This window comes from Dyella agri (genome assembly GCF_044904705.1).
In the GTDB taxonomy this organism is placed as follows: Bacteria; Pseudomonadota; Gammaproteobacteria; order Xanthomonadales; family Rhodanobacteraceae; genus Rhodanobacter_A; species Rhodanobacter_A agri.
In genome coordinates, this window is sequence record NZ_JADIKL010000007.1 from 114,529 (window position 1) to 172,199 (window position 57,671).

The 57,671-nt window shown below is 63.9% G+C and carries 45 protein-coding genes and 1 pseudogene (2 of these 46 only partly in view); 24 read left to right on the forward strand and 22 right to left on the reverse strand.

Annotation, left to right across the window (positions count from 1 at the left end):
• The 7 genes from ISP14_RS13290 to ISP14_RS13320 all read right to left on the reverse strand — a co-directional run.
• On the reverse strand, positions 1–705 hold the 5' portion of the coding sequence (locus ISP14_RS13290; RefSeq protein ID WP_404540746.1) for a LacI family DNA-binding transcriptional regulator. Its footprint begins 303 nt before the window's first position; only the first 705 of its 1,008 coding nucleotides appear in the window; it begins with the start codon at positions 703–705; its stop codon lies beyond the left edge, outside the window.
• 16 nt (positions 706–721) lie between these two features.
• Positions 722–3,451 (reverse strand): glycoside hydrolase family 2 protein, encoded by a 2,730-nt coding sequence (locus ISP14_RS13295; protein WP_404540747.1) that lies wholly within the window; start codon positions 3,449–3,451, stop codon positions 722–724.
• Between the two features lie 4 nt (positions 3,452–3,455).
• The gene (locus tag ISP14_RS13300; protein ID WP_404540749.1) at positions 3,456–4,931 is read right to left on the reverse strand and encodes an APC family permease; all 1,476 of its coding nucleotides are present in this window, start codon (positions 4,929–4,931) and stop codon (positions 3,456–3,458) included.
• A 32-nt stretch (positions 4,932–4,963) separates the two neighbouring features.
• Positions 4,964–8,140 (reverse strand): TonB-dependent receptor, encoded by a 3,177-nt coding sequence (locus ISP14_RS13305; RefSeq protein ID WP_404540751.1) that lies wholly within the window; start codon positions 8,138–8,140, stop codon positions 4,964–4,966.
• 296 nt (positions 8,141–8,436) lie between these two features.
• Positions 8,437–9,492, reverse strand: a complete 1,056-nt coding sequence (locus tag ISP14_RS13310; RefSeq protein ID WP_404540753.1) for a glucokinase — start codon at positions 9,490–9,492, stop codon at positions 8,437–8,439.
• A 354-nt stretch (positions 9,493–9,846) separates the two neighbouring features.
• On the reverse strand, positions 9,847–11,295 hold the full coding sequence (locus ISP14_RS13315) for an FAD/NAD(P)-binding protein (protein WP_404540755.1): 1,449 nt from the start codon (positions 11,293–11,295) through the stop codon (positions 9,847–9,849).
• An 84-nt stretch (positions 11,296–11,379) separates the two neighbouring features.
• Positions 11,380–11,985 (reverse strand): cysteine dioxygenase, encoded by a 606-nt coding sequence (locus ISP14_RS13320; RefSeq protein ID WP_404540756.1) that lies wholly within the window; start codon positions 11,983–11,985, stop codon positions 11,380–11,382.
• 44 nt (positions 11,986–12,029) lie between these two features.
• Here ISP14_RS13320 and ISP14_RS13325 point away from each other — a divergent pair, with 44 nt between their 5' ends.
• From ISP14_RS13325 to ISP14_RS13345, 5 genes are all read left to right on the forward strand, one after another.
• Positions 12,030–12,179 carry a hypothetical protein gene (locus tag ISP14_RS13325; protein WP_404540758.1) on the forward strand — a complete coding sequence of 50 codons (150 nt, stop codon included), beginning with the start codon at positions 12,030–12,032 and terminating at the stop codon, positions 12,177–12,179.
• A 313-nt stretch (positions 12,180–12,492) separates the two neighbouring features.
• Positions 12,493–13,017 carry a Csu type fimbrial protein gene (locus tag ISP14_RS13330; RefSeq protein WP_404540760.1) on the forward strand — a complete coding sequence of 175 codons (525 nt, stop codon included), beginning with the start codon at positions 12,493–12,495 and terminating at the stop codon, positions 13,015–13,017.
• Between the two features lie 21 nt (positions 13,018–13,038).
• Entirely contained in the window at positions 13,039–13,752 is a 714-nt protein-coding gene (locus tag ISP14_RS13335; RefSeq protein ID WP_404540762.1) for a fimbrial biogenesis chaperone, read from the forward strand.
• Between the two features lie 116 nt (positions 13,753–13,868).
• Positions 13,869–16,169, forward strand: a complete 2,301-nt coding sequence (locus tag ISP14_RS13340; RefSeq protein WP_404540764.1) for a fimbria/pilus outer membrane usher protein — start codon at positions 13,869–13,871, stop codon at positions 16,167–16,169.
• Positions 16,166–17,125 (forward strand): Csu type fimbrial protein, encoded by a 960-nt coding sequence (locus ISP14_RS13345; protein ID WP_404540766.1) that lies wholly within the window; start codon positions 16,166–16,168, stop codon positions 17,123–17,125. Before ISP14_RS13340 ends, ISP14_RS13345 begins: the two co-directional genes overlap by 4 nt.
• 15 nt (positions 17,126–17,140) lie before the next feature.
• Here ISP14_RS13345 and ISP14_RS13350 read toward each other — a convergent pair whose 3' ends face one another.
• Positions 17,141–17,437 (reverse strand): hypothetical protein, encoded by a 297-nt coding sequence (locus ISP14_RS13350; protein WP_404540768.1) that lies wholly within the window; start codon positions 17,435–17,437, stop codon positions 17,141–17,143.
• Between the two features lie 247 nt (positions 17,438–17,684).
• On the opposite strand from ISP14_RS13350, the gene ISP14_RS13355 reads away from it, so the two are divergent.
• Together ISP14_RS13355 and ISP14_RS13360 are read left to right on the forward strand one after the other, a co-directional pair.
• Positions 17,685–18,041 carry a YciI family protein gene (locus ISP14_RS13355; protein ID WP_404540770.1) on the forward strand — a complete coding sequence of 119 codons (357 nt, stop codon included), beginning with the start codon at positions 17,685–17,687 and terminating at the stop codon, positions 18,039–18,041.
• Between the two features lie 197 nt (positions 18,042–18,238).
• The gene (locus ISP14_RS13360) at positions 18,239–18,667 is read left to right on the forward strand and encodes an OsmC family protein (RefSeq protein ID WP_404540772.1); all 429 of its coding nucleotides are present in this window, start codon (positions 18,239–18,241) and stop codon (positions 18,665–18,667) included.
• A 178-nt stretch (positions 18,668–18,845) separates the two neighbouring features.
• On the opposite strand, the gene ISP14_RS13365 is transcribed toward ISP14_RS13360, so the two are convergent.
• Positions 18,846–19,892: a hypothetical protein gene (locus tag ISP14_RS13365; RefSeq protein WP_404540774.1), complete on the reverse strand. Its 1,047-nt coding sequence runs from the start codon at positions 19,890–19,892 to the stop codon at positions 18,846–18,848.
• Positions 19,893–20,222: 330 nt separating this feature from the next.
• On the opposite strand from ISP14_RS13365, the gene ISP14_RS13370 reads away from it, so the two are divergent.
• On the forward strand, positions 20,223–20,654 hold the full coding sequence (locus tag ISP14_RS13370; protein ID WP_404540776.1) for an H-NS histone family protein: 432 nt from the start codon (positions 20,223–20,225) through the stop codon (positions 20,652–20,654).
• Between the two features lie 164 nt (positions 20,655–20,818).
• Here the strand turns inward: ISP14_RS13370 and ISP14_RS13375 are convergent, their stop codons facing one another.
• Positions 20,819–21,214 (reverse strand): STAS domain-containing protein, encoded by a 396-nt coding sequence (locus tag ISP14_RS13375; protein ID WP_404540779.1) that lies wholly within the window; start codon positions 21,212–21,214, stop codon positions 20,819–20,821.
• Positions 21,192–23,528, reverse strand: coding sequence for a SpoIIE family protein phosphatase (locus tag ISP14_RS13380; protein ID WP_404540782.1), 2,337 nt, complete (start codon positions 23,526–23,528; stop codon positions 21,192–21,194). Before ISP14_RS13380 ends, ISP14_RS13375 begins: the two co-directional genes overlap by 23 nt.
• Positions 23,529–23,855: 327 nt before the next feature.
• On the opposite strand from ISP14_RS13380, the gene ISP14_RS13385 reads away from it, so the two are divergent.
• The 4 genes from ISP14_RS13385 (at position 23,856) to ISP14_RS13400 (ending at position 28,351) form a co-directional block, all read left to right on the forward strand.
• The gene (locus ISP14_RS13385) at positions 23,856–24,974 is read left to right on the forward strand and encodes a sensor histidine kinase (protein WP_404540784.1); all 1,119 of its coding nucleotides are present in this window, start codon (positions 23,856–23,858) and stop codon (positions 24,972–24,974) included.
• Positions 24,971–25,711 carry a LytR/AlgR family response regulator transcription factor gene (locus ISP14_RS13390; protein ID WP_404540786.1) on the forward strand — a complete coding sequence of 247 codons (741 nt, stop codon included), beginning with the start codon at positions 24,971–24,973 and terminating at the stop codon, positions 25,709–25,711. The genes ISP14_RS13385 and ISP14_RS13390 overlap by 4 nt, the downstream gene beginning before the upstream one ends.
• A 107-nt stretch (positions 25,712–25,818) precedes the next feature.
• The gene (locus ISP14_RS13395) at positions 25,819–27,117 is read left to right on the forward strand and encodes an ABC transporter permease (RefSeq protein ID WP_404540787.1); all 1,299 of its coding nucleotides are present in this window, start codon (positions 25,819–25,821) and stop codon (positions 27,115–27,117) included.
• A gap of 1 nt (position 27,118) precedes the next feature.
• Positions 27,119–28,351, forward strand: coding sequence for an ABC transporter permease (locus ISP14_RS13400; protein ID WP_404540789.1), 1,233 nt, complete (start codon positions 27,119–27,121; stop codon positions 28,349–28,351).
• Positions 28,352–28,431: 80 nt separating this feature from the next.
• Here ISP14_RS13400 and ISP14_RS13405 read toward each other — a convergent pair whose 3' ends face one another.
• The 3 genes from ISP14_RS13405 to ISP14_RS13415 all read right to left on the reverse strand — a co-directional run bounded on the left by ISP14_RS13405 (position 28,432) and on the right by ISP14_RS13415 (position 31,346).
• Positions 28,432–29,508 carry an oxidoreductase gene (locus ISP14_RS13405; protein WP_404540791.1) on the reverse strand — a complete coding sequence of 359 codons (1,077 nt, stop codon included), beginning with the start codon at positions 29,506–29,508 and terminating at the stop codon, positions 28,432–28,434.
• Between the two features lie 284 nt (positions 29,509–29,792).
• Positions 29,793–30,134, reverse strand: coding sequence for a hypothetical protein (locus ISP14_RS13410; protein ID WP_404540792.1), 342 nt, complete (start codon positions 30,132–30,134; stop codon positions 29,793–29,795).
• A 228-nt stretch (positions 30,135–30,362) separates the two neighbouring features.
• Positions 30,363–31,346, reverse strand: coding sequence for a cytochrome-c peroxidase (locus ISP14_RS13415; RefSeq protein WP_404540794.1), 984 nt, complete (start codon positions 31,344–31,346; stop codon positions 30,363–30,365).
• Between the two features lie 261 nt (positions 31,347–31,607).
• Between ISP14_RS13415 and ISP14_RS13420 the strand changes: the two genes are divergently transcribed.
• The 5 genes and pseudogenes from ISP14_RS13420 to ISP14_RS13440 all read left to right on the forward strand — a co-directional run bounded on the left by ISP14_RS13420 (position 31,608) and on the right by ISP14_RS13440 (position 41,918).
• Entirely contained in the window at positions 31,608–34,622 is a 3,015-nt protein-coding gene (locus tag ISP14_RS13420; protein WP_404540796.1) for an IPT/TIG domain-containing protein, read from the forward strand.
• 388 nt (positions 34,623–35,010) lie between these two features.
• Positions 35,011–40,167 carry an RHS repeat-associated core domain-containing protein gene (locus tag ISP14_RS13425; protein WP_404540798.1) on the forward strand — a complete coding sequence of 1,719 codons (5,157 nt, stop codon included), beginning with the start codon at positions 35,011–35,013 and terminating at the stop codon, positions 40,165–40,167.
• Between the two features lie 94 nt (positions 40,168–40,261).
• Positions 40,262–40,528, forward strand: a complete 267-nt coding sequence (locus ISP14_RS13430; RefSeq protein ID WP_404540800.1) for a transposase — start codon at positions 40,262–40,264, stop codon at positions 40,526–40,528.
• A gap of 32 nt (positions 40,529–40,560) precedes the next feature.
• Entirely contained in the window at positions 40,561–40,776 is a 216-nt protein-coding gene (locus ISP14_RS13435; RefSeq protein ID WP_404540802.1) for a hypothetical protein, read from the forward strand.
• A 46-nt stretch (positions 40,777–40,822) separates the two neighbouring features.
• Positions 40,823–41,918: pseudogene (locus tag ISP14_RS13440) on the forward strand (IS3 family transposase).
• A gap of 209 nt (positions 41,919–42,127) precedes the next feature.
• Here ISP14_RS13440 and folE2 read toward each other — a convergent pair.
• The 8 genes from folE2 to ISP14_RS13480 all read right to left on the reverse strand — a co-directional run bounded on the left by folE2 (position 42,128) and on the right by ISP14_RS13480 (position 51,132).
• A complete protein-coding gene (gene folE2 / locus ISP14_RS13445; protein WP_404540907.1) occupies positions 42,128–43,075 on the reverse strand; it encodes a GTP cyclohydrolase FolE2 in 948 nt (315 codons plus the stop codon).
• Positions 43,076–43,124: 49 nt separating this feature from the next.
• Positions 43,125–44,423 (reverse strand): S8 family serine peptidase, encoded by a 1,299-nt coding sequence (locus ISP14_RS13450; protein ID WP_404540804.1) that lies wholly within the window; start codon positions 44,421–44,423, stop codon positions 43,125–43,127.
• Positions 44,420–45,052 (reverse strand): anti-sigma factor family protein, encoded by a 633-nt coding sequence (locus tag ISP14_RS13455; RefSeq protein WP_404540806.1) that lies wholly within the window; start codon positions 45,050–45,052, stop codon positions 44,420–44,422. Before ISP14_RS13455 ends, ISP14_RS13450 begins: the two co-directional genes overlap by 4 nt.
• Positions 45,049–45,633 (reverse strand): RNA polymerase sigma factor, encoded by a 585-nt coding sequence (locus tag ISP14_RS13460; protein ID WP_404540807.1) that lies wholly within the window; start codon positions 45,631–45,633, stop codon positions 45,049–45,051. The genes ISP14_RS13455 and ISP14_RS13460 overlap by 4 nt, the downstream gene beginning before the upstream one ends.
• 58 nt (positions 45,634–45,691) lie before the next feature.
• Entirely contained in the window at positions 45,692–46,474 is a 783-nt protein-coding gene (locus ISP14_RS13465) for a TorF family putative porin (RefSeq protein WP_404540808.1), read from the reverse strand.
• Positions 46,475–46,618: 144 nt separating this feature from the next.
• Entirely contained in the window at positions 46,619–47,299 is a 681-nt protein-coding gene (locus ISP14_RS13470; RefSeq protein ID WP_404540810.1) for a c-type cytochrome, read from the reverse strand.
• 40 nt (positions 47,300–47,339) lie between these two features.
• On the reverse strand, positions 47,340–49,970 hold the full coding sequence (locus ISP14_RS13475) for an MtrB/PioB family outer membrane beta-barrel protein (RefSeq protein WP_404540811.1): 2,631 nt from the start codon (positions 49,968–49,970) through the stop codon (positions 47,340–47,342).
• A 28-nt stretch (positions 49,971–49,998) separates the two neighbouring features.
• On the reverse strand, positions 49,999–51,132 hold the full coding sequence (locus tag ISP14_RS13480) for a DmsE family decaheme c-type cytochrome (RefSeq protein ID WP_404540812.1): 1,134 nt from the start codon (positions 51,130–51,132) through the stop codon (positions 49,999–50,001).
• A gap of 313 nt (positions 51,133–51,445) precedes the next feature.
• On the opposite strand from ISP14_RS13480, the gene ISP14_RS13485 reads away from it, so the two are divergent.
• The 7 genes in view from ISP14_RS13485 to ISP14_RS13515 are tightly spaced (at most 14 nt apart) and all read left to right on the forward strand, a layout consistent with a single transcriptional unit that may run on beyond the window.
• Complete coding sequence (locus tag ISP14_RS13485) at positions 51,446–51,883, forward strand: sugar 3,4-ketoisomerase (RefSeq protein ID WP_404540814.1); 438 nt, start codon at positions 51,446–51,448, stop codon at positions 51,881–51,883.
• The gene (locus ISP14_RS13490) at positions 51,868–52,533 is read left to right on the forward strand and encodes an acetyltransferase (RefSeq protein WP_404540816.1); all 666 of its coding nucleotides are present in this window, start codon (positions 51,868–51,870) and stop codon (positions 52,531–52,533) included. The genes ISP14_RS13485 and ISP14_RS13490 overlap by 16 nt, the downstream gene beginning before the upstream one ends.
• Before the next feature lie 7 nt (positions 52,534–52,540).
• Positions 52,541–53,494 carry a glycoside hydrolase family protein gene (locus ISP14_RS13495; protein WP_404540818.1) on the forward strand — a complete coding sequence of 318 codons (954 nt, stop codon included), beginning with the start codon at positions 52,541–52,543 and terminating at the stop codon, positions 53,492–53,494.
• Positions 53,481–54,413, forward strand: a complete 933-nt coding sequence (locus tag ISP14_RS13500) for a GNAT family N-acetyltransferase (RefSeq protein ID WP_404540820.1) — start codon at positions 53,481–53,483, stop codon at positions 54,411–54,413. The genes ISP14_RS13495 and ISP14_RS13500 overlap by 14 nt, the downstream gene beginning before the upstream one ends.
• Before the next feature lie 14 nt (positions 54,414–54,427).
• Positions 54,428–55,540, forward strand: a complete 1,113-nt coding sequence (locus tag ISP14_RS13505) for a DegT/DnrJ/EryC1/StrS family aminotransferase (RefSeq protein ID WP_404540909.1) — start codon at positions 54,428–54,430, stop codon at positions 55,538–55,540.
• On the forward strand, positions 55,537–56,787 hold the full coding sequence (locus ISP14_RS13510) for an O-antigen translocase (protein WP_404540822.1): 1,251 nt from the start codon (positions 55,537–55,539) through the stop codon (positions 56,785–56,787). The genes ISP14_RS13505 and ISP14_RS13510 overlap by 4 nt, the downstream gene beginning before the upstream one ends.
• Positions 56,787–57,671: the 5' portion of a glycosyltransferase family 2 protein gene (locus ISP14_RS13515; RefSeq protein ID WP_404540824.1), read on the forward strand. 57 nt of this gene lie beyond the right edge of the window; 885 of the gene's 942 nt are visible here — the first part of the coding sequence; it begins with the start codon at positions 56,787–56,789; the stop codon falls past the right edge of the window. Before ISP14_RS13510 ends, ISP14_RS13515 begins: the two co-directional genes overlap by 1 nt.

The following is a 57,671-nucleotide window of genomic DNA, read 5'->3' on the forward strand; positions in this document are numbered from 1 at the left end:
CAGCAACTGGCGCATGGCCGCCACACCCGACTCGAAGGAAAACCGGCCCGGGACCATGTACGTCGGTTCCTCGGTCAGTCCGGCGCGCTTGAGGCCATCGCGAAAACCCGCCAGGCGCCAGATGCCCGCGCCATGCTTAGGATCGCCGAGGATATGGGCGATGTGGCGGTGACCGAGCGATACCAGGTGTTCCACCATCGCCGCCGCGGCTTCGCGTTCGCGCAGCATCACGCCGATGCATTCTTCGGGATGGCGTGGCGCGATCGAGGCAAACGGCAGGCCACTCTGCTGCAGGTGTTCCAGCAGCTGCGGATGGTCGGTGATCGGCGGGGTGAGGATCAGGCCGTCGGGCCGGTGCCGCGACAAGATGTCGTCGACCCGCTCGACGAAGTCCGGCGCCGCCGAGACCAGCGGCTGCACCATCATGCTGTAGTGCTGCGCCTCGCATGCCTCGAGCACGCCGGCCTGCACTTCCATGATGTAGCTGGGCGAAAGGTTGTCGTACAGCAGGCCGATCATGAAGGAGCGGTTGGTCGCCAGGCTGCGCGCCGAGGTGAGCGGCCGGTAATTGAGCGCCGCGACGGCGGACAGCACGCGCTGGCGCATGGATTCGCGCACGTTCGGCTCGTTGTTGAGCACCCGCGAAACAGTCTTGGTCGAGGTGCCCGCGGTGCGGGCGACGTCGTCGATGGTCACGCGCGTCATGAAAGCCTGGCCAGATTCAATGATTCGTTCCTTGGGCAGCGCCTGCCGGAGGTTCGGCGGCGGCGGGAATGCTCCGGGCGGGAACGTTCCATCCGCGCACTTCGATGACCGGCGCCTCCGTCTCTTGTGCAGCGTAGCGCGCGGTCAAGGTGAGCGATTCGCCGGGCCACAGCGTGACGTCATTGTCGCTCCACAGGATGGGTAGTGCGAGCGGGCCATCGGCGGATCGCCGGATCGACACATGCTGGAACAGCGCGACGGCCTTGGCGGCGGCGGGCACGGACAAGGTGACGGTGGCGACATCCTCGGCGCCATCGTGCCGCACTGTCGCCTGCACTTCGCTCGTCGCAGCCGGCAGGGACTGCAGTGCAGTCAGGTCGGCGTATTGTGTCAGCGGAGTGAGGTACCAGTTCGAGTGTGGCCAGTCGAGCTGGTCGGGCAGGGTGGAAAGCCAATAGACGTTGCGGCTGACCGGTTTGCCGTCGGCGTCGGCGAGCGTGAGCTCGACGAAATACGTGCGCGACAGGCCGGCGATCGCCGGTAGCGTCAGCAGCGTTTTCGTATGGTTGCCGGCGAGGTCGATGCCTTGCTCGCGCCGCTCGTAACGCAGGCTGCCGTCCAGGTTGCGCACACGGATACCGGCCTGCAATCCGTGGCCGTCGGCCGAGCTGTGGTTGACCAGCACGATCGCACCGGTGTCATAGGCATATTGGATGTGCAGCGGCTCGTTGGCCTTCTTGGCGCCGAAGTACGCGCCGGCCGGGTTCATGTAGTAGTCGTACAGGTGCCAGTGCAGCGAAGGCCAGGCGTTGTTGAGCATCCAGTAGATCACGCCGGTGGACGGTTTGGCCGCGTCCATGTGCGCGTTGAATGCTTCGAACTGCGCACGCACGTTGTCGTAGTTGTCGAGCTGGGCCTTGGCGACATAGTCGGCAAGGCTGGTAGGTGCGCCGTAGCGACGGGCGAGCGCCTGGTCGAACGGTGTCAGTACCGCGAATGGCGACCACGCGGCGGAGGCGTGGTATTGGCGCAGTTCCGGGTATTTCCACAGCGCCTCCTGTTCCTGCGGCGACAGCATGCGCTGCAGATCCTCCAGCCGCGGAATGTCGGCGCCCGCGCTGACTTCGGAATCGAAGCCGAAGGCGCCGCCCAGCTTGTCGGCGTACCAGTACGCGGGCGGAATCCAGTCGTAGGGACCGGCCATCTTCATGCCGGAAGGGCCGGTTTCGGCGGTCGCCTGGTCCGAGGCTGCCGAGATGACCGGCAGCGGCCAGTCCGCCGCGCGCAAGGTATCGGTGTAGCTTTTCGCCAGGGCAGGCGGCGGCGCATTGTCGCTGCCGATCAGGAAGCCGATCACCGACGGATGGTTGCGCAGCAGCCTCGCTTCGCTGGCCATGGAGTCTTCGGCCACCTTTTCGTCCGCGGCATTCCACGGTTCGCCGCCGGTCTTGGCGGCCGACTCCCATTTGTCGCAGCACTCCCAGCCGGCCAGGATCATGATGCCGTCGCGGTCGGCGAGTTCGTAGAAGCGCGTGTCCTCCAGCTTGCCTTCGCTGCGGATGGTGTTGAGGCCGAGGTTGCGGATGTAGCTGAACTCGGCCTCCATGCGCGCCGGGTCGTCGCGCAGGAACATGTCTGGCGCCCAGCCCGCGCCTCGGATCAGGATCGGCTTGCCGTTGACGAGGAACTGGCGATAACCCTGCGCGGTGAGCCTGGAGTCGACGCTCCGCACGCCGAATGCTGCGGCGGTGCGGTCGGAGGTCTTGCCATCGACGGTGGCGGCCATTCGCAGGGCATACAGCGGATGCGCACCCATGCCGACCGGCCACCAGACCTTGGGATGATCGAGGTCGAGGCCGGGATCGGTTTTCGGCGAGAACGATACGTTCTGCGTTTGTCCCGGGGCGAGGCGAATCGTCTGCCGCAGCGGGACGCCGGCTACCTCGCCGGTGATCGTCGTTTCGTGCGCCACCGTGTCGAGGTTGCGTGCTTCGACATTCACGGTCAGCGCGGCGTGCGCGAGATCAGGCAGCGACAGCGCCGGCGTCACCTGCGGGAAGCGCAGCTCGACCGGCCCGGTCTGCACGATGTCCACGCCGCGCCACGGCCCCATGTTGTTGTCCGGCGGTGTGGGGTTCCAGTCGACCCAGCCCATCGAGAGGCTCTTTCGCGGGTCGCCCGGATGTACGCGCAGGGCGAGGATGTTGGTGCCTGCATGCACCCAGCGCGTCACGTCGAACTCATGCACGGGGTAAGCGCCGGCAACGGCGGCGTGGTCGGCGACCAGATGTCCGTTCACCCACACGTCGGCGCTGGCGATCATGCCGTTGGTACGCAGCAGCGTGCGCAGCCCCGGCGCGCCCTTGGCAAGGGTGAACTCGGTGCGATACCACCAGGGGATCACGAACAGGTTGCCGCTGGCGTCGGGCTCCTCCACCGCGCGCAGGTTGTCGCTGTGGAACACGTCCTTGTAGATGCCGTTTTCCAGCAATCCCGCCATCACCGTGGCGCGGCCGCTGACCGGATACCAGCCCTGGGTCGGGAAGCCGGGCGAGGAGATCTCGGCGCCGCCTTGCTGTGCCTTGGCGCTGGACTGGATCTGCCAATGGGCGATAGCGGTGGTGGCGCCGTTGCTGCCGTCCACCGGTGTAGGCGCGTAGGCGGATTCGGCGCGTGCTGGCGACGCGGCCATTGGCAGGGCCAGCGCCAGCAGCATCCGTAACAAAGGTCGGATCGTGATACGCATGGCGTCATTCGCTCCCCAGATAGGCTTCGCGGATTTCCACTGGCGCGAATGGCCAGGAGCGGTTGAGCCTGGCCCAGATCGCGAACACCACCAGGCCGGCGACGATCCATGCGCCCGACAGGATCAGCGACAAGGCGGACGCCGAAACGTAGACGTAGACCCAGCCCAGCAGCGCAATCACGCACGGCACCGGATACAGCCACTGTTTGTACGGCCGGTCGAGCGTCGGCTGGCGTTTGCGCAGCACCACCAGCGCGGCGATCTGCGCAATGGACTGCACGATGATGGTCGCCGCCAGCAGCATGTTGATGACTTCGGTCAGGTCGAAGAACGTGCCGATGGCGGTCACCACGCCCATCGTGAGCAAGGCCACATGGGGAAAGCCGTGCTTCGCGTGCAGCTTGCCGAACACCGACAGGAACACTTTCTCGTGCGCTGCCTGGAAGGGCACGCGCGAGCCGCCCAGCAGGCCGGCGAACACCGAGGCGAACGCGGTCACGATGATGAGGACGGTCATGCCCGCCGCGGCCAGATGCCCCCAGCCGCGTTCCACCACCAGCGAGGCTACGGATTGGGAGCGGGCGATCTCCTGCCACGGCGCCACGCCGAGCACGCTGATGTTGAGGGTGAGGTAGACGACCATCATCGCGATCACCGAGATGATGATGGAGCCGGGCATCGTGCGGCCCGGGTTGCGCAGTTCGTCGCCCATGTAGGCGGTGGTGAAGTAGCCGAGGTAGTCGTAGATGCCGAGGATCAGCCCCGCGCCCAGGCCCACGAAGAAGTGGCCGCCGAACACGCCGGCCGGGTAGCTGAAGGCGTAGTCGGCGTGGAAGGCCGAGAAGCCGGCCGCCGACACACCGATGACGGAGACCAGCATGATCACCCACAGTGCGATGGTGATCGCGCGGATCGACTCGATGCGCCGATACAGCAGCCAGGTGACCAGGCCGGTCGCCGCGAGGCTGACTAGGTGCACCGGCCACCAACCCAGGTGCGGGAAGAAATACTCCAGGTACTCGACCATGCCGATGATGCCGGTCGACATCAGCAGCGGAATCGTCAGCAATACCGTCCAGATGAACAGGAACGGCATCAACTTGCCGGTGCGGTACTGGAAGGCTTCGCGAAGATAGACATAGGTGCCGCCGGAGCCGGGCATGGCGGCGCCGAGTTCCGCCCAGACCATGCCGTCGGCCACTGCCAGGATCGCGCCGGCGATCCAGCCGATCACCGCCTGCGGCCCGCCCATGGTGGCGACCATGATCGGGATGGTGATGAACGGCCCGATGCCGCACATCTGCGTCATGTTGATGGCCGTTCCCGAAAACAGGCCGATGGAGCGATGGAAGCCGTCGTCGCGGGCGGGTCGGGCGATGCTGGAATCCTGCATATCTTCCTTGCCGTTGTCGGGTGCGGGCATGGCGCCGCGGGGCGCTGCCTGGTCGGGGAACATGGCCGGGATGCCGGGAGCGCGCATCGCGCCCCCGGCATCCGTTCCGTTGCCGCGGCTCACCACTGGCCGCGGATGCCGAACATGAACATGCGCTCGGAGAAATTCGAGTGCGCCGGTTGGTCGGGCCACACCAGGTAGTAGTGCTGATACTCGTTGGTCAGGTTGGTGCCGTCCACGAACAGCTCGGCGTATTTGTTGAGTTTGTACGAGATCGACGCGTCGAGATACTTCTGCGGCGCCTCGTACATCTCCATGCCGGTGATGCCGCCCACACTGTCCTGCACAGCGCGCCGCGAGCGGTAGTTGTACGCGACGCGTGCCTGGAAGCGGTCGTCCTGATACCACAGGATGAAGTTGCCGGACTTGGTGGAGTTGTCCTGGAACGGAATCTTGGCGCCGGAGAGGTCTCTTTCGCCCGAGTTGCTCGGCGCGTATGTGGCGTTCACTTCCATGCCGGTCTTGGACAGGATGCCGGGCAGGAAGGTGAAGCCCTGGCGGTAATCGAACTCCGCACCGTGGATGCTGTTGCCGGTGCCCTGCACGGGTTCGGTGATCACGATGCAATGGTCGCGCACCACGCCATCTTCGTCCGGCAAGGTGCAGTTGGTCACGCTGCCGTTCTTGATGAAGCTCTGCATGTTGATGCGGAACAAGGCGAGGCTGATCATGCTGGTGGGGTTGATGTAGTACTCCAGCGAGGCACCGTAGTTGGTGGAGCGCCACGGGTTGAGGTCCGGGTTGCCCGTCGAGGTGCCGTTCGAGACGCGGAAGATCGGCCCCTGCGGGGTTTCCATCAGCGAGTAGTTCAGCTGTAGGCCGCCGCCCCAGGTGCTGAGGTCGAGCGGCATCATGTTCTTGGAATAGGCCAGGCGGAACTTCAGGCTGTCGGTCAGATCCAGTGCGAAGTTGGCCGACGGCAGCACATCCTGGTAACTGCGCTTGGTGATGGAGGTGCCGGCGTCGACGGGTTCGTCGCCGTACGAGCCGGGGGCGCCGCTCAGGTGCTGGGTGACGTCCAGGTGGGTGCGGATCACGCGCACGCCGACGTTGCCGCTGTACGGCATGCTGCCGAGGGTGCCGCTGAAATCGCCCTGCAGGTAGCCCGACAATTCCTTCAGCCCCACGCCCCAGGTGGTTCCCGGTTCACCCACTTCGACAGTATCGGGATAGAGCGATTTCCAGTAGCCGACGGGATCGATCAAGGCGGAGGGATTGACCGCCCAGAAATTGATGCCCGAGCCGAGCAGGTTGGTGTACTGCTTCCAGTTGCCCGACAGCGGCGCGGCGGTGTTCGGCATCGATATCGCGGACAGCGGTCCCGCGCGGTAGTAGCCCTGCGCGTTGCCGGCGGTGCACGAGCCGCTGTCCATGACCACGTCGGCGCCGACGTAGCGCACCAGGCATCCATTCGGGTCGCTCGCTCCCATGCCGGCGTACACCGGTGTTTCCAGCGTCCAGCCGACGTTGTCGGCGCTGCGGATGCTGTTGCGCAGGCCGAATTCGAGCTTGAAACCGTCCTGGAAGTCGTACTTCCCGTCGAAACGCAAAGCGTTGAGGTCCACCTGGCGGTCGTAGTCGCCGGAGGATTCCAGCGTCTTCATCGTCCAGCCGGCGGGGTTGGCGAAATCGGCGGCCAGCGACGCGGGCATGCTGACCGTGAGGTAGCGGCCGCCGAAGTTCGCGATGATCGGAATCGTGTTCTGCGCCACGCCGTTGGCGTTGAACACGCGGTTGCCGCCCAGTTGCGAGGGGTAGATGAAGGTGCCGGGCGGCACGTTCACGCCAGGATTCAGCACGTTGGGCCACAGCGCGCCGTCGGAGTCGGAAATGTTGAGGTCGGTTTCCACGTTCGACTGGAACGCCGTGTCGTGGATGCCGCGCAGGCTGGCCGTGAAGGAGCCGCCATTGTCGTAGTCCAGTTGCACGTTGAAGTTCTTCGCGACGGAACTCTTCTGGATGATCTGCGAGAACGACTCCACGTCGCCGGGCCACTTCTCGTACACCTGCGTGGTGAACAGCTGCGAGCCTTCCCAGCCCGGCTCCGGCGTGCCGTAGCCGCCGAGGGCTGGGCTGCCGGTATTGCGCGATTGCAGCGGCACGTAGGTGGCGCCCTGCCAGTTGGTAGAGTTGAACTGGATGCCGACGTTGCGATCGTATTCGCGCTGCTGCGAGTAAAAGTAATCGCTGGTCAGGCTGAAGCCGTTGCCGAGGTCCATCTGGAACGAGGCGTTGCCCGATTTGCGCTTGCGCTGGGTGGTGACGTCGTACAGACCGAAGTTTTGGCTGCCCATGAATACACCGTTGGATTTGCCGTCGCCATTGACGTCCACGCTGCCGTCGGCGTTCTGCACGATCTGCGGCGGGATGGGCGCGCCGTTCCATGCGGTCAGGAAGCCGTTGTAGCTGGCGGCGCTGGTTGCGTTCTCGCCGTTCAGCACTACGCCGTACTGGTCTAGGCCTTCGGTGGCATTCATGCGCGTGGTGTTGGAGAAATCGGCCGACACCAGCAGGCCCCAGTGGCCGTCGTCGTTGAACGAGATGAGGCCATTGGCCTCGGGTCCCCAGCGGTTGGTGGTGGTGCCGCGCTCGCCGTTGGCGGAATAGCTATAGGTGAATCCGCTGGGGAGATCCCAGGGGCGGTAGGTATGCAGGTCGATGGCGCCGCTGATGCCGCCGTCGGTTTCGTTGGCGGTGGACGACTTGACCACGTCCACGCCGTGAAAGAGGGTGGACGGCAGCATGGTGAAGTCGGGCTGCTGCGAGTCGATCTGGTCCGCCGTGATGAACACCTCGCCGTTCAGCATGGTGCCGACCTGGGGCAGGCCGCGCACGTCCACCGAAGTGCCGACGCCGGCGTCGCGGTTGATCTGCACGCCGGTGACGCGCTGCAAGGAGTCGGTGATGGTCACGTCGGGCAGGGCGCCGATGTTTTCCGCCGTGATGCTGTCCTGGATGTTCGGGGCCTCGCGCTTCAGGTCGATCGCGCGCATCTGCGACGCGCGTACGCCGACGACGTTGACGGCCGACAAGGTGACCGCCTCTTTTTCTTTCTGCTTCTGCGCGTCGCTGGCCGTGGACTTGGCTTTCTTGGCGTCGGCGGGCGATTTCGCCGTCGTGTCCTGCGGCGTGCCGGCCTGCGACCCCTGGTTGTCCGCCTGGGCACCCGTGCGCGGCGACGCCACGGCCGATGTCGCTACCGCGGCGAGCAGCGACATGGATATGGCAAATGACAAGGGGTGCCTGCGATGTACGGTGGACATGAGCTTTCCCTCTTGGTTGATGTCTGTCGGATCTCTGGTGCCCCGCGGCGCTTCGATGCGTGCGTATCCGGATGCCGCCTCCCGGTGCGTCCGGCCATGGCCTTGCGTGCCATGGCTGCTTCCCTTCGGTGCTTCCCCCTGCGGAGCGCGTGCTCCGGTACTACCTGTTTCAGCGTGTCGTTCGAACCAGCGCCCATCGGCCGTCGCGCGGATTGCCTCCGGCCGTCGGGAATCTTTTGCTCGGCGATGCCGTCGCTCGGTTCATCGGCTCAACCCCCGGCCACGGCTTGGCGCGATATCGCGCTGCCGGGCGCGCCGTGCCGGAGGTACCACCTGGCTGCTCCCAGCACGCCGTGGCGGCCGTGTTCCGCCACCCACACCGGGACGCGCGACAGGAACGCGCGCGCGCTGCGCCCGTGCAGGAATCGTTCTTCGAAGGCGCTGCGTTCCAGCGAGGCGAACATCGAATAAAGGAATCCGCCCGCCAGATACACGCCACCTACGGCCATGAATGCCAAGGCAAGGCTGCCGACGAAACTTCCCAGCGCCGCGCAGAAGATCTCCACGGCTTCCACGGCCTGGGCATCGCTGCACTCGGCGGCAGCGGCGCTGACGGCTTCAGGCGTGGCAAGCTTCGGCGCTTCCCCGCGCAGACTGCACAGGGCGGCATACACGACCAGCAGGCCGGGGCCCGACACGATGCGTTCGTACGCCACGTAGCCGCCCGCGGGGGCCAGGTGCGCCAGGATCTCGCGTTCGCGTAGCGAATACGGCGCAAAGTCCATCTGGCCGACTTCCGTCGTCAGCACGCTGCCGCCTGCTGCGTCAGGCAGGCGCACCGCAGCGCCAAGGCCGGTGCCTGGTCCGATCACCAGTGCCGGGCCATCGACGTGGATGGCCGGTCCGCACAGGAGGCGGGCGCTGTGGGCGAGGGGTTTGTCGAGTGCGTACCCCAGCGCCTCGAAATCGTTGAGGATGGCAAGATCGTCCAGCGCGAGCGCCCGCCGCAACGGCGGCAGATGGACCGGCCACGCCGAGTTGTCGTTCAGAACCTCATCGCCCATCCGCTGGCCCGCGCAGGCAAGCACACAGTGCCGCACTGGCATCTGCACCTCGTCTTTGACGAATGCTTGCAACAGCTCCGGCAGCCCCGGGAAATCGGCGCACGCAAATTCGCGATAGGCAAGCAGCTCGGCCTCGCCGCCCTGCTCCTGGGGGGGCTGCATCAAGGCGACACGGGCATGCGTCCCGCCGACGTCGGCCGCCAGGAATGGCGGCGCCGGGATACGTGTCTGTCGATCCGGATGGCCGATTGCCAGGTTCATCGCGCTCCCCCGCAATGGAACTGTCATCAGCTTGCGAGCCATTGACACCGCTGTCAATTTGCGGGGCAGCACAGTCTGGACAGCGCGGCTCTATCCGTTCATATCATTGTTTTATCTGACATATTTTATGGTGAGACGGCATCGGTCCGCTCGATGTGTAATGCAATGCACCATTTTCGGCGCGCGCCGTGATTGATCCTGGCGACGGCTGGACGGCTGCGCCCGCAAAGTGTTCCCCACAGGTTCATCGCTCGCCGTGCCGATGGCGCCGGTCAGGTCCGATAGGGGAGCCCGACGAACCGCGCATGTCCGCCGTATCGCAAACGGTGATCGCAGGGAGCGGTGCTCCCTTGCTCATGGGCAAGGGCAGGGCAGTGAATGGGTCTGGACCGCCGCGACACCTGCGGCAGGCGCACACGCCGTGGCCTGGTCGGCAGACGCAGTGCGTCCCGCGGCCAGGGACTGGGCCAGGGCGTGCGCGGCGGCACGTATCTCCGGCATCGCGGTGCATTCCCACAGGTTGCCGCGAAGCAGCGAGCCGATGGCATACAGGTTCGGTTGCACATTGCCGTGCGCGTCGAGCAGCCGGCCATCCGGTTGTGCGGCCACGCCGAGTTGCAAGGGATCGGCCACCGCCAGCCCGTCGCGCAGCAAATGCGAAAGCAGCGGATGTGCGGAGTAGGCGGCCGCCGTGTCGAGGCCGGTCGCCTGTACGACCAGGTCGGCTTGCAGCGTTGACTGGATCTGGCTGGCGCGGGCGCGCACCGCGACGTCGAGCGGCCCGTGCCCGGCTACGGCCAGCACGCGTGCCGCGTGGACCTGCAAGCGCCCCTCGTCGAGCAATTGCTGGATGGTCTGCGCGGTTTGTGGCGCCGTCCGATGACGCGCGGCCTCCCACAACCAACGCAGGTGACGCAGGAACTGCTTGCGCCGGGCCAGCGTCAGCCCATCCCAGAGCCGGGCATTGATCGGGCGCATGCCGTCGATGATGCTGCGCCAGGCAACCTGCGGCGAGGCCCGCATCGCGTTGCGCAGCAGGCCTAGCATCGGTGCCGCGCCGGTACAGGCCAACAGCGCGGCGTTGAGATCCTGCTGCAGCGCATAAGGCTCGAGCGGCGACGGCAGGTGCACGAAGGGCAGCAAGCCATGGCGTGAGACGGCGACCAGTTCGGCCTGCGGCCAAAGACGGGCGGCCGACAGCAAGGTGTCGACGGCGGTGAGGCCGGTCCCGATGACCAGCAGCCGGCGTGGTACCTGCACGCGCTGCGGCAGGGACCAGGGGTCGAGTTCGTAGGCGCCGCTGGCGAGCGCGTCGCTGCTTACCGTTCGCAACGGACGCGCAGCCAGGGAACCCAACGCAAGCACCACGACCTCGGCCTCTCGCGCTGTACCGTCGGCAAGTACGATGCGGTAGCCGCCCACGTGGGGCGCGATACGCGTGGCTTCCTGCGCGTGCACCAGAAAATTTTGCCCTCGCCGGCGGGCCGAAGCGACCCGTTCCTGCAGTTGGCTCTCGATGAAATCGCCGAACAGATGGCGTGGCAGGAAGTCCGTGCCGGCGGTATTGGGCAGGCGCTTCGCGGCGAACGTCAGGAAGTCTTCGTCCGCGTCGGGATATAGCCCCATGCCGGCGGCGCGCACATTCAGCAGATGGCGGGGGTCGGGGGTGGCATAGGCCACGCCGCGGCCGTTCGCCCCGGCGCCGGCGATCCACTCGACGTCGAGCATCCGGCCATGGCGCAGCAAGCTGCCGAATAGGGCGGCACCTGCTGCGCCGCCACCGATGATCGCGATTTTGGTCATGCAAAATTCCTCCGCGAGGCGGGCACTACGTAGCCGATCCGCTCGAGCCGGATGCGGGTTGGCTGTTCGAAACGCGCGGCGCTTTCAGGCGAACGCGGGAGTCCTGTGGGTCCGGTGCACGGTGCTGGTCCAGCGACCGGCTTCCTCCTGGCGGAAGCTGCGATAGGTATCCAGTGCCCCGCCGTAGACGTGCAAGGTCAGCGCCGGCTTCTGCGAGGAAAAGTTGCGGCAGCGATGCGCATGGTTCGCACCCGAGAACGAGGCGCGGTCGCCCACGCCGAGCACGGCGGACCCCTCGGATGTCAGCTGCGGATGGGGTTGCGGCGACAGCGCGTAGGTTTCGACCTCAAGCACGCCATCCAGCACCAGTTCGAGTCCCCACAATCCCGCATGGTCGTGGATGGGCGTGGCGTGCCCCGGTGGCCACAGGATGAGCAAGGCCTCGTAATCGGTCGATCCGCGATGCGCGATCGGCATCCGCAGGTAAATCAGGGCTTCGCCAGCGGCGATGCTGGATAGGTGCGGGCATGCCGGCCACTGCGTCGCGGCGGCCAGCGCCTCGGCAAGCATCCGGACGTCCACTTCGGCGCGGCGTCCGAGATGGTCGTCGATCAGGGCCTGCACGCGGCGCGACCAATCCTCGAGGGTGGGCTTGCCGGCAGATTGCGAGTGCGGGAGTGCGTCGTGCATGGGTGCTCCTGTCGTGTGTCGGCGTACTCGGCACCGAAGGGATCATGGCGACGGTTAAGAACTCGCTAGTGAGGCATCAGCTTTTGATCGGTGCGGTGCGGGCCGATGCACGCGCATGGCGCAAGGCCGATCCGACGAAGGCCTTGGTGATTGATTTCTATGCGTTCGCTGCCGATTTCGTGCACTCGCCTTAGAGTTTTTCGATCTAAGTTGAAACGAAAAAGATTAAGGCGCACGCGTGATTTCTTTCGCCTGCCGACTTGCGCATTCACTGATCCATGGTGGTGCCTGAGCGGAAACAGTGCCGGTATAGCGAGTGCGGCATCCCTGGTTCTTCACATAGCCTTGATTGACCTACGCTGCTTACGTCGTTACAAAAAAAAGGAACAGGGGAAATTGCGGAAACAGGGGCATCACGGGAAACAGGGGCATCACGTGAGTGATACCTGCATTCAGCAGGTGTCCCGCAGCACGTTGGCTAAGGTTTGACGACTTTGGAGAACTGCCATGACGCGCAGCCTGTCCGTAAGTGTTTTTGTGTTTTTTCTATTGGCGACGGCCTCTGCGCCGATCGCAGCCGCGATCTATTCCAACGGCAGCAACACTGCCACATTCGACGTGACGCTGACGCTGCAGGCGAACTGCGGCATCACCGCCAATCCGCTGAACTTCGGTACGGCCGGCGTGCTGACGACAGCCATCAACCAGCAATCGACGCTGAGCGTTACCTGCACGAACACCACGCCGTACAACGTCGGCCTCGATGCGGGTACGGTAACGGGCTCCACGGTGGCGGGCCGCCTGATGGCGGGCACCACGACCGGCAACACGGGAACCACCGTCGGTTTTCAGCTTTACCAGGATTCGGGCCACACGACGGTGTGGGGTAATACGCAGGGCACGAATACGGTGGGTGGAACAGGGACGGGCGCCGCGCAGACCATCAACGTGTACGGCCAAGTGCCGCCCCAGGGCACGACGCCGAAACCAGACACTTACCAGACCACGATCACCGCGACGGTTTACTTCTGAGCCGTGTCGCCCGTGAGGATATTGCGCCTCGTTTTCGCGGCGACGGTCGTGCTCGCGTGTGCGGCGACGCAGGCCGCATCGCTGCAGATTTCGCCAGTGACGGTGGACATGCCGTCCAACGCGAACGCCGTCGGGATCACCTTGAGCAATCCGGGCGACCGGCCGCTGTACGGCCAGGTGCGTGTGTTCCGTTGGGGGCAAAACGATAAGGGAGACACGCTGGACGCCACCGGAGACATGGCCGCCAGCCCGCCGTTGATCCAGGTGGCGCCACGCGGCGACCAACTGGTAAGGCTGGTGCGGCAATCCGTCGGGGCGGTGACGACGGAGCAGTGCTATCGCGTGCTGATCGACGAGATTCCGCGCCCTGATGCCGAGGCCGCCAACGGTGTGACGATCCGCTTGCGCTATTCGGTGCCCATCTTCATCCATCCCGCCGGAGCGATCGGCCAACCCGTTCTGTCGTGGCAACTGCTGCGCGCCCCGCAGGGTTGGCTGTTGCGTGTGGCCAATGCAGGAAACCGGCATGGGCAGATCGGGAAAGTGGAACTTGTCGCCGCTGGCAAGACGCTGACGCTCAACAAGGGCCTGCTCGGCTATGTGTTGGCTGGCCGTACGCAACAGTGGAAGGTCGATCTCGACCCCGACGCCACGCTGCAGGGACCGCTGACGATACGCGCCAGCATCAACGGGCGGCCCAGCGAGGCAGCCGTGGCGGTGTCCACGCCGCACTGAATGTGATCGTCATGGGACCCCGGCAACGATATGCGGTCAACAGCGTCGCCAGGGGTGTGGATCGCAGTGATCGACGCTTGTCCCTGGCCTTGTGCACGGCCACTGCGATGGCGGTGATGTCGCCCGCGTGCCTGGCGAGCACGGACTCCACCGAGGCCATGACGCCGGCCGCTTTTCTGGGCAAGGCCAACCAGCCGCAAGAGGTGTATCTCGAAGTGATATTGAATGGCGAACGCCAGGGATCGCTACAGCATCTCACCTTGCGTGGCGGCAAGCTCTTCGCGACGAGCCAGACGCTCGACGCCATCGGGCTTTCCAGCGGCAAGCTTGGCGTGGCGGGAACCGACGAAGTGCCGCTGGATGCAGTGACGGGGTTGCGTTATCGCTATGACGCTTCCACGCAGACAGTGACGCTGACGGCGGAGGATCGTCTGCGCAGACCCTATGCGCTGGACGCGCGGCAGCTGCAGAAGACGCCCGGCGCGGACTCCGGGCGCGGCCTGGTCGTGAACTACGACGCCATCGTGCAGAGCGATGCGCGGTCGCGCCTGGCGTCGTGGTCGGAGGAGCGTTACTTCGATTCCCATGGCGTATTCAGCAATACCGGCGTGGCGTACCTGTATCCGGGCATGCACCGCTATGTCCGTTACGACACCTCGTGGAGCGAGTCCGATCCCGATACGTTGAGCACGGTCCAGTGGGGCGACGCCATTTCCTCGTCGCTGGCATGGTCGCGTTCGATCCGCCTGGCCGGATGGCAGTGGCGCAGCAACTTCGCGCTCAGGCCCGACCTGGTGACTTTCCCGTTGCCGATGCTGTCGGGTTCGGCGGCCGTGCCCTCGGCGCTGGATTTGTACATCAACAACATGCACCAGCTGCATACCGACGTTCCGTCCGGCCCGTTCGAGCTGACCAACGCGCCGGGAATCACTGGCGCGGGGCAGGCGACGCTGGTGACGCGCGACGCGCTTGGCCGCTTGCTGACGACATCGTTGCCGCTGTATGTCGATCCCCGATTGCTCGCGACGGGGCTTTCGAGCTATTCCGTCGAGATGGGCTTTGTGCGCCGGAACTACGGTGTGGCGTCGGACGACTATGACCCGCACCCTGCAGGCAGTGGCACGCTGCGCTATGGCGTCAACGATGCACTGACCGTCGAAGGGCATGCCGAGGCCGGCGACGGACTGCTCGATGCCGGCGGTGGCGCACTCGTCCGCCTGGGCATGGCAGGCGTCGTCAACGGTTCGCTGTCGGCCAGCGGCGGCCGGATGCAAGGCACGCAACTCAGTCTCGGCTATCAACTGATCGAACCGCGCTTTTCCATCAGCGCGCAGACGACACGGACCTTCGGCGACTACGGCGACCTGGCGGCACGCCAAGGCACGCCGGTGCCCACCGCCATCGACCAGTTGACGCTATCGCTGCCGCTCTTCGACCAGCAGACCCTCGCTTTCAGCTATATCGGTTACCGGGTGCGCGGCGGAATCGCATCGCGCCTGGGTTCCGTGTCGTACAACGTGAACTTCGGCAATTTGCTGTCGCTGTTCTTCAGCGGCTATCAGGATTTCTCGCAGCACCGCGATCGCGGATTTTTCCTCGGCGTGAACATCGGCCTAGGCAATCGTGTCTCGCTCGATGCCACGGCCGGGCAGCAGAACGGCAAGCTCTACTACAACGCCAACGCGGCTCGCGCTCCGGACTATGGCGGTGGCTGGGGTTGGGGGTTGCAGGCAGGTGGCAGCGGCGGTATCGCCTATCGCCAGGCGCAATTGCAGTATCTGGGCGGCGCGGGGCAGGTGACCGGTACGCTGGATACCATCGCCGGGCATGCGACGGGGTCGCTGGAAGCACTGGGATCGGTCGTGCTGATGGATGACAGCATCCGCGCGGCGCGGCGTATCTACGATGGTTTCGCGCTGGTGTCGACCGATGGCGTGGCCGACATACCGGTGCTGCACGACAATCGGATCATCGGTGTTACCGACGCACAGGGGCACTTGCTGATCCCCGATTTGAACGCCTACCAGGACAACCATATCGCCATCGACAGCATGCGTTTGCCGGCCGACATGCGCATCGACAGGACTTCCATCGACGCGGTGCCGCAGTCGCAATCCGGGGTGCTGGCGCATTTCCCGCTGCTGCATGACGATGCCGCTTCGGTGATCCTGCACGACGGCGAGGGCAGGGTGCTTCCGCCCGGTTTGCGCGTGCGCTACCTGGAAGGCGGAACCGAAACCGTGGTGGGTTACGACGGCCTGACCTATATCAATGGGCTGCGCAAGGAGAACCATCTGCAGGTCGATACCCCCGCCGGGACTTGCACGGCCCGTTTTGTCTATCAACGCGCGAAGAACTCCGGCGTACCCACCATTGGTCCGGTGGCGTGCCGCGTGACACCGGAGCGTGAGCCATGAAACGCCTGGGATATGCGTTGCTGCTTTGTCTGCTGTTGCTGGTCGGCGGCCGGGCTCATGCGCAGAGCTGCACGGCTACCGCATCGCCGGTCAGCTTCGGCAATGTCAGTCCGATTACCGGCGCGTCGGTGGCGGCGACTGGAACGGTAGGCATCACGTGCACCTGGCCGGCAGTCACGCTTACGCCATTCGTACAGGTGTGCCTGAATCTAAGCGTCGCCAGCCCGCGCTTCATGAGCGACGGCAGCAATACGATGCAATACGACCTTTACCAGGACAACGCACACTCATTGGCCTGGGGATCGGTCTCCAATGGCACCACGCCCATCTCCGCGCAACTCGGCAAACCCGCGCTGGGCACCAGCGCAAGCACGACGGTGACGTATTACGGACTCATCGCCGCGAACCAGCCCACCGTCCCCTCGGTGAACAACGGCAGCACCGTCTACAGCCAGAGTTTCAGCGGCAGCCAGGTGTCGCTCAACTATGGCTTCTACACGCTGGTCGCACCCTCATGCGCATCGTTGACCACATCGAACGGCAGCTTTCCGTTCACTGCCAGCGCCACGGTGGTGAACAACTGCCTGATCAGCGCAAGCGACGTCAGCTTCGGCACCGCCGGCGTGCTGCGCAGCAGCCTCACGGCGACCGGTTCCATTTCCGCCACCTGCACGAATGGCGATGCGTTCCGCATCTCGCTGAACAGCGGTTCCAGCGGCAATGTGGCGGCGCGGGCGTTGCAGCGCCAGGGCGGAGGGGGAGCCGTCAACTACCAGCTATACACAGATAGCGCACGCAGCATTCCCTGGGGCGACGGTACCGCGGGCACCAGCATGGTGACCGGCACCGGCAGCGGCAATGCCCAGGCCATCAGCGTCTATGGCATGGTGCCCGCGCAGGCGACCCCGGCGCCCGGCAACTACAGCGACACCATCACCGCCACCATAGTCTTCTGAGCGGCGCGAGCTTCCTCAAAACATGACCAGCCAGGCCGTTTCCGCCGGCGTCGCCTTCGACGGCGCGGTGTCTTGCATGGGCAGAGGCGCCGCCATCAAGCGCGTCAGGTAGGGCGCGCCATGCAGGCACGAGACCCGCGGGTGACGCGTCCAGGCGGTGATCTGGACGAGGCAGCTTTCGCGAATGGTCAAGCTGGTCTGAATGGCGGCGGTGGCAGTCGATTGAGCGTTCCAGGGTGTGGCACACAAGGCAAGGCACAGCCCGAGTATCTTGGCGGTTCGTAGCATGAAGGACACGACGTTGACGGACATTCCCTGATCCGGTTATCGGCGGCGTGGCGGCATACTTGAGGGGAGGGAGTCGAGCGTGTGGCGAAGTCAGGTGAGCGGTATCGCCTCGCTACGCGGGGAACTCCGACCGATATGCAGGGCTGCGTCCGCGCTCCATGCAAAAGCGCCGGAAATTTTCGGGCAGGCTGTCGAAATCCGGCCTTACCGTTCGTCGTCAATGCGAAGTTGAAGCAACCGGCCCGACTGAAGACCATTCCAGGAGACGACCATGCCGCAGTATCTGATCTCTACCTATCTTCCCGACGACTTCGACCCATCCGTCGTCACCGAGGCGACGGTCGAAGCCATCCACGCGCTCAACCGGGAAATGGTCGCCGCAGGTGTCAGGAAGTTCGCTTGCGGCCTGAGTCCGAAGGCCGTGACGGTCCGGTCGCACTCCAACGGCCAGGTGGTCATCACCGACGGCCCGTACCTGGAGTCGAAGGAGTTCGTGGGCGGCCTTTCGATACTGGAAACCGACAGCCTGGACGAGGCGATGGCATGGGTGCGCAAAGGCGCCGGGGTGTTTCCGGGCGTGGTCGAGGTGCGGGAGATTTTCTTCAACCCCGCCCCTGCGGAGAACTGAGCCGTTCGGCGATAGGCGACGGCATAGGACACCGCGCCGAACTATCCGAGGATGGCCCTGGCCGACGTCGGACAGCATGCCTGAGGAATGCGTGGTCGCTGAAAGCACTTTCAGCCATACCTTCAGGCGTGTCACTGGCTATACACCCAAACGCGGTTCAATATCGGCTCACTCACGACAACTGCCAGGAGCGAGCGATGAAAATCAACCGTACCGGTTCTGCTGCATGGGCAGGCAACCTCAAGGAAGGGAAGGGGGCCATCTCCACGCAAAGCGGTGCGCTCAAGGCTTACCCGTATGGATTCGGTAGCCGTTTCGAAGGTGTTACGGGGACCAATCCGGAAGAGCTGATCGCCGCGGCGCATGCGGGGTGCTTCACCATGGCCTTGTCGCTCGCGCTCGGGGAGGCCGGTTATACGGCCGATCAGATGAGCACGAACGCAACCGTCGCGCTGGAACAGGTGCCCGAGGGATTCTCGATCACCTCCTCGCATCTGGTGCTGCGCGCAAAGATACCGAACATCGACGATCCGACCTTCCAGGCGATCGCCGCAAAGGCGAAAGCCGGCTGCCCTGTGTCGAAGGTTCTGAATGCAAAAGTCACGCTGGATGCCGCACTCGAATAGATCTGCGTTCGCGCCATCCACGGCCCGGTGGCGTCGAAAACGTCCGCTCTGACTTTGTATCGCAAGCGGCATGCGTCGTCGCTGGATGGATGGTGACAAGCCGCCGCGCGCGAACGAGTTCGCGGGCCAACCCGGTTATGGGGTTGGCCCGGAACCATGATGCACGCATCGCCTCCTGTCAGTTGGAGTCGTCGTCGCCACGCACGATCGCGATGCCGTTGGTGGAGCCGCTGTTGATGGTGACGCTGCTCTTCAGATCGAAGTTGCCATCGCCATCCACGTTGAAGATGGAGACGTGGGATGCGATCCCGGTGCCATCGACCACGGCAGCGAAATTGTCGCGGTAGGTGATATCGGTCGGCGCGCCGTTGAACGACGCCACGACCGCCGCGTCCTGGACGATCTTGCGTCCGTAGACCAGGTAGCGGGACACCGAGTGGCTGGGTGAGTTGGCCGAGAACAGGAACGGCCCATCGAGGGTGACCCAGCATGGGGCCATCTGCGTGCCGGAACCCGTGACCGTGAGCACCGCGTCGTTGCGCACCAGGCTGATTTCGTTGGCGTGCGCAATGGTGACGTACGCATCGTTGCCACGCGTGGCGAGCCCGAACGGCGCATTGACGTTGGCCGGGATGTTGGCGACCAGCTTGGCCGAACCCGAAACAGCCCCTTGGCCTGCCAGGTCGACCGTTTCGATGGCATTGCTCTTCTCGGTGATGACCAGCTGCCCACCGATGACGCCCACCTGGGCGGCAGAGCCGTCGGCGTGGGCCAACCGGGCTTTACCGTCGGCCGTGTCGCTCACGCCATACCGGTCGATCCGATGCGACTCGATATAGGTGGTGGTGAGGATGTACAGATGGTGGCGGCCGAAGGCGACGCTGACCGGGTTGGCGAGAGCCGGCACGAGCTTCGCCAGTTGCAGCGGAACGCCACCTTCGTTCTTCCGGAAGACCGAAACATTGCCGGATCCGAAGTTGACGACGGCGAGAAGATCGTGATTTTGCGCGATGCCGCCGGCATTGCCGGCAACCCCGCCTGAGCCGCCGGTTTGGGGCTGTCCGACTAGTTCACCGCGGGTGTTGTAGACCAGCAATGCGTTGTTGGCCGTATTCGTTGCGGTAACAACGAGATCGCCATCGTCCCAGCCAGACCCGGTTTGCGCATGGACGGCTCCCGCCACCATCAATCCGAGCAGCGCTGACCCATAGATTGCCTTTTTCATGATTGTTCCCCGATTTGCGAGCATGAGTGGCTACGGCAACACGCGTTGCCGCGACAGACCGCCATCAACGGCCGTATGAGTCGGTCACTGGTCATTCGAAGGACAGGCTTTCCTGGTTACATCCCTGGCTTGAAAAGGCCGGGGATGCAGTCGCGATGTCCCCGCTGTGTCCCGGTGGCGTCCTGTCGGGTTTTTGCTTTTAGCCTGCAGTGGAGGTGGTCGACACCTTGGCTACGCGCTGGGCCAGAACAGTCATTGCCTCGTGGAATTTGTTGCGTGAACCAAAATATCTCGTAGGCTAGGGCTGTCGACCCCACCAAGAGGACCACCATGGCTATCAATCTCGACTCGCTCTCTCCCTCTGAACTCCAGGCACTTATCAAGAGTGCCGAAGCGCAGATGGATTCTGCGCGGAAGAACCACATCAAGGAGGCGCGCGCCAAGATCGATGCCGTCCTGGCCAGTGCCGGACTGACCTTGTCGGAGGTCTATCCGACTCGCGGCGGCGGCAAGGGTGTGAAGGGCCCCAAGGGGACGGTCGCCCCCAAGTACCGCAACCCGGAGAACCCGGCCCAGACCTGGTCCGGCCGTGGCAAACACCCGGTTTGGTTCAACGAGGCCTTGAAGAAGAAAGGCGTGACGGCGGAGAGCCTGCTGATTGCCGGCGCCACGCCGAAAGCTGCACCCGCAAAGAAGGCGGTGAAGGCGGCAAAGAAGGCCCCCGCGAAGAAGGCTCCTGCGAAGAAGGCAGCCAAGAAGTAAAAACGGGAAATCAGGTACGAAAGAAAAGCCCCGCCGGAATTCCCGGCGGGGCTTTTTTAATGGCGCTCTATCCGGATCCCGATAATCAGACGCACATCAGTGGAATAAGTCCTTCGGCCGCCTCGTGTTCGGCCGTGGCGATTGCCGCACAGCAGGATTCCGGCTCAAGCGTTGCCGACAGATCCGTCACCGGTGACCTGGCGTTGCATGTGATCGAGATACCGGTCCAGCTCCTGCGTATTGGCGAAGACTTCCTGCAGCGGCACGGCTTTCACGATGTCGAACACCTTGCGCACTTGCGGCTGGGGATCGAGCAGCAAGGTGTGGCCGCCGCGGGCGCGCATGCTCTTGCGGATCATGGCGATGCTGCGCAGACCGGCGCTGCTTATGTACTCCAGCGCGGACAGGTCCAGCACGACCGTGCCGCCGTCGGGAATGCGCGGCAGCACGTCCAGCATGGCCCGGTCGAAGTCGTTGAAGGTCTGCGCGTCGAGCCGGCCGTGCAGATGCAAGGTGGTGCGTTCGGGCGACTCGCTTTCAGTTTTCAGGTTGAACGTCATGGTCGTGCTCCGTACGTGCCGGGTGAAGGAAGCGCAGTTGCAGGTGATTGCCCTGGTCGTCGTAGCTGTAACTGAGCTCGCTGGCCATGGCGCGCACCAGATGGATGCCCAGGCCGCCAACACCATCGGCATCGGCAAGGTCGCCGGTGAGGCTCGGCAGGGGGGCCTGCAGCGGGTCGAAGGGCTGGCCGTCGTGGTGCAGTTCGATCAGTACGGCGTCATTGCCCAGGCGCATGTGCAGGTCGATCGCGCGGTTCGCATCGCCGGCATGCCCGTGCTGCACCATGTTGACCATGAGTTCTTCCAGCACCAGGCGGATGTCGTCCCGCACGGCGGCGGACACGCCTTGGGCGCGCAGCGACTCGTCGCAGCGCGCCAGCATATCGAAGACATCGTCCATCGATGCTTTGATGCTCATGTCCAGCATGGGGGCATTCCTGTCGACGTGGGCATGATGCCAGTTCAAGGCGAGGACGGTGATGTCGTCGGCTTGCCCCGCGCCCTCGGCGAAGCGATCCACCTCGGCAAGCAAGCCGTCTGCAAGGTCGGTGGCCGAGCGTGACGGCGATCGTTCGAGGCAGGCCAGCAGACGCTCGGCGCCGAACAGCTGCCGGGAAGTATCGGCGGCCTCGGTAATCCCGTCCGTGTAGAGCATCAAGGTCTGCCCGGGCTGCAACCGCAGCGTGCGGGCGGGGTAGCTGGCCTCTTCGTCCAGTCCGATCGCGGCTCCGGTATCCAACGCGATCAGCCGGGCGCCATCCGCGTCGCAGAGCACGGGCGGTTCGTGTCCGGCGCTGGCCATCACCAACTCACCCGTGAGCGTGTCGAGCATGCCGCACAGCACGCTCACGAACATGCAGTTGTCGTTGTTGCGGCACAACTCGACGTTGAGCATCGACAACAGGTGCTGGGGCGACCGCGCCCGGGGCGCCAGCGCCTTCGCGAGGGTGATGGTGCGTGCCATGAACAAGGCGGCGGGGATGCCCTTGTCGGACACGTCGCCGACCATCACGCAGAAGCGGCGCTCGTTGAGCATGAAGTAACTGTAGAAATCGCCGCCCACGGCGCGCGCGGGCCGAAGCAAGGCGTGCAGCTCGAAGTTTGCGCAGTGCGCATCCAGGTAATGCTCGCCCGGAAGCAGCGCGGTCTGGATCTGGTGCGCAATGCCCAGTTCGCTGGCGAGGCGTTGCTGCTCCTTGGCGTTGCGGGTCAGCTCCGCGATATGCAACGCCAGTTCCGTGCGCATGCGGTCGAAGGCGTGCGTCAGCCGGCCGATTTCGTCGGGAAAGCGGGCAGGCGGCAGCTCGAAGCTGAGTTCGCCGCGTGCCACGTGTTCGGCGCGCGAAGCCAGGGTGCCCAGCGGGGCGAGCGTGCGCCGCGTCACTGCAAGCGTGACCACCGCCAACGCCAACAAGGCGAGTAATCCCAGTAACAGCACGTGGACGAACGCCTGCCGCACCCCGGCGTAGATCATCGCCTCGGGCATGGCCAGGCCGAAGCTCCAGTGCGTGCCTTCCACCGGGACGAGGTAGATCCACACCGGCTTGCCGCCGGCCTGCGGGTTCTGTGCGACCGCTAGCCGCACACGGACAGCCCCGTGCAAGGCCTGCGCCTGCAGCAGGTCGGCCAGGCCGCGCCGGCCGATCATGGCGGCGTTGTCGTGGGCGAGATAGGCGCCGCTGCCGTCCAGCACGAACGCGTAAGCCCCCGCGGGCTTGTGGAGTTCTTTAAGTATGTGGCTGAGCCAGTCGAGCGAGACATCGGCGTTGATCAGGCCGATGGGGCGGCCATCCTTGTTGATCGCGACCGAGTAGTTGACCAGTTCGCGTTTGCGCGACTGCGAGTAAAAGTGCCGTTGCCAGCAACCTTGCGAACAGCGCAGCCCGGTCAGGAACCAGGGCTTGTCCCAGTAGTGGTTGCCGTCCTTGCGCAGGTCGCGCCAGTCCAGCGAACCGTCGTCCCGGCGGCTGATGAAGGGCGACGCCGGCGGGTTGTCCGGCGCGGGCACGAAGGCCGCGGCGAGCCCGGAAAGGTCGGTGTTCCGCGCGAGGGCGTCGCGCAGCACGATCTCGGTACCCTCGGGGCGCGACGCCATGACGGCGGCCAGGGTCTGGGACATGTCGGCCACGCGGGCCAGTCGCTGCTCGATCCGGTTGCCTGCCTCGTTCGCGAGCGCCGAGGCTTCGCCATGGGCCTGCTCCAGGACTTGTCCGCTCACCCGGTAGAACAGTGCGCCGGCGGCCGCGGCCAGCACGGCCACGGAGCCGGCGAGGACCCATAGAGACAGCCGCGAAGCGATGCTTCGGAAAAGCATGACGAGTCCCCCTGCAGGCGCGACTGTTCAGCCATGCATGGTCCCGTTTCTACAGGGAAGCCGGACGGCCATTTGTGCGTTGCGTCGCGGTTGGATTCGCGGCCAGGCCAGTGCCGTCAGGAGTAAGGCAGGGGAAGGGGCGGAAAATTTCCGCTCGCGCATCTTGATACCGCCTAGGGGCGATCCGATTGACGGCGCCGTGATCGCACGAGTGCGTCCGCGGGGTGGGCATCGGGGCAGGGCGATGCAAGTGTCCGCTTTACCCCTAGCAAGTCCCGCTTGCCACATAGAGAGCTTCTGCCGCTGCAGGCGCGGCTACACTCCTGCATGATGAACATGCCATCCCATTCGCCGACGGCAGGCATCCACGTCGACTACGGCGCGACGTTTCCTGCGAAGATCATGGCCACGTTCTGGGTGCTGTGGGCGGCATTCTGGCTGCTGATGATCAGCGTTTCCATCGAGAACGAGCTGCATAGCCCGCTCGTCCGGTGGTGGGAGCCGATCCTGTGGGAGGGGAGTTCGGCGCTGGTCTCGACCGGATGGATGGCGCTTGCAGTCCGGGTTCGCGGGCGCCATGCGCTGTATCTGGACCGGCCCTTGATCTGGTTCGGCAGCTACCTGCGGTGGTTGCCGTTGGTTTTCGTGACGTGGATTACGCTGGTCTACGCGATACGGCATGGCGTCTACGCCGTCGTGGATCGTACCTACGAGCACCCGGGCTGGGGCTTCGTCTTCGTATACGAGAGCATCAAGCTGACGATTTATGCGGGGCTGTGGCTCGGGATACTGTTCGGTATCGATTCCTATGGACAGTGGCAACGCCAGCGGCACCGTCTGTTGCAAACGCAGAAGGCGCTGGCCGAAGCGCAGCTTGCGCAGCTTCAGGGCCAACTGCGGCCACACTTCCTGTTCAACGCGCTCAACACCGTCTCGGCCCTGATGCAGACGGACGTGGCGGGTGCCGATCGATTGGTGGCAACGCTAGGGGACTTGCTGCGTATCAGTCTGCGGTCCATCGACAACGAGATGACGCCGCTCGCCGAAGAACTACGCACGCTCAAGTTGTACGCGGACATCATGCGCGAGCGGTTTCGGGATCGCGTCACGCTGAGCTGGCAAGCCGATCAGGCGCTGCTCGACACCCCCGTTCCGGTACTCATGCTGCAGCCCTTGCTTGAAAATGCGTTCAAGCACGGCGTCGAGCTCGCCGCGACGCCCGTGCATATCCATATCCGTGCCCGGCGCGAGGGCGGATGGCTGGAAATCATCGTCAGCAATTCGGGTTCCAGGCTGGCGCCGGAGCACCGCGACGGGGTCGGACTGCGCAACTGCCGCGAGCGGCTGGGCATCCTCTACGGCGATGCAGCGTCCTTGTCGGTCCGCAACGAGGGTGATGGCGTTGCTGCCTGCGTCTCGATACCGCTGACGGATGCCGCTCGATGATCCGCGTCGTGATCGCCGACGACGAGGCGCCGGCCCGCGAGAAACTCGAGCGCTGGCTGTCGGAGCAGGCTGGCATCGCGGTGGTCGGGTCGGCGGAAAACGGATTGTCCGCCGCGCAGTGCATTGAGCAACTCCGCCCGGAGGTGGTTTTTCTCGACGTGCAGATGCCGACGCTGTCGGGACTCCAGGTCGCGGCGCAGCTCGAGCCGGCTAGCGCGCCGCTGATCGTGTTCGTGACCGCGTTCGACGAGCACGCAGTGAAGGCGTTCGACCTCAATGCGGTCGACTATCTGCTCAAACCTTACGACCGGGAGCGTCTGGCGCGCACCGTGCAGCGGGTCAGGGAGCGGTTGCTAGCGCATCAGTCCGGCGCTGCAGCCGTGGCGATCGGGCGCGCACGGGCGCCCTCCTGCGAGCGCTTGCTGGTGCCGGATGGGGAGCGCTTGCAGCTGATCGATGCGGCATCCGTCGAATGGCTGGAAGCCGACGACAACTACGTTCACGTGCACACGGCGACGCGCAGCTACCTGTTGCGCAGGACATTGCACGACTTGTTGTCCCAGCTCGGCGAACAACGCTTCATGCGTATCCACAAGTCGACGGCGGTGAACCTCGGCGCCATCGGTTCGCTCACGCCGCTGTTCAAGGGCGACTACGAAATCCACCTGCACAACGGCCGCGCGCTCCGCCTCAGCCGGCGGTACCGCGAGGCGCTATTCGCCCGCATGGGCCAGTAACGCCCGTCTCGCCACGCCGACGTCTCCTTTCACCCCCGATCAGCTGCCGGCTTGCCGGCGCTGGATCAGGCTGCTGCTTGTAACAGCGGACGTGAATGGAGGAAGGAATGTTCGGCTATTACTTCGACCTTGCCCTGCGCAGCCTGGGGCGCAACAAAACGCTTACTGCGCTGATGGTGCTGGCGGTTGCGCTGGGCATCGGCGCCAGCATGACCACGTTGACCGTGTTGCACGTGCTGTCGGGCGATCCGTTGCCGGGGCGCAGCAGCACCTTGTACGCGCCGCAGCTCGATCCGCGTGACATGGGGGGGTATCAAGCGCATGGCGAACCGCCGGATCGAGTCACCTGGATCGACGGCATGAACCTGTTGCAGGCGAAACGGGCCGATCGCCAGGCGCTGATGACCGGTGGTTCGGTGGCCATCCAGCCGGCGCAATCCGCACTCGATCCGTTTTACGAGCCCGCGCGCTACACCACGGCCGACTTCTTTCCCATGTTCGGCGTGCCGTTCCAGTATGGCCATGCCTGGGGCGCCTCCGAAGACGCGGCCAGCGCGGCCGTGGTGGTGATCAGCAGCAAACTCAACGACAAGTTGTTCGGCGGGCGTGACAGCAGCGGACGCATGCTGCGCGTGGACGGCCGCGCACTGCGCATCGTCGGCGTGCTGGGGGACTGGCGGCCGAACCCGCATTTCTATGACCTCAACGTGAAGAACTACGGTGGGAGCGAAGGCGTCTACGTGCCCTTGTCCACCTCGCAGGATCTGCATCTGGCGCACCTCGGCGGCGGCGATTGCTGGGGCAATGGCGGCGCCGACGCCACGCCTACGGCACCTTGCGTCTGGCTGCAGTTCTGGGTGCAACTGGACACGCCGACCCAGGCCGACGCGTACCGGCAGTACCTGATCCATTACTCGCAGGAGCAAAAGTCGCTGGGCCGCTTTCAGCGTCCACCCAACGTGCGCCTGCGCAATCTGATGCAGTGGCTGGACTACGAGCAGGTCGTGCCTGGCGACGTGCAGCTGCAGACCTGGCTGGCCTTGGGTTTCCTGCTCGTGTGCCTGGTCAATACCGTGGGCTTGATGCTGGCCAAGTTCCTGCGCCGCACCGCCGAGCTGGGCGTGCGCCGCGCGCTGGGCGCATCGCGGCGGGCCTTGTTCATGCAGTTGCTGGTGGAGTCCGGCGTGATCGGGCTTGCCGGCGGTCTGGGCGGCTTGCTGCTGGCGTACCTGGGCTTGTGGCAGGTGCGCCGGCAGCCGGCGGACTACGCATCGCTGGCGCACCTGGATGGCGCGATGTTGCTGGCGACATTCCTGCTGGCGGTGGGCTCAAGCCTGCTGGCCGGCGCACTGCCGGCCTGGCGCGCCTGTTGTGTCGCCCCTGGCCTGCAACTGAAGGGCAATTGACATGGATATCCGACCGATTCTTTCCACCCTGCGCCGGCACAAGATCACGGCGTGGCTGTTGATCCTGCAGATTGCGCTGACCTGCGCCATCGTGTGCAACGCGGTTTTCCTGATCCATCAACGCCTGCAGCGCATGGATATTCCCAGCGGCATCGCCGAGCACGAATTGCTGCAGATCCAGTTTGCCTATATCGGCGATCGGCCGGATGCCTATGCGCAGGCGCAAACCGATCTCGCGACATTGCGGCAGATCGCCGGCGTGCAGGCGGTGGCCCTGGCAAACCAGCTGCCGCTCAGTGGCTACGCCATGTCCAACAGCGGCATCAAGCTGCGCCCCCTGCAGAAAGACAACTCGCTCGAAGTGGCGAGCTATTACGGAGAGAACCTGCTGCCCACGCTAGGTGTAAGGCTGATCGCCGGGCGCGATTTCCAGTCTGGCGAGTTGATCGATCTGAAGACCGCCATGCCTGCGCTGCACAGCGGCGACATGAAGAACCTGCCGCACACCGTGATCGTCGCCCAGGCGGTCGCCGCACGCCTGTGGCCGGGCCAGAACGCGCTGGGCAAGACGATCTACGTCGGCAACGACATACCGCTGCAAGTGGTCGGCGTAAGCGCGCCGCTGGCGCGGCCGGACGCGCTGCAGATGGGGGCGCAGTACAGCATCGTGTATCCGATACGCCTGGCCGCGACGGAGGGTGGAAGCTACGTGATCCGCACCGCCGCGGAAGACCGCCAGCGGGTGCTGAAATCCGCCCTGGCTGCGCTCAAGCGTCTCGACCCCAATCGCATCGTGCTGGAGCAGCGCAGCTATGACGACCTGCGCCAGGGGTTTTTCGAGAACGACCGCGCCATGGCAGGCATGCTGGCGGCGGTCATCGTGGCGCTGCTTATCGTCACGGCATTGGGCATCGCCGGATTGGCCAGCTTCTGGGTCGGCCAGCGCCGTCGCACCATCGGCGTGCGCCGCGCCCTGGGCGCCACGCGCGCCCATATCCTGCATTACTTCCAGGCCGAGAACTTCGTGCTGGCGACGATAGGAATCGCACTGGGCATGGTGCTGGCCTACGGCATCAACCTGCTCCTGATGCTGCATTACGAATTGCCCCGGCTGCCGTCGGCCTACTTCCCGGTGGGCGCGCTCGCGTTATGGATGATCGGCCAGCTCGCCGTACTGGGACCGGCGCTTCGCGCCGCTGCGGTGCCACCGGTAGTGGCGACGAGGAGCGATTGAATCCGGTGAAGGATTCGGTGGCGGGATGCCGATGATGGGGGAGAGGGCGGGGTCGGCTTGCGCGGCGCGACATCACAGGCTCAGTTGCCCGGCCATGCACCACGTTCCGCTGCACTCAGCTCCGGCACGATGGCCTTTCCTTCCGAGGCCGAGGCCATCGCCGCTTCGATCACTGCCATCACGGCGATGGCTTGTCGTGGCGTGACCGGGTTGCTGCCGTGCCCATGCACCGCGTCGCGGAAGGCCGCGTAGTATCGGCTCTGGTCGCCGCGTGGCGGTGCGATCGGCTCGGCGTTGCCGTTGCCGTCGTACAGCAACAAGTCGTCCGTGTCCTCGCCCCAGCCCGCATCGCCCGGACGCATGCCCGCGAGCAATTGGGCCTCCTGCGGGTCGATCTTCGGCTTCACCACGCTGCCTTGCGTACCGTGCACGATGAAACGGGGACTGCCGCCGGCCACCAGCATGCCGGCGTGCAAGATCACCCGTCGTTCGCCGTACTCGAGCACCACATGCGCCCAGTCGGTGACTTCGCCGCTGCCGCGCTGGGTGGCGAGGCTGGCCCAGACGCGATCGGGCACACCAAACAGGCACAACGCCTGGTCCACCAGATGCGGCCCCAGGTCATACCAGAGCCCGCTCCCCGCGCCGGCCTGTTCGCGCCAGCGGGCGCGTACCTGTGGGCGGAAGCGGTCGATATGCGATTCAAGGTGCGTGACCTTGCCCAGCCGGCCGGTTTCCATCACTTGCCGCACGCCGAGGAAATCGCTATCCCAGCGGCGATTCTGGAACACCGATAGCACGCGTCGTTCGCGTTCCGCGATGTCGGCGAGTTCGCGCGCCTGGGCAAGATCGAGTGCGAAGGGTTTGTCGACCACCACGTGCTTGCCAGCTTCCAGCGCGGCGCGCGCCAGTGGCGCATGCGTATCGTTGGGCGAGGCGATCACCACCACATCCAGCCGCGGGTCGGCCAAGGCAACGGCCGCATCGGCGACCACGTCGATATCGGGCAGGTCAGCATGGACTTTGCCGGCATCGCGCGAGACCACCGTGGCCAGCACCAGGCCGGGCACGCTGCGGATCAATGGCGCGTGGAAAGTCTTGCCGGCGTAGCCGTAACCGACCAGTGCCACGCGCAACGGGGTGGCGGAGTCATGCATGGCGGGATTCGGGAGCGAATGAAGGGTCGCCATGATAGGCCATGCTCGGCGGTGAGCTTTGGGGTGCGGTTTTTGGTGGCGTCCGCCGACTGAAGGTGCGGATTGGCAGTGTCTGCTATCGAGGCGAGCCTTGTGGCAGGTGATTAGGGTGCGTTGTTGGGGATAGAACTGACGACCCTGCATCCATCGTCAGTAGGTGGAATCGACGAATTTCTGTGCATGAACAGGGCCACTCGCTCAATTATCGCCACAGGGCGCCTCTGCGCAGACAGTTGGCTCGTCACTCACATCGCCACGAAGCGAAAGGCCGCCCCCGATGCCGTGATCGCCTTCTCAGCGCGGGCTTTGTCGCTCGCGTCACCTATGTAGAGCACGGTGAGGCCTTGCAACGAGTTCGGTTTGGCAGCATCGAACGCGGTAGCCAGAACATCGGCAGTGGCGCTTGGATCAGGTCCCGCCACGGCGATGGCGTTGCCTGGAAACTGGTGGTTCCTGGCCATCACCGTGAGCGCTTGCTGGATATTTGGATTGCGTTGGGGCGCCTTCGGATCGTCCTTGGCTAGAACCTCGAATAGAAACGGCTTCGCGGAAACGCCCTTCAAGTCGGCGTGACTGACGGTCACCATGTAAGACTCCCACGCTTGGGAGTCCGTGCTGCTGCTGGGTGGGGCTACGTGGGTTTGTGCGTTGTCCGCGGTGGCTGTCGGATGCGAATGGCACGCGGCGATCATGAGTGCGGTCAGGGCAGGCGTGGCAAGACGAATGACACGATGCTTCACAGTGGACCTCGCGGCTATCAATGATGGAAGGGCAGGGGCGTGAACGTAGCACGTTGGTATCGATGGTTCATCGACTCAATCCCCGGAAGCAGCCCGTGGCGTGAGGTCTGATCGACCATCTGCCGCCGGGTGGGCGTTGGCTTCTGGTGCTGACGTCAGGCTGCGCAGAAATGCCAGGAGCTCGTCGCGCTCGTTCGCGGTCAAAGTGATCGGCCGCCCGGTGGCAAGACCGCGATAATAAAGTTCCTCATCAATGGCGGCGGTCAGTGTTGTGATGCTGCCATCATGCATGTAAGGCGGCGTCTGCTCTACGTTGCGCAGCGACGGCGTGCGGAACGCGCCAACATCTGTGGCCAGGTGAGTGACGAGAAACCGCCCCAATGCCGCCAACTGCGCGTTGCTGCCGATGGCGCTTCCCAGCGTCGCTCCCTGCTGATTGTCTCGTAATGCCTGTGTCGTCAACGTTGCCAGTTGTCCCTCGGCAGGTCCCAAGCCGATTCCGGAAGAATGGAACCGGCCATCGGTGAAACGTCCGTGCTTGGGGTCATGGCAACTGGCGCATTCGGCTTTGCCCATGAAGAGCTGTAATCCCGCCTTGGCCTGTGGCGTGAGCGCGCTCACATCGCCGGCCTCGTACCGATCGTAGGCATTGGGTGATCGTGGCAGGGAACGGATATACGTTGCCAGCGCTGTACCCAGATGGGTCTCTGAAATCGACTGGTCGCCTTCGTGAAAGGCTTCATCGAAGGCTTGGCGATACCCGGTATTGGCGCTGAGTCGGTCGACGACCTCGGACAAAGTGTGATTACCCATTTCCACCCTGTTGACCAAGGGGTCAAGAACAGCCAGGTCTAGCCGATCCCGTCGGCCATCCCAGAAATTGGGCTCATCCGATAACACGTTGAGCAGACTAGGTGTGTTGCGCGTGCCGGCGCGGCGTTCGAAGCCGATTGATACCGCACGGCCATCACTGAAGGCGTCGCTGGGAAGGTGGCAACTGGCGCACTGGATCGAGTCGTCCGGGCTGAGCTGTGGATCGAAAAACAGTCGACGTCCCAACGCCACCAATGCGGTGTCAGCGATCGGAGTCCTCGCTATCGGTTGCGTGGCAACAAGTATCGCTGTGCAGAGTGTGAGGCCGATCAAGCATCCGACTACTACGCCGAGAACCCGCATCTTGCCCCCTTGCCGGCATCCGTCCATTCGTGTTTACGATAGTAGCATCGGGTCGGGCGATGCACTGATCTCAGGCTCGACGGGGAAAACGGAATAAACCGCTGCGGTACGTCGTTCAAGGAGAACGGTCGTATGCGATCGCGCTTGAGCAAGCTGCTGGACGCAGGCATGCCCGGTCACACTGACCGGCCGCGACGCCGCGCATCTACCTCACCCCGCCGTTCGTTTCGACAGCATGTGCTCAAGGCGAGCTGGGCGGCTCTCAGCCTCTTCGCACTGGCCGTTGGCTTGGCCCACGCCACCGCCACCTATGTCTACGACGCCAACGGCCGTTTGCGTGCGGTCACCAACTCGACCGGTGCCAGCGCCGAGTACGTCTACGACGCGATGGGCAACTTGCTGCAGGTCCAGAGCGTTCCTGCAAACCAGTTGGCGATCTTTGCATTCACTCCCAATCATGGTTCCACTGGCACGACGGTCACGATTTCTGGTCAGGGTTTCAGCGCCACCGTCGCGAACGACACGGTGGCGTTCAACGGCACCGTGGCGACAGTCACCGCAGCTACTTCAACGACGCTGACGACCAGCGTTCCGGCCGGAGCGACCACCGGCGCCATTACGGTGAGCGTGGGCACCAGCACCGCTACCAGCAGCGACCTTTTCACCGTTGACGCCACCGGCCAGCCGCCGGTGGTGACCAGTTTCAGCCCGTCCATCGGAGGTGCCGGGACGGCAGTGACCGTGATTGGGCAAAACCTCGATCCTGTCTCGAACCAGAGCTACCCCGCCATCAACGGCACGAAGGCGAATCCGACGTCGGCCAGCCAGACCCAGGTCGTCTTTCCGGTGGGCGCCGGCATGGGCAGCGGCAAGGTCTCGGTTACGACACTGTTCGGGATGGGTGCGAGCAGCGCGGATTTCTTTGTCACGCCTCCCGGCATCAACGCGGCCAATGTCGCAGTCACCACGCGGGTAGCCGTGGGTGCCTCTGTGCCGCTCAGTATTCCAGCTGGGAAGTATGCGGCGGTTCTGTTTGATGCATCCGCCGGAAGCTATCTCAGCTTCCAGGCGAACAATATCGTCAGCAGCAGCTCGGTCAACTACACCGTCTACGACAGCCACAACCAGCTGATTGCGAGCGGGGTGTTGTCGACAACCGACGCCTCGATCCATCTGCCGCAGGCTCCAATTACGGGAACCTATGCGATTTGGCTGACTTCCACATCAGCTGCCAATCTGACGCTGGGTCTTGAAGCTGATCCGACCTTGGCACTCAGCACGGTGCTGACCACCAGTACTACTGGTCCAGGACAAAGTCAGCGGCTTTTCTTCAATGCTGCGGTCAATCAAACGCTCGGATTGGTCATCGCGAGCCAGGCCACGTCACCGTCCGGTGCCAGCGTGCAGTACACAGTTGCGGCGCCGAATGGTGCTCAGGTGGCATCGATCACGACGGCCGCGGCAACATTTTTCAATCTTCCTAATTTGCCGGCATCCAGTACATACACCATCGTCGTAGCACCCAATGCGTCCGCAGCGGTCACCAGCCAACTCGAGTTGGTCAGCGGCGTCACCGGGAATGGGAATGTCAACGGCGCATCGTTGAATGCCACCACCCAATGGGGTGGCCAGGGCGCCTACCTGACCTTCACGGCGACAGCAGGCGAGAACATAGGACTTGGGATCAGCAATCTGAGCGAGTCTCCAGATAACGCCATTCTGGTGAATGTCTACGCCCCAAGTGGCGCGAACGTGGCTAGTACCTGGTGTTACGTCAACAATGGCGGTTGCGGGCTGGATCTGCAGAACCTGGCGGCAGGAACCTACCAGGTGCAAATTACCCCGAACTCCAACAACGACACCATGAGTTTCACGGCAACAGTATCGGATGACGCGACAGGCACGTTGCCGTTGAACACCGTGCAGTCGGTAGGTTTGGCACGACGCGGTCAAACCGCCACGTATACCTTCAGTGCGAGTGCTGGTCAAAGCTTGGCACTGGAAGCCAGCGGTGTGGCTACTGTGCCAAGCAGCAACATCGTGAGTTATGTGCTGTATACGCCGGATGGCAAGCAGTACACAACAGGTGGCAGCCGCGGTGAAGAGTTTATTGATCTGACGAACCTGCCACAGAGCGGAACATACAAGGTCTACTTGCAACCAAGCAGCGGCGCCACATTGAGTGAGTCTCTGGAATTGGAATCGGGAATCACACTGGCAGTGAATGGTCCCGCGCAAAACTTCACTTCGCGCACATCAGGTCAATACGCTTTCATGACCTTCACAGCAACGGCAGGCGAGAACGTGGGGATCGGGATCAACAACCTGAGCGAGTCCCCGGATAACGTCGTCATGGTTTATGCCTACGCCCCCAACGGTGCGTACGTGTCCGGGGGAGCGTGTTACGTCAATGACGGCGGTTGTGGATTGGATCTGCAAAATTTGGTGGCCGGGCTTTATCAGATACAAGTTGTGCCGGACGGTAGTGGCGACACCATGAGTTTCGCGGCGACGGCGATGGATGATGCGAAGGGCACGTTGCCGTTGAACACGCCAGTGTCTGTGAGCCTGGCGCAGCGAGGCCAGACTGGGACCTACACTTTCAGTGCGAGTGCGGGCCAAACCTTGGCGCTTGAAGCCAGCAGCGTGGCCACCGTACCGAGCGGCAACATCATGAGTTATGTGCTTTACACGCCGGACGGTAACCAATACAAGACGGGCAATGGCAAAGGCGATGTGCTGTTGGATCTGGCGGGCCTGCCGCAGAGCGGAACGTACAAGCTGTACGTGCAGCCGAACGTCGGTGCCACGTTGAGCGAGTCCCTGGTGCTGGAATCCGGCGCCGCGCTGACAGTGAATGGACCATCGCAGAACTTCACTTCAAGCGTTCCCGGTCAACAAGCTTTTATGATCTTTACGGCGACTACTGGCGAGAATGTGAGCCTTGGGATCAGCAGCCTGAGTGAGTCTCCAGACAACGCTATTTTGGTGAATGTCTACGCTCCGGGCGGCGCGAATGTGGCCGGGGCTTGGTGTTACATCGGTAGTAGCTGCGTATTGAGCCTGCAGAACCTGACGAGTGGCGCGTACCAGGTGCAAGTTACGCCGAACTCCAACAACGACACCATGAGCTTCACGGCGGCGGTGACTCAGCAGTAGATGGCGCGGGTGGGATCGGGTCAATCGTTTGATGCGCGATAGGAATGCCAGCCATGACGGACACAATGCGCCAATCGAGTTACCGCTTGCTCTGCACGATGCTGGTGTTTGTTGCGACTTTGGTTTGCCTTTCTAGTTCGCGAGCCCAACAAGGTGCGTCCACGCTGTCGCTTTCATCTGTGTTGGCGGCGGATCTGCAAAGCATGCCATCCCCATCGATACTGCTACCAGATGGGCGGCAACTAACAGTGCAAGGCGCCGAACTAGTTCTTACTTCCACTTCGCTCGCTGGGTTCTTGTCGTCTTCTCAACGTGTGCTACTGCCACAAGCGCAACGATTTGCATTGACAACGGTATTGCCGGATGGGCGGGTGTTGATCTGGGGGGGATGGATGCGCAGGGTAGGGCGCTTACCCATGGCTGGTGGTTCGATCCGGCCACTCGTTCTCTGTCGCCGGCAACGGATTTGCCCTTGTCGCCGCGGGTTGCCGGCAGCGCCACCGTTTTGTCCGATGGCCGGGTATTCTTTGCTGGTGGTTGGTCCACGTTGTCAAACGGCATGCCACCCGCGGAGATCTGGAACCCGCGCACCAACGCCTACGAAATCGTAACCAATCCTTTGACGCCGGCTCGTCTTGGCCAGAGCGCAGTCCTGCTTCCAAACGGAACAGTTCGACTGAACGGCGGCTTCGATCTGATGGGTCACCCTGTTGCCGCGGCGACGGTGTTCGATCCCCGCACGCAGCAATTCCGCTCTGTGACTGCAGTGGCGGCAGTAGCCTCTGACGGTGGCCTCGCCAATCCGAAATTGATGGCATCCTCGCCGAATGCGAATGCCGTCGATTTTCCGGCTGACGGAATTCTATCGCTCCGATTCTCCGAGCCGATGGATCCGCATACGCTCAATGCACAAACGATTACGTTGCTCGGTCCTGGGGGGCAAACGCCTATTAAGGTAGTGGGTGTGGAAGGTGGTCGCCTGGCCTTTATTGCACCAGCACGTGACTTGTTTCCCGGCGCGCATTACACGCTATTCATGCAAGGAGTCATGTCGCAACGTCGGTCTACGATGATGTTCGTTGCGATAGATTTTTTGGTCGCCTCCGTGCAAGCCTCAGGAAAAGCCGCGCTATCCGTTCAACCGAAGGGCGGCGTAGCAGTCCCTACGAGTGCCGCAAGCCTTGCAGCGGGCATGGTTGGCCTGCTGAGCCCCTCTTCGGGCACCTTGGTTTCATCGCCCCTGCGTGTGATGACCGGTGCGGGCATCTCGAATGCTGTTGCAACTGGTCCCTGTACCGCGCGGATAACCACTCAAGTCATGCTCTGTCGGCCGCACAGCTATTTTGAGGATGGCGCTTGGTATCCGGGGCAGGACGTAGCCGGTGCCGCCGGACATGCGCACTGGCGTGCCAACATGCCGGAAATGACGCCGCAAGAGATCGCACATATCGCGTTGTTGCGTCGGCGACATTCGGGTCGTGGTCTTGCTGGCGTGAGCGGCCGCATCGCGTTGGTGGATGGCACTCCCGTTGCCAATGTGGATGTCAGCATCGGATCTGCGCACGTACGCACCGATATCCATGGTGATTTCGTTCTGCAGGGCGTGTCTTCCGGTCGCCAAGTGCTGTACGTGGACGGTTCCACTGCGGATTCCGCTGGTCACGAGTACGGCCAATTTCTCGCTGGTGTGGATTTAAAAACTGGACTTGTGACGCCGCTGCCTTATCGAATGTATCTGCCGCGGATTTTGGCGCGTGACAAGATCGAGTTGCCGTCACCTACGACACGCGACATGATCGTGATGCAGCCGGACATGCCGGGCCTCGAGATATTCATCCCTGCCGGCACCGTGATTCATGACCGTAAAGGCAAAGTGGTCACTGAACTGGCCATTGTGCCGACACCGACAGACCGATCGCCCGTCCTGACTCCGCTCAACTTTCCGGTGTATTTCAGCCTGCAACCTGGTGGGGCTACGGTCCAGAACATTGATCCGCACCAGACCCAAGGCATCACGCTTACCTATCCAAATTACGATCACGTTCCCGCCGGCACGCCAGGCGATTTCATTGCCTACAGTCCGGAGGTTGGTTGGCAACACTACGGCAAGGGTAAGATCACCCCCGACGGAGCTCAGTTGAAACCAGCCGTTGGCGTTCATCTGGAAACCCTGACATCGGCCAGTTGGGCCGAAGGTGATGCCAATCCTGGGGATGCAAAGCCGGCCAAGCCGAATGGTCCTTGCTGCGCTGATCCTGTAGATCTTGGATCAGGGACGCTGACAGAAGCGCAGGTCGACGTCACCATCAACGATGTCATTCCGCTTCAGCTGGTGCGCTATTGGCATGCTATCAATTCACAGGTGTTGCTCAACGCCGCAGCTACGTCCGAAACACGTATGTTTGGCGGCTGGCGCTCTAACTTCGACAGCTTCGTCTACAGTCCATCCAGATCCTGGACTGATCCAGGACAAGGTGTGCGCTTGCCCAACGGCTATTTGCTGGCGCCGTTCTCCTCCATAACGCCACGGCTCGGCGTCGCGCAATCCTGGGTTTACAGCGGGTCCGAGACACAGTATATCGGCGCCGTCCTTAATGCGCCGTACAGTCCTTCGGACTGCAACAATCCCGATGGATCAGAGTGCTACTACCTGCAGACACGTGATGGTACGCAATATTGGTACGACGATTTCAATGGTCTCTACCTGATTCGCGACCGCTTCGGAAATGAAGTATCGCTAGCCAAGAATGGTGGCCTTGTGCAACAGGTAACGTCGCCCAGCGGGCGGTACCTGAGCTTTACCTACAATGCCAACAACAATGTGCAGTCCGTTGTAGACAACAGTGGGCGTACTTGGGCTTACAACTACCATACTGACACGGTGCCAGTGGCAGGTTGGGCAGCAGATGGATCTTCACCGCCTCCAGCCTCCGGAAATTCAGCCACTATCGCGTTCCTTGACAAAGTGACGTACCCGGATAGCACCACGGGGCAATTTACTTACAACGAGAATTTTTCCGCGCCCGTCGCCACCTCTGGTACTAAGGGGCAGGTGAGCGTCAGTTCGTGCCCTTACTACCCGGTGCCGGGCACTTTGAGCACCATGGTCGACCGCGATGGGCATACGACCGCCTCGAACACCTATTGCAGTCTGGAGGTCGTTAAACAGACGCTAGCAGATGGCAGCAATTTTACGTTTGCATATCAGCAGGACAGCAACGACAACACAACGTCGACTACCGTCACCGACCCCGTTGGCAACGCCACCGTCACTAACTTCGATCCGGTCAGTGGCTATCCCGCTTCGGTTGCCCGTGCCTCCGGTACCCCTCTTGCGCAGACGACGACCTATACACGAGAGAGCTCTGGCCTGGTCGATTCGGTAACCGATGCGTTGGGCCGAACCAATAGCTATACCTACGATAGCCGTGGCAACGTGCTCACTCACAACCTGACTGGCTTGGCCGGTACGCCGAGCAGCGTGACCGAGCAATTCACCTGGACGCCCGACTACAACCAGATCGCCACCTATCAGGATGGCTTGGGCCACACCACCACGTTCACCTATACCAATGGCTGCCTGACCCAGGTCGCAGATCCGCTTGGAAACACCACCACCATCACCTGCAGCCCCAGCGGCCAGCCGCTGACCGTCACCGATGCGCTGAATCACGCAACGACCTTCAGCTACCAGGCGTATGACCTGCAGGCGGTCACCGACGCACTCGGTCGCGTCACCACCTTCACCACGGATCCACTGGGTCGACAGGTGGCCGTAGCCGACCCGGCCGGCAACATCTCGCGCCGGACCTACGACCCCAACAACGATTGGGTGAATACGTTCGTCGATCCGATGGGCAACACCACGGCCATCCAGCACGACGCCATGGGCAATGTGCAATCCGTGACACTGCCGCCTACCGCGGGCTCGCTTACGGGCGGCACCATCAGCTACCAGTACAACGCCCGCAACTGGCTGAAACAGCGTACCGATGCACTGAATCAGTCCGAGTCCTGGACCTACGACGGCACGGGGGATGTCCTGACCCGCACCGATCGCAAGAGCCAGCTGACGCAGTACAGCTACGACGCGCTCGGCCGCCTGAGCCAGACCACCTACGCCGATGGATCGAACGTGATCACTACGTACGACGTGGGCAACCGAATCATCGAGCTCAACGACTCGATCAACGGCATCCAACAGTTCGCCTGGAACGGTCTGAATGAACTGACCCAGCAGGTCAGTCCGCAGGGCACAGTGAGCTACCAGTACGATGCCGCGGGCCGGCGGCAGTCTATGGTTGCGGGTGTGCAGGCCCAGGTGAACTACACTTACGACAACGCGAATCGCCTGACCGCACTCGCCCAGGGCAGCACCGGCCTGACGCGTACCTTTGACAACGCCAATCGGCTGCAGCAGCTGACCTTGCCTAACGGCGTCACGGAAACCTACGGCTACGACAACGCCAACGAGGTCACGGGCATTGCCTATGCCCAGGGCAACGGTACCAGTCTGGGTAACCTCGCCTATACCTACGACACCGTCGGCCGGCGCGTCAGCCAGATCGGGACTTTCGCTTCGGATACCTTGCCCACTGCGACCAGCCAGGCGGGCACTTTCGATCTCAACAACCGGCAGACGAGCTACAACGGCACCACGCTCCAATATGACGCGAACGGCAATGTGACATCCGATGGCGTACGCACTTACGCGTGGAACGCGAGAAACCAGCTGACCCAGATCCAGCAGGGCAGTACCGTAGTCGCCAGTTTCACCTACGATGCCATGGGGCGTCGGCAGTCCAAGAGCCTCAATGGCGGCACCGTCACCACCTATCTGTACGACGGCGCCACCCCTGTACTGGAGACTCAGGGCGGTACGGTGACACCGATCCTGACTGGGCTTGGCGTGGATCAGTACTTTGCTCGGCCGGAGGCTACGGGCGCTGCGTATTTCTTGACCGATGCGCAGGGCAGCACCATCGGCCTCACCGACGGCGGCGGCAACCTGGTCCAGCAGTATCAGTACAGCCCCTATGGCAAGGTGACTGCTAGCAACACTGGGACCAGTAATCCCTACCAGTACACTGGCCGCGAGAACGATGGAGGTGGCCTCTATTACTATCGTGCTCGTTACTACAGTACGACGATGAAGCGGTTCCTCTCGGAGGATCCTATGGGGTTTGCAGGTGGTCAGAACGATTTCTATGCCTATGTTGGGGGGAATCCGCTGAGCTATATCGATCCATTTGGCCTGCAAGATTCTATCGGCAAGCAGGAGAGGGATAATGCAATTCAGTTCGCCGTAAATGAAGCATCTGCAGTCGTACTAACAGATGCTGAAGGAGCGGTATCGGATGTTGGAGTGCCGGCAGCAGCGCTGCCGGGAGCCGTTGGATCTGTAATTCGATCGATGGCTCAATCAGATTGCAAAGAATATATGCAAGATGGGACACATGAATATCCACGTTTTAATGATATGAATTGGTCTGATTACCCTAATTTCTCCGTGGCATGGGGGGCTTACTTAAAAAAACACTTGTAATAATGCCCATGAATTCACGAAATAATTTAGTCCTGAAGCGTCCTCGTTGATTCGAGCCAGTCGGAAGTAGAGTTCCCCACCGAAGGAGCTCTGCATGAAGAAGTCGAAGTTCAGCGAGGAACAGATCGTCCGGATCCTCAAGGAGGTCGAGGCCGGCGAGAAGGTCGCTGAGACGTGCCGCAAGCACGGCATCAGCGAGCCGACGTACTACGTCTGGAAGAACAAGTACGCCGGCATGGAGGTGTCGCAGTTGCACCACCTGAAGGACGTCGAGAGCGAGCTGGCCCGGCTCAAGCGCGTGTATGCCGATCTGGCGCTGGAACATCACGAGCTAAAGGACGTCCTGTCGCGAAAAGGCTGAGCCAGACGCGGCGACTGGAGCTGAGTCTGGCGATGCAGACCGATCACGGCCTGAGTGTCTGTCGTGCCGACCGCACACTGGGCCTGTCGCGCTCGGCACGGCACTACGTCCCGCACCGGCGGGACGACACGGCACTGATCGAGGCGATCGAAGCCCACCGGAAGGACAACCCCGGTCACGGCTTTGGCCTGCTGTCCGACCAGGCGCTGCAACCCCGCGGCTTCGGTGACCTGAGCCGAAACGTGTAGCCACTTGGAAGGTGAGTTCTCTACCCTAATCAGGCAAGGAGAACTCATGAAGAAGCGATTCACCGAAGAGCAGATCATCGCGGTCCTGCGCGAGAGCGAGGCTGGCGATGTGCCGATCAAGGTGCTCTGCAAGCACCACAACATCAGCGAGCAGACGTTCTTCCGCTGGCGCAACAAATATGGCGGCATGGATGTGCCCGATGCCCGCCGACTGAAGGATCTGGAGGCGGAGAACGCTCGCCTGAAACGGTTGCTGGCTGAGCAGGTCTTGGTGATCGACGGGCTGAAGGAGTTCAGCCGAAAAAAATGACATCCCCGTCGGGACGCCGCGCCGCACTGGAGGCGCTGACCTGCCGGGGTATCTCCCAGCGCAAAGCCTGCGGCTACCTCGGGCTGAGCCGTCGCGTCGCCAGCTACACCTTGAAGCAACCGGCCAAGGATCAAGCCTTGGGCGAAAACTGGTGACGGCGTCGACGCAGATGCCGCGGTTCGGCTACCGCCGCATGGCGGTATGGCTGGGACTGGGCCAGTCCCGAGTGCGGCGCCGGTGGCGCGATCTGGGCTTGAACATCCCACGTCGCCGTCCCCGACGCCGGCGCAGCGGCCATGACATCCGATTGCCCGGCGCGGTCACGCCCAACCAAGTATGGAGCTACGACTTTGTGCACGATCAGATGGTGGATGGGCGCAGCCTGAAGATGTTGTGCGTGATCGACGAGCACACCCGCGAATGCCTGGCCATCGAGGTGGCGGCCCGGTTGCGTGCCCAAGATGTCATCCTGGTCCTGTCACGGTTGATGCGCCTGTACGGCAAGCCGGCCTACGTGCGCTCGGACAACGGCGCCGAGTTCACCGCAGCGGCGGTCATGCGCTGGCTACGCGATGCCGCCATCGGTCCGGCCTTCATCGCGCCGGGCAGTCCATGGCAGAACGGCTTCGTCGAGAGCTTCAACAGCAAGTTGCGCGACGAGCTGCTCAACCGCGAGTGGTTCCGAAGCCGCGCGGAGGCCAAGGTGCTCATCGAGCGATGGCGGCAGTTTTACAACGAGCAACGACCACACAGTGCACTGGGTTACCAGCCACCGGCATCCGTCCGGCGCGCATGGGACCAGGCTAATATCCCAGCCGAACTCACTGCCTGATTGGCTACATTTTTCCGGCGCAGGTCATGCTGCCTAACATCTCGTTCAAGGTGAACGCCTTCGCCGCCGCTTAACTCCAGCGTTAGGCAGCAGATGCGGCTCTCCGTAATCTTGACAGTTCTATTTTCGGCCTTTGCGTCACCCGCAATGTGGGCGACACCGGACCATGATCGATGGGTTCTACTGATCAACTTCATCGGTGTGCGCACTCAAGCGCCGCCGGCCAACTCGCTGGCTGAACACCGGTCCCGCTGGACCTTCCCGGACATCGACTTGCTTACCTGCGCCACGGCGTCATGCGGGTGCAGGCTTTCCTGATGCTCGAGACGGACGTGAAAGTCCACGATGGTGTCATCGTCATCCAGTACACGCTGGATGCGGCGCGCAGCGTCTTCGCAGAACATGGGGTTGGCACCGTTGGCGCGTGCGAAAGCCTGTTCGTCTTCGCGCTTCACAGCCGTCTGCACTGGCGTGCCGAGCGCGTGTTCGACACGGTCTATCAGGGAGATAAGGTTCAGTGGCGCAGCTTCGGCGAAGCGCACTGCAAGTCGCGCCACGCTACGTTGCGCGTGCGGTGTGGCGACGATGCCACGCTCGGTGCCCAGCCAGGCCAGTACGGCTGCATGCTCCAGTGGTTGGGTTGCGTCGAAATCGTGCGCGAACTGTTGCTGTATCAGCTGGCGCGATAGCGCCGCAGAGGCGGGGCAGGTAGAGGAATACGTCACTTCGGTGCCCAACTCCAGGTGGAAGCCGTCGCTATCCAGACGGGCGTCGATGGACACCGGGTAGGCGCGCCAGCCCGCATGGCCACTGCGCAGCGCCGCACGACGCACGAGCAGGTCGAAGCACAAGCTGGTTCGTGCGCGCTGGGCCAGGCCGCGCTGCGAGACGAGAAGGGCGCACAGCAGGGATTCGAGCAGTGCTGCATCCAGCGGCCGTACGGCCAGATATTCGTCCGCCAGCAGATACAGGCGGGACATGTGGATGCCACGCCGGTCCGGCTGCGCCAGGTCGACGAACAGGCCCACCCGGGCGCTGGCGCGCTGCAGGTCGCCGTTGCCGGCATCGAAATGTACCGGCATCTCGATACCGTTCATGCCTACCCAGTCCAGAACGCCACCCGGGTGCGAATGGGCGTGGACGGCGACGTCGGGCAGCGGGCTTTCACGGTCGCCCGTGGTCCCGGGGTGGTGCCGGTTGCCGGCCTCAGGGTGTGTTTCGCCGCGCGCCACGCAAGTGCTCCACTGCTTCGGCGGCATTCACCTGCAGTACGCCGCCAGTGACTTTACTGCTGTCCAGCAGCAGGTCATGGGCGCTGCGCGCATCAAGTTTCGGAGCAAGTGCCAGCAGCAAGGCGATGATGCCGCTCACATGGGCGGCGGCCATGGATGAACCGGTAGTGAAGTCGTAGCCGTTGCCGGGCTGGGTGGTGAGGATGTCCACCCCGGGGGCGCTCAACACACCGGGTGGGGCTGCCGCCGTATCCGCCATCCGTACGACGATGACGCCCGGCACGCTGCCGGGAAAGCCGCCGGGCGCTCCCTCTGGAGGCATGGCGGCTACCACGATGCGCCCCTCCTCGAGCAGATGCGTCAGCAGCATGCGCAGCAATGGATCGACCGGGCCGCCAAGGCTCAGATTGACGATGCGTACCCGGGTGTCGACGATCGCCGCCAGCGCCTTGGCCAGGGTGAAGGAATTGCAGCGCGCGCCGCCGCCTGGTGTCGGCGGATACCAGCACGCTTTGTAGATGCTCAGCGTGGCTTCGGGAGCGATGCCGACGATCCCCTGGTGGTTGTTGCCGTTGGCGGCGATGATGCCGGCCACTTCGGTGCCGTGAGGATCGGTGTCGGAGGTGCGATCGCCGTCGTCCACCAGATTGTGCACGTCGTGGATGCGCCCCCGTAGTTCGGGATGGTGCACATCCACACCGGTGTCGATGATCGCGACGTCCACCCCGCTGCCTTGGCTGACGGTATGGGCACGGGCTGCGGCGGTGTCGACGAAGCCGTGCTGGAGATCCACGTAGGGGTCGTTGTATTGGCGCGGCGGCGCGTCCTGCTGCGCGTAGACGGCGAAATCCTGCAGCGGCTGTGCCAGCCGCACCCGCGCGTCCGCGGCGAGCATCTTGAGCAGCTCGTCCCGGGACATGCCGGGCGGAGGTTCAAACACGGCGCAGTACAGGCCGAGCGGCTTGATTGGCCAGCCGGCAATCTCACGCAGGCCATAGCGCTGTTTCAGCGTGTCCATCACGGATAAGGCACGCTGTCCGGCGCCGTAGCGCGCAGGTGGGGTGTAGCCCAGCAGGCTGGAACCCGAGCGCGTCGATGGTGGCTCCAACAAGTTGTCGACCGCTAGCACGATGTCGCGTTGTGCATCCATCGACGCCGCCGCCGTGGCCGGTACGTTCCTACTGTCGCGGTGCGCGTCGCTGGCCACCGCCCGGTGCGCGAATGCACCCATGGCGATGATGAGTACTGCGAGGACTAGCGTACGGCCGCTCATGGCGGGGCGCTGATGGCTTCGGCCAGGCGGATGCCAGGGGTGGCGCGGAGCTTCGGCAGAATCTGCCCGACCGTCGATGCGGCATCTGTCGGTGCCACCGTATAGGCGCCGACGCTGTTGGGGCCGCGCACCACCTGCAGATGAAGTGCGTGCAGCAAGGCGTCCCAGTCAGCCAGTGTCATGCTCGCATCAGGCACCACGCGGATCGCGCCGGGCGGCGCAGGCGGCGGTGTCTCGCTGAACGTGCGGTACGGCGGGTTTCCGACGGACACCAGCTTGAGGCCAAGCACGCCGAGTCCGATCGCCTGGACCAGCACGGCGGCGGCCAACACCCGCACCAACCAGGTGCGCGATCGTGGCTGCCTGGGGGTTTTCTGGGGGTCGGACACATCGAGTCGGTCCAGCAGGCGCTGCAACCCGGCCTCCGCGTCCAGCGGCTGCTCCGACGGCAGCGACAGCGCGAGCCGCAGCCGGCTCTGCTGCGCAAACTCGGCGCGGCACGACGCACAGCCAGCCAGGTGATTCTCCAGCCGGGCAGCTTGTTCCTTCGAGGCACTGTCCTGCAGCACCCAGGGCATCAATGCCCAGGCGTGCGGGCAATCCATTCCGGAGTCCATGGCGGTCGTCATGGCGCCCCCTCTTTGCGGGCGGTCGAATGGCCGGCCAGGATGGGCAGCACGTTGCGAAGCTTGACCCGGGCATAAAACAGGCGCGCCTTCACCGTGCCCAAGGGGCACTGCATGATGGCCGCGACATCGTCCAGCGAATGCCCCACGCCGTAGACCAGTTCGATCACCACGCGCTGGTCCGCCGACAGGTGCTCAAGCCCCTTGCCCAGCCAGTCGCGCAATTCGCGGTCTTCATCCGGATCGCTGGAGACGAGGCGTTCGTCCGTCGGCATTTCGTATTCGACAGGCTCGTCGCCGTGTTGCCGCAACGCCTTGAGTCCGCAGCGATAGGCAATGCCCATGATCCAGGTGGAAACGCGCGAGTCGCCGCGGAATTCACCCGCTTTCTGCCAGGTGATCCAGAAGCAATCATTGATGACCTCTTCGATGATATCGCTGCGTCGGGTGAGACGGGACATGAAGCGGCACAACCGGCCGTGGTAACTGCGGTACAGCGTCGCCAATGCGGCGCGGTCGCCCGTCGCCATGCGCTGGAGCAGCATGCGGTCGATGACATCAGCGTCAGTATCGGCTTCGTTCATGGGCTATCAGTCGGTGCCCTCATGAGTATCCGTCGGACGCGAAAAGGTTGCCTCTCGATCAAAAGGACCACGAAACCGTCGCAACCCACGGCGCGACGGCGGGGATACCCCGCTGCCTGCGTATACGAGGGTCGGTCACGATACGCTCGAGCTCCGCATGCCAGTCGCCCATGGCCCATATCATGCCCACATGCCCATAGCGATAGGAATTCGGGGCTTTGTACTCGTACTCGTAGTTGTCGCTGTTGTCGTTGGCGCTTGTGTACTCGTCGGTACGGTAGGACGCGGCGTAGGCGTGGTAGGGCACGGCGGGGGTTTGGGCAATGCCCGCCCCGACGGAAAGATAGAAATGCCTTGGCAACGGCCAGTGGAAATCAAGGTCGGCGACCCCCCGCAACCGGCGATCCTCCGCGCCCAGAACACGCACGGCCGACAAACCGAAAGTCAGTACATCGCGGTACATCCAGTGAACGCCTGCCTCGGCGCGATCGAAGCTGCGCATGCGGGCCGAACCGGCGTAGCGGTAATACAGTAGATCCATTTGCATCTGCCAGGCACTGGACAGGGACCAGAAGCGCGAGGCTTGGGCGGAAGCTTCGGCGAGATGGCCTGGCGTGCGCAGCTCGGTGCCTGCCGACAGGCCAAGCGACCAGCCGCCAGGGGAGGTCCAGGAGGCGGCTCCCTGCAGGATCGGCGTATTGGCGGTGATCGCCTGGCCGCGGTCGACGAGTTGCGAACTGAGCCCCACGGCACCGCGGAAACCCGTCGATTGGGCGTGCAATCCCCATGAAAAGCAGCTGCCAAATGCCAGCGATGCCAAACCGAATACGGATCGATTCATGGCTTGAATGGTCCGCGCCACGCCATCCGGGCGGTTCCCGGCCTTGTGGAGCCTAGTGCGAATCGCGGGCGGCGGCTTCGCTGCAGGTGGCACCCATCGTCCCTCATGCCTGCCTCGATGGGGCGCTGGAGCAGAGGTGTCGGATCATTGCGTCGCAATGTAGCTCGACAGCGCTTGTATGTCCGCATCGTCGAGTGTCTGTGCCACGCCGTGCATGATCTGCGCATTGCTGGTGTCGCCGCGTGCACCGCTCCTGAAATCATTCAGCGCCTTGGTCACGTAGATGGTGGACAGGCCGTGCAGGCGAGGGAAGGTCGCCCAGGGCGGCTGTGGCGCATCGCCGGGATACGCCAGCGGACCGTGCCCGGTCGGGCCGTGGCAAGCCTGGCAAGGGGGGATGCCGCGGGCCGGATCGCCATCGAGAAAGAGCCGTCCGCCGCGGGAGGCCGGTTCGGCCTGGCCGGCCGGCTTGGCCGGGAGCGAAGCGTAGTAAGCAGCCAGATTGCGCATGTCCGTGTCGCCCAGCGTGGCAGCCTGGCCGCTCATGACAGGGTCGTTGCGCTGGCCGCCCTTGAAGGTTTTCAGCTGCACGTAGAGATAGGTCGCCGACTGCCCGGCCAGGTTTGGGAAATTCGGTGCGATGGCCAGGCCTTGCGGCCCGTGACAGGCCGCGCAGACGGTCGACTTGGCCTGGCCGGCGCGGATGTCGCCGGCAATCGGCGGCTGCCGGCGGAGATCTGCCCACGCCGCCGGCTTGTGCGCCGCCGTGCCGTCGGCCGCGGCCGTCAGGAGCGTGGCGGCCCCTAGCGCGGCGGCTGCCAGCAAGTGAAGAAAACGATGCATGGAAGACATCGCGGCGTTCCCCTCAGAGCTTCACGGTCACAAAGGCGCCCACCAGCAGGACATGCCAGTGCGGTTGCGGCCCGAGCTCGGTGAAGACGCGATTGCCGACGATCAGGTTGGCGGGTGTGTCGAAGCCGGCGTAATGCCAGTCGGCGTAGTTGCCGAATTCGTATTTCCCATAGAGGGCCAGGCCCAGCTTCCGGGTCAGCGCCAGGTTCAGGCGTGCCGTGAGCGTCTGCATGCGATAGACGTTGGCCGGAAAGCTGTTGCCGACATCTGCCGCGGTCAGGATCGACCGGTACACCGTGGAGATCGCCGCCAGACTGGCATAGTTGTAGCTGTCGACGCCGCGCGAATAGGTGTAATCGTAGTCGAGATCCAGCCTGACCCGCGGCGAGAAGCTGTGCTTGAAATGCGCACCGGCGTCGACATCGCGCTCGTTGTCCGTCGCCGTCCAGAAATTGGCATACGGGAAAAACGGGCCGCCGAATTGCGGGTCGGCCTGCCCCGGCGATGAAAAGGTCAGCGCCTCGTTGTCGTTGACGTTGCCTTGCTTGAGCCGGCTCGACTCGATGCCCGCATAGGCGCTCATCGAGGTCGCCGCGTCCGGCGCCCAGTCCCAGGACAGGTCGGCGCCGGTGGTATCGAAGGATTGCCGCCCGATATCGGCACCGTAGCGGCTGCGATTGCCGTACAACGTGGCGCTGAGGGTTGCCGTGGTCCCCAGCGGCATGGTCAGGATCGCCTTGAGCTTGTTCGCCTCGAGGTTGCTCATGTCGTACTTGTACATCTGGGCGACGGTGAACGCGGTATAGCCGATCGCAAGCTGCACGTACCCGGGCATGGATGGCGAATACGCGGCGAGGTACGGATCGGGGTTGTAAGGCCCTCCCGTGCGCTTCTGGTACTCATAGCTCAGGCGCAAGGTCGCGTTGCCCATGGCCTTGGTATCCCAGCTCAGCTTGATGTGCTGGTCGTTGATGTAGGTGCGTTCGCGCGGGCGCGGCGTCTGGTAGTCGAGCAGGTAGCTCGCGCCCAGCGTGTTGTCCTGGTTTATCCGGTAACTGCCGCCCAGCTCGGTTTTGCGGTCGTTGTAGCTGAAGGGGATGCTGGCGATCTGCGCATAGTTCGATTGGTAAAGCGGGCTGCCGGGCTGGAACAGTTCGCTCCCTCCGGTGACGATCGGCTCCGCGCCGTTCTCCGGGACGTAGCCGTACTGTCCCGTCAACGGGTTGTACATGGAGTAGCGCGTCATGTTGTCCTCGTCGCGCTGGCGCAGGTTGAGGTGCCAGCTGAGCTTCGCGGTGGGACGGAAATCCAGGCGCAGGTTGAACAGGCCGGCGTCGATGCGCGCATCGCCATCCTGCCGCGACAGTGCGGCGGTGGTGTTCCAATCCGCACAGGCGATGCCGGTCGTGCCGAGGTACTGTCCGCTCGGGCAATACATGGGGTTGAGCGGTGCCTGCAGCGTGTCGTTCTGGCGCATGCTGCTGTAGGCCGCCGAGACAGACAACTCGCCGTGCCAGAGCTTCAGCGGATGCGACGCCTCGATCCTTACGTTGTAGTAGTTGTTGTCCGGTTCCAGTGACCAGGTGCCTCCGGTGATGACCGAGGTGAAACCCGGCGATACGGCGAATGGCACGGCATAGTTGAGGCTGCGTTTGTGGTCGCGGAAGAAGGAGCCGGTCATGGTGAAGTTGACCAGCCAGCCCGAGGCGCCGCCCTTGTTGCGCAGGCCAAGGTTGACGTCAGTCGTGGTGAAGTCGACCGGGCGCACGGTTTCGTACTGCCCGCCGAACGTGCCCGGCAGGCTCGCCGTTCCTGGGCCGCCCGGTCCCGGGGCAACGAAGAAGTAGGTCAGGTACATCGGGCCGCCCCAGTCGCGGTCGCCCGTGCGGTTTTCGCTGGTGACGCCGGCGTAGCCGATCCAGTCGCGGGTCAGCGCACCCTCCCAGCTGATGCCGGTGCTCTGGCGCGTTACCGACAGGGTGCGGCGTGGCCGGTTCGCTTCCACGGCCTGCACCTGTGCCGGCGTGCTGCCGGTGGCGAGGCCGCTGGGCAGGGTCAGATCGGTGGAACCCACGCCATTCCACAGCGGATAGGCCGTCGTGCTCAAGGTGTGCGGGATGTCCCGGTAGAACGCCTCGATGTGGTAGTCGCCGTAGCGGCCGCTGCGCAGGCGGTAGTACTGGTCCTGGCTACTGATCCGGCTGCCGCGGAAGTCGACGTACTGGCCGGTCCGGTGGTTCAGTGCGGAGAAGGCGAGCATGCCCAGGGCGGCGCCGTTCCGCCAGCCCGAATACATCCGGAAGAATTCGTCGTTGCGGTCGCCGCTGGCATGGAGGTAGCCGAATTCGGCCAGCCACGAATAGGTCCAGTCGCCGCTGCCCAGCCTGGCCTCGTCGGGTACCTGGCGGGGCCAGGGGTAGAGCACGCCGGTCGGCGTGCGCAGCTGGCCGGCATGCAGGTAGGACATGCCGGTCGGATCCGGCGTGTCGAATGCCGCCCAGCCGGTGGGATCGAAGCTGTTGCCGAACTGGGTATTGCCTACACGCTGGCTGTCGCTGGAGTCGCTCTGCGCCAGCGCCGAAGCGGGACCTGCGATGCCGAATGCCAATCCAAGCAACGCAGCCAGGGGTTTGTGCTTGAGCATCGCTCTCCGCCCTTCGCCGGATGGCGGGTCACTGGTGGAACTTGGCGCCGTTGGGATCGTTGGAGCCGTGGATGTTGCTATGGCAGTTCAGACAGCCGCGTTCCATCACGCGCTCGTCCGGGACCAGCCCGCTGCGCAGGCTCTGGCGCGTCAGCAAGTCGTTGGGGTGATCGGTGTTCGTATGGCATTGCTGGCACAGCATCGGCACCGGCAAGGCCAGCAGGTTTTCCTGGTTCGAGCCGTGCGGGGCGTGGCAGTTGAGGCAGTTCTCGGCCACCGGCGCGTGCTCGAACAGGAACGGGCCGCGCTTCTCTGCATGGCAGGTTTCGCAGGTCTCGTTGACGGTGTCGGTTTTCAGCAGCGGCTGGGTGAGGGTGCCGTGCGGGTTGTGGCAGTCGACGCAGGAGATTTGCCCTTCCGGCAGCGGCATGTGCGAGCGGCGGTTGAACTGGGCGCGGATGTCCTGGTGACAGGTCGAACACACTTGATTGACGGAATCGTTCGCCAGTACGCCCTCGGCTGACAGTCGCGTCATCGGGTTGTGGCAGTCGGTGCACGACAGGCCGCGTTCCTGGTGCACCGAGCCGATCCAGTGCTGGCGTGCGCCGCCGACGTGGCAGCTCAGGCAGGTGCGCGTCTGGGTGTCGATCGGTGTCTTGGCGTCGTGCGTAAAGGCAATGATCAGGCCGGGCGCCGAGGGATGCTTTGCATGCTCCGAGCCTGGACCGTGGCAGGCTTCGCATGCAGCCTGCGGTCCGCTGCTGGCGCTGCCGGCGCGGAACGATGCGACGTGCAGGCTGTGCGCGGCCTGCATGTTTTCCAGTGCATGGCAGCTTGCGCAGCTTTTCGAGCCGATCGCGTCCGCGCCTGGCGCCAACGGATTGCTCGGGATCGGGGCCGCATCGAACGGCGTGGCGGGGCCGTCGTCGGACGTGTCCAGGCGGGCGCCATGGTGCATCCCCACGCCGGCACCCATGTCGGTGGCCGGCAGCATGCGCGCGATGTCGCTGTCGCTAAGACGGCTGGACGGCTGGTGCGCGGTGGTCTGGTCGGTGTTCGTGTCGCCACGCTGCTGCGCCTGCGCCACGGACGACCACAGCAGCACGTTGCCGAGGCCGGCGATCATGACGAGCAGCGCCGCCAGCGACAGCCTCAGGCGCATGGCCCGCCGTTCCCTTTCCAGACCCTGGATATCTCTGCGCGTCGTCGTCATCCAGCCGATCCCTTGCATGTCCCCACGAATGCTTCATGCCGAAGCGAGGCTCATGCGCGTGATGCTTCAGGGAGCCCTGTGATACGGAGTGCCGGTTGGGCGGCGAAAGGTTGCATCGGGCAACCGGCGGTCCCGGAGATCGTCGACGACCCGTAGGTTCGCCAGGCCATGCCTTTCCCGTTCGCGGCACAACCTTTCGCCAACCAGACGACACTCAGGTGTCGTGGGCCATATCCATGAACTTCAAGGGCTGGTTCGGCATATGGAAATCGAACGCATCCGGTTACAGAAGCATGGCGACGATCGCGGCATGCTGATCGCCTTGGAACAGGATCGGGACGTGCCCTTCGAGATCCGGCGCGTGTACTACCTGTATGCCACCAACGACGGTGTGCACCGCGGGCGACACGCGCATCGCCACCTCAATCAACTGGCCGTGGCGGTGCGTGGCTCCGTCACCTTCCTGCTGGACGACGGCACCGGCTCGGTGGAGGTACGGCTCGATGACCCCGCCTATGGCCTGCACCTCGGCAGCATGGTGTGGCGTGAGCTGTACGACTTCAGCGAGGACTGCGTGCTGATGGTGCTGGCCGATCACCTGTACGACCCGGCCGACTACATCACCGATTACGACGCTTTCCTGCGCGAGGTTCGCAGCCCCGTGTACCAGGAGGGCCTGGTGGCATGCCAAAGCCTCTAGTCCTGGTCGGCGCGGGCGAGTTCGCGCAGATCGCCTGCGAGTACTTCGAACACGACAACGGGCGTCACGTGGCCGCCTTCAGCGTCGAGCGCGACTATCTCGCGCAGACGATGCTGGCCGGCCGGCCGGTGGTGGCGTACGAGACGCTGGAGACGAGCTATCCGCCGACGGAATTCGACGTGTTCGTCGCCATACCGGCCAGCCAGCTCAACCGCTTGCGCACGCGCCTCTATCGCGACGCGAAGGATCGCGGTTACCAGCTCGCCACGTACGTCAGTTCCCGCGCGTTCGTATGGCGCAACGCCGAGGTGGGCGAGAACAGTTTCATCTTCGAGGGCAACGTGGTGCAGCCGTTCGTACGCATCGGCAACAACTGCGTGCTGTGGAGCGGCAACCATGTGGGGCATCGCACGGTCGTGCGCGACCACGTGTTCGTCGCCTCGCATGCGGTCATCTCCGGCTATTGCGAGATCGGCGAGAGCAGTTTTATCGGCGTGAACAGCACCTTCAACGACCACGTGAAGGTCGCCGCCGACAACGTGATCGGCGCCGGGGCGCTGGTTACCCGCGATACCGAGCCGGGGCGGGTCTACGTCGGCTCGCCGGCGCATGCGGTGCCCAATCGGTCGAGTCTTGATGTGAGGCTTTGACGGGCGCATGACCACATGGACCAAGAAAGGGCTGATCTTCGACACCGCGCGGCAAGGTGTGGGCGGCTGGATGCGCCATTCGGCGCTCACGCCGACGCCGTACCGGATCGACGACGGGCTGATCCGCGTCTACGCGGGATTTCGCGATGCCGATGGTGTCAGCCGTATCGGTTACGTGGACGTACGGGCGGACGATCCCGCGACGATCGTGCGGGTAAGCGCCGAGCCGGTGCTGGACCTTGGTCGGGCGGGCTGTTTCGACGACAACGGCATGATCCTGGGCGATCTTGTCGATGCGCCTGGCGGCCTGCACTTGTTCTATGTCGGCTTCCAGCGCGTGGCCAGGGCCAAGTTCCTGGCCTTTAGCGGCCTGGCCATCTCCGGCGATGGCGGCAACAGCTTCCAGCGTACCCAGGACACCCCCATCCTGGATCGTGCGCCGGGCCGCAGCACCATAGCCGCGGTGCATTCGGTCATGTATGAGAACGGCCGCTGGCGCTTGTGGTACGCGGTGGGCGACGACTGGGAAAGCATCGGCGGGCAGCCGTTTCCGCGCTATCACATCCGTCATGCGGAGACGGTCGATCTCGCCGCGATCCCCCGTGCGGACCAGGTCTGCCTGCGTCCACAAGGAAGCGAGTACCGCATCGGGCGGCCGCGCGTGTACCGCTTCGGCAGCCGTTACGTCATGTATTTCACGCGCGGCAACGTCACCGGTGAATACTTCCCCGGTATCGCCACCAGCGACGATGGCATTGCCTGGGAGCGCCATGACAAGGCGCTGGGCATCGCGCTGTCCGCCGATGGCTGGGATTCGCGCACGCTTTGCTATCCCGCGCTGATCCGCCAGCGCGACAAGCTGCTGATGTTCTACAACGGCAACGACATGGGCGTGGACGGTTTCGGCGTGGCCGAAGCCGACGCAACCCGGTTCGACGGTGGCGCGCATGTTCTCGGTTAGGCCTTATGCCGCGGCCGACGCGCGCGCCTGGGATGCGCTGGTCGACCGGTCCCGCAACGGCAATTTTCTGCATCGGCGTGGCTATATGGACTACCACGCCGATCGTTTCGTCGACCAGTCGTTGATCGTCGAGCGCCAAGGCGAGGCGGTGGCGGTATTCCCGGCGAACATCCACGGGAAGGTGGTGACCAGCCACGGTGGCCTCAGCTATGCCGGGTTGATCGCCACCCATGACCTGCGCGCCGAATCGACGCTGGCCGTGTTCGGGCAGATCGCCGGGCACTACCGTGCGCTGGGGGTGGAGCGCGTGGTCTACAAGGCGGTGCCGCGCATCTTCCATGCGTATCCGTGCGAGGAGGATTTGTATGCCTTGCATCGGTTGGGCGCGCAGCTGCGGCGCCGCGACCTGTCCTCGGTCATTGCGCTGCGCGAGCCATTCCACTTCACGCCGGGTCGCCGGCGTGCGGTCAACAAGGCGCGCAAGTCCGGCATCAGCTTGCAGACCGGCGCCGATCCGGAGGACTTCCACACACTGCTGACCGACGTGCTTCGCCAGCACGACGCCCGGCCGACCCACAGCCTCGCGGAGCTGCGCCTGCTGCAGGCGCGCTTCCCGCAGCACATCGTGCTGCATGAGGCGCGGCGCGATGGGGTTCTGCTTGCCGGCGCGCTCGTGTACGACTTCGGCCGCACCGTCCACACCCAGTACCTGGCCGCCTCGGAGGAAGGGCGGCACGTGAATGCGCTCAGCCTGCTGCTGGCGGAGCTGATCGGCGGCGTCTACGCGAATCACGGCTTTTTCAGCTTCGGCATCTCGACCGAGCATGAGGGCAGGGTGCTCAACGGCGGCCTGGTCACGCAGAAGGAATACTTCGGCGCGCGCGCCATCGTGCACGACTTCTACGAGTGGACGCTGTGATGGACGCCCGGCGGATGGAGGTGCCGTTCCTCGACCTCAAGGAGGTCCATGCGGACTATGCCGACGAGCTGAAGGCGGCAGCGGCGCGGGTGATCGATTCGGGGCGTTATGTACTTGGCGAGGAACTGGCTGCCTTCGAGCGCGAGTTCGCAGCCTACTGCGGCGTGCGCCATGCGGTGGGCGTAGGCAGCGGGCTCGATGCGCTGGCGTTGATCCTGCGCGGCTACATGGGACTGGGCGCCCTGGCCGAGGGCGATGAGGTCATCGTCCCCGGCAACACCTTCATTGCCAGCTTTCTCGCCATCAGCGGGAGCCGGCTGGTGCCGGTTCCGGTGGAGCCCGATCCGGCGACCTTCAACCTCGATCCGGCCTGCGTGGCGGCGGCAATCGGGCCGCGCACCCGCGCGATCATGGCCGTGCATCTGTACGGCCAGCTGGCCGATATGCCGGCGCTGGCCGGCCTGGCGCGGCGGCACGGCCTGTTGCTGATCGAGGATGCCGCGCAGGCGCACGGTGCGGCTAGCGAGGGGCGCCGGGCCGGCGCGTTCGGAGATGCGGCGGCCTTCAGCTTCTTCCCCGCCAAGAACCTCGGCGCCTTGGGCGACGGTGGCGCCGTCGTCACCGGTGATGCGCGGTTGGCACGGCGTGTCGCGGCTTTGCGCAACTACGGCTCCGAGGTGAAGTACCACCACCTTTTCCAGGGGGTCAATTCCCGACTGGACGAAATTCAAGCTGCATTGCTGCGCGTGAAACTGCGCCACCTCGACGACGACATTGCGTTGCGCCGGCGTGTGGCGCAGCGCTATCGCGAAGGTATCCGTCATCCGCAAATCGTCTTGCCGAAGGTGGTGCATGAAGAGCAGCACGCCTGGCATCTGTTCGTGGTGCGCTGTCGCAGTCGCGACGCACTGAAGCAGCACTTGCAGGCGCGAGGCGTGCAAACCCAGGTGCATTACCCGGTGCCGCCGCACCACCAGCCGGCTTATGCCGAGCTGCGCGATGTACGGCTGCCAGTCACCGAACGTTTGCACGAGGAGGTACTGAGTCTGCCACTTGGGCCCAGCCTAGGCGAGGTCGCGGTGGAGTGCGTGGTCGATGCCTGCAATGCCTTTGAGTGCCAGCCATGAACATCGTGCGCGCCGGCTTCTACTCCTCGATCGCCACCGCGGCGCGGTTGCTGGCGGCGCTGGTGGTGGTCAAGCTCGTGGCATGGTTCGCCGGCCCTGCAGGCGTGGGCAAGCTGGGTCAGTTCATGAGCCTGATGTCGTTGCTGGCCGTACTGGCCGGCGGCGGCATCAGCGCCGGCATCGTGAAGTACGTTGCCGAATACCGGCACGACCCGCCGCGCCTGGCGCGCCTGCTGGCTGCCGCGCTCTGGTATGCGCTGTGCGCCTCCGTGCTGATGGGTTGCCTGGCGCTGTTGTTCAGTCGGCAACTGGCGCAATGGCTGCTGGACGATCCTGCCTACGCGGGCCTGATCCGGGTGCTTGCCGTGGCCCAGTTCGGCATTGCGCTGGTCAACTACATCCTGGCCGTGATCAACGGCTTCATGGACGTGCGCAGGCTGGCGCTGATCCAGGTGCTGGGCTCGCTGCTCAGCATCATGACGGTGATCTGGCTGGCGCGCTGGCTGCAGCTTTATGGCGCGCTGCTTGCGCTGATCGTGGGGCAGCTGCTGTGGCTTGTTGTCGGATTGCCGGCGTGGTGGCGCAGTTCGTATTTCCGGCGCAGCATGCTGCGGCTGCGCTTCGATCGCGAAATGACCCTGCGGCTGGCGGCCTTTTCCGTGATGACGCTCACCGCCGCGCTGGTCTCGCCGCTGGTGAACATCGCGGTGCGCGACCATCTCGCTCTGCAGCTCGGCTGGCAGCAGGTCGGCTACTGGCAGGCCGTGAGCAAGGTGTCGGATGCCTATCTGCTGTTCCTCACCGCGGCGATCAACATCTACTACCTGCCGAAGCTGGCTTCGATCCAGGATCGCACAGAGCTGGTGCACGAGTTGCGCCGCGCCTATCGCTACGTCTTGCCGGCGGTGATAACCCTGGCGGCGGTTGTGTACCTGCTGCGGGGCTGGGTGACGCAACTGCTGTTCAGCACGGACTTCGTGCCTGCCAACGCGTTGTACGCGCCGCAGCTGGCGGGCGACGTAGTCAAGATCGCCTCTTTCATCCTTTCCTACGTGATGCTGGCCAAGGCCATGACCAGGCTGTTCGTGATCTCGGAGTGCGTGTTCGCGGCCAGCTACCTCGTGCTGGTCTACCTGTTCACCGCGCGCTTCGGCGTGGTCGGCGCGATGTATGCGTTCCTGGCCAACTATCTCGGCTACCTCGCTTTCAACGTGCTGGTGGTGCGGCGCTACCTGGGGACAGTGTGATGGCGGCCCTCGACGTGACGCCGGGTCTGATGCCGCCGCTGGTCTCGGTGCTCATCCCTGCGTTCAATCACGAACGTTACGTGTTGCGCTGCCTCGACAGCGTCCTGGAAGACTCCTATCCGGCCAAGGAACTCATCATCATCGACGATGGTTCGACCGACCGCACCGGCGCGCGCATCGCCGACTGGGTCGCCGCGCATTGCATGGATATCCCGATCGAGTACGTACGGCGGGAGCATCGCGGCATCGCCGCGACCCTGAACGAGCTGGCGGCGCGCGCGAATGGCGAATTCCTGCGTCCGGGTGCCAGCGACGACTACTTGCTTCCCGGCGGTATCGGCGCGCAGGTTCGCTACCTGCAGGAGCATCCGCACAAGGTGGCGGTGATCGGCGACTCCATGGTCGTGGACGGCAACGGGCACAAGCTGCACGACAGTGGCATGTGCGACTTGCACGGCGCCGACAAGAGTCTCTATCTCACCGACGATGGCATCCGCCGTGCGGTGATCCGGCAGTGGGCCATTGGCGGGCCGGTCGTCCTTATCCGCAAGTGCGCGCTGGATACCGCCGACCGCTGGAGCGAAGGCCTTCGCATCGAAGACTGGGATCTGTTTCTGCGACTGGCGGCGCGCAATGGGCTCGGTTTCATCGACGTCCACGTATGCGCCTATCGGTTGCACGCATCGAACGTGAGCAGAACGCGCCACAAGGGAGCCCGCATCGCCAACCTGGCCGAATCGCGGCAGGTGGCGAGGTTCAGGGCCGGCTTGTTCAAAGAGCCGTACCGGACCTTGCTGCGGGCACAGTCGCATTACATCGACGCCAAGATCTCGTTCCTGGAGCGGCGGCCCTGGCCGCTGCTGCGTCACCTGGCGGCGTATCTG

Excerpts from the sequence above, each read along its gene's own strand:
- ISP14_RS13455 (WP_404540806.1), bottom strand. The coding sequence starts at position 45,052 with ATGACGACCGCCATGGACTCCGGAATGGATTGCCCGCACGCCTGGGCA.
- ISP14_RS13360 (WP_404540772.1), top strand. The coding sequence starts at position 18,239 with ATGAAAATCAACCGTACCGGTTCTGCTGCATGGGCAGGCAACCTCAAG.
- ISP14_RS13435 (WP_404540802.1), top strand. The coding sequence starts at position 40,561 with ATGCAGACCGATCACGGCCTGAGTGTCTGTCGTGCCGACCGCACACTG.
- ISP14_RS13475 (WP_404540811.1), bottom strand. The coding sequence starts at position 49,970 with ATGCTCAAGCACAAACCCCTGGCTGCGTTGCTTGGATTGGCATTCGGC.
- ISP14_RS13465 (WP_404540808.1), bottom strand. The coding sequence starts at position 46,474 with ATGAATCGATCCGTATTCGGTTTGGCATCGCTGGCATTTGGCAGCTGC.
- ISP14_RS13320 (WP_404540756.1), bottom strand. The coding sequence starts at position 11,985 with ATGCACGACGCACTCCCGCACTCGCAATCTGCCGGCAAGCCCACCCTC.
- ISP14_RS13410 (WP_404540792.1), bottom strand. The coding sequence starts at position 30,134 with ATGGTGACCGTCAGTCACGCCGACTTGAAGGGCGTTTCCGCGAAGCCG.
- ISP14_RS13345 (WP_404540766.1), top strand. The coding sequence starts at position 16,166 with ATGAAACGCCTGGGATATGCGTTGCTGCTTTGTCTGCTGTTGCTGGTC.
- ISP14_RS13510 (WP_404540822.1), top strand. The coding sequence starts at position 55,537 with ATGAACATCGTGCGCGCCGGCTTCTACTCCTCGATCGCCACCGCGGCG.
- ISP14_RS13495 (WP_404540818.1), top strand. The coding sequence starts at position 52,541 with ATGACCACATGGACCAAGAAAGGGCTGATCTTCGACACCGCGCGGCAA.
- ISP14_RS13310 (WP_404540753.1), bottom strand. The coding sequence starts at position 9,492 with ATGAACCTGGCAATCGGCCATCCGGATCGACAGACACGTATCCCGGCG.
- ISP14_RS13355 (WP_404540770.1), top strand. The coding sequence starts at position 17,685 with ATGCCGCAGTATCTGATCTCTACCTATCTTCCCGACGACTTCGACCCA.
- ISP14_RS13460 (WP_404540807.1), bottom strand. The coding sequence starts at position 45,633 with ATGAACGAAGCCGATACTGACGCTGATGTCATCGACCGCATGCTGCTC.
- ISP14_RS13300 (WP_404540749.1), bottom strand. The coding sequence starts at position 4,931 with ATGCGCGCTCCCGGCATCCCGGCCATGTTCCCCGACCAGGCAGCGCCC.
- ISP14_RS13400 (WP_404540789.1), top strand. The coding sequence starts at position 27,119 with ATGGATATCCGACCGATTCTTTCCACCCTGCGCCGGCACAAGATCACG.
- ISP14_RS13350 (WP_404540768.1), bottom strand. The coding sequence starts at position 17,437 with ATGTCCGTCAACGTCGTGTCCTTCATGCTACGAACCGCCAAGATACTC.
- ISP14_RS13385 (WP_404540784.1), top strand. The coding sequence starts at position 23,856 with ATGATGAACATGCCATCCCATTCGCCGACGGCAGGCATCCACGTCGAC.
- ISP14_RS13505 (WP_404540909.1), top strand. The coding sequence starts at position 54,428 with ATGGAGGTGCCGTTCCTCGACCTCAAGGAGGTCCATGCGGACTATGCC.
- ISP14_RS13295 (WP_404540747.1), bottom strand. The coding sequence starts at position 3,451 with ATGCGTATCACGATCCGACCTTTGTTACGGATGCTGCTGGCGCTGGCC.
- ISP14_RS13390 (WP_404540786.1), top strand. The coding sequence starts at position 24,971 with ATGATCCGCGTCGTGATCGCCGACGACGAGGCGCCGGCCCGCGAGAAA.
- ISP14_RS13450 (WP_404540804.1), bottom strand. The coding sequence starts at position 44,423 with ATGAGCGGCCGTACGCTAGTCCTCGCAGTACTCATCATCGCCATGGGT.
- ISP14_RS13480 (WP_404540812.1), bottom strand. The coding sequence starts at position 51,132 with ATGCGCCTGAGGCTGTCGCTGGCGGCGCTGCTCGTCATGATCGCCGGC.
- ISP14_RS13430 (WP_404540800.1), top strand. The coding sequence starts at position 40,262 with ATGAAGAAGTCGAAGTTCAGCGAGGAACAGATCGTCCGGATCCTCAAG.
- ISP14_RS13485 (WP_404540814.1), top strand. The coding sequence starts at position 51,446 with ATGGAAATCGAACGCATCCGGTTACAGAAGCATGGCGACGATCGCGGC.
- ISP14_RS13395 (WP_404540787.1), top strand. The coding sequence starts at position 25,819 with ATGTTCGGCTATTACTTCGACCTTGCCCTGCGCAGCCTGGGGCGCAAC.
- ISP14_RS13375 (WP_404540779.1), bottom strand. The coding sequence starts at position 21,214 with ATGACGTTCAACCTGAAAACTGAAAGCGAGTCGCCCGAACGCACCACC.
- ISP14_RS13370 (WP_404540776.1), top strand. The coding sequence starts at position 20,223 with ATGGCTATCAATCTCGACTCGCTCTCTCCCTCTGAACTCCAGGCACTT.
- ISP14_RS13330 (WP_404540760.1), top strand. The coding sequence starts at position 12,493 with ATGACGCGCAGCCTGTCCGTAAGTGTTTTTGTGTTTTTTCTATTGGCG.
- ISP14_RS13315 (WP_404540755.1), bottom strand. The coding sequence starts at position 11,295 with ATGACCAAAATCGCGATCATCGGTGGCGGCGCAGCAGGTGCCGCCCTA.
- ISP14_RS13380 (WP_404540782.1), bottom strand. The coding sequence starts at position 23,528 with ATGCTTTTCCGAAGCATCGCTTCGCGGCTGTCTCTATGGGTCCTCGCC.
- ISP14_RS13500 (WP_404540820.1), top strand. The coding sequence starts at position 53,481 with ATGTTCTCGGTTAGGCCTTATGCCGCGGCCGACGCGCGCGCCTGGGAT.
- ISP14_RS13365 (WP_404540774.1), bottom strand. The coding sequence starts at position 19,892 with ATGAAAAAGGCAATCTATGGGTCAGCGCTGCTCGGATTGATGGTGGCG.
- ISP14_RS13405 (WP_404540791.1), bottom strand. The coding sequence starts at position 29,508 with ATGCATGACTCCGCCACCCCGTTGCGCGTGGCACTGGTCGGTTACGGC.
- ISP14_RS13325 (WP_404540758.1), top strand. The coding sequence starts at position 12,030 with ATGGCGACGGTTAAGAACTCGCTAGTGAGGCATCAGCTTTTGATCGGT.
- ISP14_RS13340 (WP_404540764.1), top strand. The coding sequence starts at position 13,869 with ATGTCGCCCGCGTGCCTGGCGAGCACGGACTCCACCGAGGCCATGACG.
- ISP14_RS13425 (WP_404540798.1), top strand. The coding sequence starts at position 35,011 with ATGGATGCGCAGGGTAGGGCGCTTACCCATGGCTGGTGGTTCGATCCG.
- ISP14_RS13490 (WP_404540816.1), top strand. The coding sequence starts at position 51,868 with ATGCCAAAGCCTCTAGTCCTGGTCGGCGCGGGCGAGTTCGCGCAGATC.